The sequence below is a fragment of the Vreelandella sp. ssv genome (assembly GCF_059448525.1).
The window spans coordinates 1,151,563-1,208,538 of the sequence record NZ_CM182545.1 but is presented as its reverse complement, the minus strand read 5'-3'; the positions used below and the strand labels follow the sequence as shown (position 1 = coordinate 1,208,538).

At 55.2% G+C, this 56,976-nt stretch carries 49 protein-coding genes and 7 tRNA genes (2 of these 56 cut by a window edge); 22 read left to right on the top strand and 34 right to left on the bottom strand.

Annotated features, from left to right (window positions below; genetic code table 11):
* From AC5TBW_RS05620 to AC5TBW_RS05610, 3 genes are all read right to left on the bottom strand, one after another.
* Window positions 1–766 carry the 5' portion of a glycosyltransferase family protein gene (locus AC5TBW_RS05620; RefSeq protein WP_495511114.1) on the bottom strand. It extends 455 nt beyond the left edge of the window, so the window shows 766 of its 1,221 coding nt (coding positions 1–766); it begins with the start codon at window positions 764–766; the stop codon falls past the left edge of the window.
* Between the two features lie 50 nt (window positions 767–816).
* Entirely contained in the window at window positions 817–1,746 is a 930-nt protein-coding gene (locus tag AC5TBW_RS05615) for an HAD-IIB family hydrolase (protein ID WP_495511113.1), read from the bottom strand.
* A 446-nt stretch (window positions 1,747–2,192) separates the two neighbouring features.
* The gene (locus tag AC5TBW_RS05610; protein ID WP_495511112.1) at window positions 2,193–3,200 is read right to left on the bottom strand and encodes an OmpA family protein; all 1,008 of its coding nucleotides are present in this window, start codon (window positions 3,198–3,200) and stop codon (window positions 2,193–2,195) included.
* A gap of 243 nt (window positions 3,201–3,443) precedes the next feature.
* Between AC5TBW_RS05610 and AC5TBW_RS05605 the strand changes: the two genes are divergently transcribed.
* Entirely contained in the window at window positions 3,444–4,109 is a 666-nt protein-coding gene (locus AC5TBW_RS05605) for a hypothetical protein (RefSeq protein WP_495511918.1), read from the top strand.
* 4 nt (window positions 4,110–4,113) lie between these two features.
* Window positions 4,114–4,695, top strand: a complete 582-nt coding sequence (locus AC5TBW_RS05600) for a FlgO family outer membrane protein (RefSeq protein ID WP_495511111.1) — start codon at window positions 4,114–4,116, stop codon at window positions 4,693–4,695.
* Window positions 4,696–4,809: 114 nt separating this feature from the next.
* Here AC5TBW_RS05600 and glyA read toward each other — a convergent pair whose 3' ends face one another.
* Window positions 4,810–6,075 (bottom strand): serine hydroxymethyltransferase, encoded by a 1,266-nt coding sequence (gene glyA / locus AC5TBW_RS05595; RefSeq protein WP_495511110.1) that lies wholly within the window; start codon window positions 6,073–6,075, stop codon window positions 4,810–4,812.
* 221 nt (window positions 6,076–6,296) lie between these two features.
* Between glyA and AC5TBW_RS05590 the strand changes: the two genes are divergently transcribed.
* From AC5TBW_RS05590 to AC5TBW_RS05580, 3 genes are read left to right on the top strand one after another with little or no spacing between them, the layout of a single operon-like run.
* Window positions 6,297–6,740 (top strand): LexA family protein, encoded by a 444-nt coding sequence (locus AC5TBW_RS05590; RefSeq protein WP_495511917.1) that lies wholly within the window; start codon window positions 6,297–6,299, stop codon window positions 6,738–6,740.
* Window positions 6,741–6,753: 13 nt separating this feature from the next.
* Window positions 6,754–8,055: a Y-family DNA polymerase gene (locus AC5TBW_RS05585; RefSeq protein WP_495511109.1), complete on the top strand. Its 1,302-nt coding sequence runs from the start codon at window positions 6,754–6,756 to the stop codon at window positions 8,053–8,055.
* A gap of 41 nt (window positions 8,056–8,096) precedes the next feature.
* Window positions 8,097–9,206 (top strand): LBF_2804 family protein, encoded by a 1,110-nt coding sequence (locus AC5TBW_RS05580; protein ID WP_495511108.1) that lies wholly within the window; start codon window positions 8,097–8,099, stop codon window positions 9,204–9,206.
* 20 nt (window positions 9,207–9,226) lie between these two features.
* On the opposite strand, the gene AC5TBW_RS05575 is transcribed toward AC5TBW_RS05580, so the two are convergent.
* The 6 genes from AC5TBW_RS05575 to AC5TBW_RS05550 all read right to left on the bottom strand — a co-directional run bounded on the left by AC5TBW_RS05575 (window position 9,227) and on the right by AC5TBW_RS05550 (window position 16,906).
* Complete coding sequence (locus AC5TBW_RS05575) at window positions 9,227–10,690, bottom strand: sodium-dependent transporter (protein WP_495511107.1); 1,464 nt, start codon at window positions 10,688–10,690, stop codon at window positions 9,227–9,229.
* A 68-nt stretch (window positions 10,691–10,758) separates the two neighbouring features.
* Window positions 10,759–11,982 (bottom strand): YbfB/YjiJ family MFS transporter, encoded by a 1,224-nt coding sequence (locus AC5TBW_RS05570; protein WP_495511106.1) that lies wholly within the window; start codon window positions 11,980–11,982, stop codon window positions 10,759–10,761.
* A 283-nt stretch (window positions 11,983–12,265) separates the two neighbouring features.
* Window positions 12,266–12,619, bottom strand: coding sequence for an AtuA-related protein (locus AC5TBW_RS05565; protein WP_495511105.1), 354 nt, complete (start codon window positions 12,617–12,619; stop codon window positions 12,266–12,268).
* A complete protein-coding gene (locus AC5TBW_RS05560; protein ID WP_495511104.1) occupies window positions 12,606–14,012 on the bottom strand; it encodes an acyclic terpene utilization AtuA family protein in 1,407 nt (468 codons plus the stop codon). The genes AC5TBW_RS05565 and AC5TBW_RS05560 overlap by 14 nt, the downstream gene beginning before the upstream one ends.
* Window positions 14,009–15,919, bottom strand: a complete 1,911-nt coding sequence (locus AC5TBW_RS05555) for a TRAP transporter permease (protein ID WP_495511103.1) — start codon at window positions 15,917–15,919, stop codon at window positions 14,009–14,011. Before AC5TBW_RS05555 ends, AC5TBW_RS05560 begins: the two co-directional genes overlap by 4 nt.
* Window positions 15,920–15,940: 21 nt before the next feature.
* Window positions 15,941–16,906, bottom strand: coding sequence for a TAXI family TRAP transporter solute-binding subunit (locus AC5TBW_RS05550; RefSeq protein WP_280106221.1), 966 nt, complete (start codon window positions 16,904–16,906; stop codon window positions 15,941–15,943).
* A 158-nt stretch (window positions 16,907–17,064) separates the two neighbouring features.
* Here AC5TBW_RS05550 and AC5TBW_RS05545 point away from each other — a divergent pair, with 158 nt between their 5' ends.
* From AC5TBW_RS05545 to AC5TBW_RS05530, 4 genes are all read left to right on the top strand, one after another.
* Window positions 17,065–17,949, top strand: coding sequence for a LysR family transcriptional regulator (locus AC5TBW_RS05545; RefSeq protein WP_495511102.1), 885 nt, complete (start codon window positions 17,065–17,067; stop codon window positions 17,947–17,949).
* 107 nt (window positions 17,950–18,056) lie between these two features.
* A complete protein-coding gene (locus AC5TBW_RS05540) occupies window positions 18,057–19,406 on the top strand; it encodes a M20/M25/M40 family metallo-hydrolase (RefSeq protein WP_495511101.1) in 1,350 nt (449 codons plus the stop codon).
* A gap of 1,059 nt (window positions 19,407–20,465) precedes the next feature.
* A complete protein-coding gene (locus tag AC5TBW_RS05535; RefSeq protein ID WP_495511100.1) occupies window positions 20,466–20,624 on the top strand; it encodes a hypothetical protein in 159 nt (52 codons plus the stop codon).
* Window positions 20,625–20,726: 102 nt separating this feature from the next.
* The gene (locus AC5TBW_RS05530) at window positions 20,727–21,689 is read left to right on the top strand and encodes a pirin family protein (protein ID WP_495511099.1); all 963 of its coding nucleotides are present in this window, start codon (window positions 20,727–20,729) and stop codon (window positions 21,687–21,689) included.
* Window positions 21,690–21,696: 7 nt separating this feature from the next.
* Here the strand turns inward: AC5TBW_RS05530 and AC5TBW_RS05525 are convergent, their stop codons facing one another.
* Both AC5TBW_RS05525 and AC5TBW_RS05520 read right to left on the bottom strand, forming a co-directional pair.
* Window positions 21,697–22,434 carry a MauE/DoxX family redox-associated membrane protein gene (locus tag AC5TBW_RS05525; protein WP_495511098.1) on the bottom strand — a complete coding sequence of 246 codons (738 nt, stop codon included), beginning with the start codon at window positions 22,432–22,434 and terminating at the stop codon, window positions 21,697–21,699.
* Window positions 22,435–22,585: 151 nt separating this feature from the next.
* Complete coding sequence (locus tag AC5TBW_RS05520) at window positions 22,586–23,272, bottom strand: type 1 glutamine amidotransferase domain-containing protein (protein ID WP_495511097.1); 687 nt, start codon at window positions 23,270–23,272, stop codon at window positions 22,586–22,588.
* Window positions 23,273–23,365: 93 nt separating this feature from the next.
* On the opposite strand from AC5TBW_RS05520, the gene AC5TBW_RS05515 reads away from it, so the two are divergent.
* Both AC5TBW_RS05515 and AC5TBW_RS05510 read left to right on the top strand, forming a co-directional pair.
* Window positions 23,366–24,145, top strand: coding sequence for a CLCA_X family protein (locus tag AC5TBW_RS05515; RefSeq protein ID WP_495511096.1), 780 nt, complete (start codon window positions 23,366–23,368; stop codon window positions 24,143–24,145).
* A gap of 73 nt (window positions 24,146–24,218) precedes the next feature.
* Window positions 24,219–24,374, top strand: a complete 156-nt coding sequence (locus AC5TBW_RS05510; RefSeq protein ID WP_495511095.1) for a metallothionein — start codon at window positions 24,219–24,221, stop codon at window positions 24,372–24,374.
* Window positions 24,375–24,762: 388 nt separating this feature from the next.
* Here AC5TBW_RS05510 and AC5TBW_RS05505 read toward each other — a convergent pair.
* The 12 genes from AC5TBW_RS05505 to AC5TBW_RS05450 form a co-directional block, all read right to left on the bottom strand.
* A tRNA-Ser gene (locus AC5TBW_RS05505) sits at window positions 24,763–24,850 on the bottom strand.
* 106 nt (window positions 24,851–24,956) lie between these two features.
* Window positions 24,957–25,466: a YiiD C-terminal domain-containing protein gene (locus AC5TBW_RS05500; RefSeq protein WP_495511094.1), complete on the bottom strand. Its 510-nt coding sequence runs from the start codon at window positions 25,464–25,466 to the stop codon at window positions 24,957–24,959.
* Window positions 25,467–25,468: 2 nt separating this feature from the next.
* A complete protein-coding gene (locus AC5TBW_RS05495) occupies window positions 25,469–26,029 on the bottom strand; it encodes a nitroreductase family protein (protein WP_495511093.1) in 561 nt (186 codons plus the stop codon).
* Window positions 26,030–26,105: 76 nt separating this feature from the next.
* Window positions 26,106–26,939: an NADPH-dependent 7-cyano-7-deazaguanine reductase QueF gene (gene queF / locus AC5TBW_RS05490; RefSeq protein WP_495511092.1), complete on the bottom strand. Its 834-nt coding sequence runs from the start codon at window positions 26,937–26,939 to the stop codon at window positions 26,106–26,108.
* A gap of 36 nt (window positions 26,940–26,975) precedes the next feature.
* A complete protein-coding gene (locus tag AC5TBW_RS05485) occupies window positions 26,976–27,749 on the bottom strand; it encodes an ABC transporter permease (RefSeq protein WP_495511091.1) in 774 nt (257 codons plus the stop codon).
* A complete protein-coding gene (locus tag AC5TBW_RS05480; protein WP_495511090.1) occupies window positions 27,746–28,714 on the bottom strand; it encodes an ABC transporter ATP-binding protein in 969 nt (322 codons plus the stop codon). The genes AC5TBW_RS05485 and AC5TBW_RS05480 overlap by 4 nt, the downstream gene beginning before the upstream one ends.
* Before the next feature lie 164 nt (window positions 28,715–28,878).
* Window positions 28,879–28,953 (bottom strand) — tRNA-Gly (locus AC5TBW_RS05475).
* Window positions 28,954–28,978: 25 nt separating this feature from the next.
* A tRNA-Glu gene (locus AC5TBW_RS05470) sits at window positions 28,979–29,054 on the bottom strand.
* Between the two features lie 35 nt (window positions 29,055–29,089).
* Window positions 29,090–29,164, bottom strand: a tRNA-Gly gene (locus tag AC5TBW_RS05465).
* A gap of 54 nt (window positions 29,165–29,218) precedes the next feature.
* Window positions 29,219–29,294 (bottom strand) — tRNA-Glu (locus AC5TBW_RS05460).
* Between the two features lie 18 nt (window positions 29,295–29,312).
* Window positions 29,313–29,387: transfer RNA gene (locus tag AC5TBW_RS05455), tRNA-Gly, on the bottom strand.
* A gap of 73 nt (window positions 29,388–29,460) precedes the next feature.
* A tRNA-Glu gene (locus tag AC5TBW_RS05450) sits at window positions 29,461–29,536 on the bottom strand.
* A gap of 334 nt (window positions 29,537–29,870) precedes the next feature.
* Here AC5TBW_RS05450 and AC5TBW_RS05445 point away from each other — a divergent pair.
* The 8 genes from AC5TBW_RS05445 (at window position 29,871) to htpX (ending at window position 38,454) form a co-directional block, all read left to right on the top strand.
* The gene (locus tag AC5TBW_RS05445) at window positions 29,871–30,974 is read left to right on the top strand and encodes a TRAP transporter substrate-binding protein (protein WP_495511089.1); all 1,104 of its coding nucleotides are present in this window, start codon (window positions 29,871–29,873) and stop codon (window positions 30,972–30,974) included.
* A gap of 1 nt (window position 30,975) precedes the next feature.
* Window positions 30,976–31,485: a TRAP transporter small permease subunit gene (locus AC5TBW_RS05440; protein WP_495511088.1), complete on the top strand. Its 510-nt coding sequence runs from the start codon at window positions 30,976–30,978 to the stop codon at window positions 31,483–31,485.
* Between the two features lie 3 nt (window positions 31,486–31,488).
* On the top strand, window positions 31,489–32,814 hold the full coding sequence (locus AC5TBW_RS05435) for a TRAP transporter large permease (RefSeq protein WP_495511087.1): 1,326 nt from the start codon (window positions 31,489–31,491) through the stop codon (window positions 32,812–32,814).
* Window positions 32,815–32,884: 70 nt separating this feature from the next.
* Window positions 32,885–34,471 (top strand): gamma-glutamyltransferase family protein, encoded by a 1,587-nt coding sequence (locus AC5TBW_RS05430; protein ID WP_495511086.1) that lies wholly within the window; start codon window positions 32,885–32,887, stop codon window positions 34,469–34,471.
* 126 nt (window positions 34,472–34,597) lie between these two features.
* Window positions 34,598–34,996: a peptide-methionine (R)-S-oxide reductase MsrB gene (msrB, locus tag AC5TBW_RS05425; RefSeq protein WP_071695780.1), complete on the top strand. Its 399-nt coding sequence runs from the start codon at window positions 34,598–34,600 to the stop codon at window positions 34,994–34,996.
* A gap of 103 nt (window positions 34,997–35,099) precedes the next feature.
* Complete coding sequence (gene ylqF / locus AC5TBW_RS05420) at window positions 35,100–36,056, top strand: ribosome biogenesis GTPase YlqF (protein WP_495511085.1); 957 nt, start codon at window positions 35,100–35,102, stop codon at window positions 36,054–36,056.
* A 90-nt stretch (window positions 36,057–36,146) separates the two neighbouring features.
* Window positions 36,147–37,394 (top strand): pyridoxal phosphate-dependent aminotransferase, encoded by a 1,248-nt coding sequence (locus tag AC5TBW_RS05415; RefSeq protein ID WP_495511084.1) that lies wholly within the window; start codon window positions 36,147–36,149, stop codon window positions 37,392–37,394.
* 154 nt (window positions 37,395–37,548) lie between these two features.
* Window positions 37,549–38,454 (top strand): protease HtpX, encoded by a 906-nt coding sequence (gene htpX / locus AC5TBW_RS05410; protein ID WP_495511083.1) that lies wholly within the window; start codon window positions 37,549–37,551, stop codon window positions 38,452–38,454.
* 98 nt (window positions 38,455–38,552) lie between these two features.
* On the opposite strand, the gene pdxB is transcribed toward htpX, so the two are convergent.
* On the bottom strand, window positions 38,553–39,701 hold the full coding sequence (pdxB, locus tag AC5TBW_RS05405) for a 4-phosphoerythronate dehydrogenase PdxB (RefSeq protein ID WP_495511082.1): 1,149 nt from the start codon (window positions 39,699–39,701) through the stop codon (window positions 38,553–38,555).
* 98 nt (window positions 39,702–39,799) lie between these two features.
* Here pdxB and AC5TBW_RS05400 point away from each other — a divergent pair, with 98 nt between their 5' ends.
* The gene (locus tag AC5TBW_RS05400; protein ID WP_495511081.1) at window positions 39,800–40,081 is read left to right on the top strand and encodes a hypothetical protein; all 282 of its coding nucleotides are present in this window, start codon (window positions 39,800–39,802) and stop codon (window positions 40,079–40,081) included.
* Window positions 40,082–40,143: 62 nt separating this feature from the next.
* Here the strand turns inward: AC5TBW_RS05400 and AC5TBW_RS05395 are convergent, their stop codons facing one another.
* Window positions 40,144–40,479 carry a glutaredoxin family protein gene (locus AC5TBW_RS05395; RefSeq protein WP_495511080.1) on the bottom strand — a complete coding sequence of 112 codons (336 nt, stop codon included), beginning with the start codon at window positions 40,477–40,479 and terminating at the stop codon, window positions 40,144–40,146.
* Between the two features lie 12 nt (window positions 40,480–40,491).
* Window positions 40,492–42,729: a bifunctional 23S rRNA (guanine(2069)-N(7))-methyltransferase RlmK/23S rRNA (guanine(2445)-N(2))-methyltransferase RlmL gene (gene rlmKL / locus AC5TBW_RS05390; protein ID WP_495511079.1), complete on the bottom strand. Its 2,238-nt coding sequence runs from the start codon at window positions 42,727–42,729 to the stop codon at window positions 40,492–40,494.
* A 351-nt stretch (window positions 42,730–43,080) separates the two neighbouring features.
* Between rlmKL and rmf the strand changes: the two genes are divergently transcribed.
* The gene (rmf, locus tag AC5TBW_RS05385) at window positions 43,081–43,290 is read left to right on the top strand and encodes a ribosome modulation factor (RefSeq protein ID WP_007111057.1); all 210 of its coding nucleotides are present in this window, start codon (window positions 43,081–43,083) and stop codon (window positions 43,288–43,290) included.
* Between the two features lie 124 nt (window positions 43,291–43,414).
* On the opposite strand, the gene AC5TBW_RS05380 is transcribed toward rmf, so the two are convergent.
* From AC5TBW_RS05380 to AC5TBW_RS05360, 5 genes are all read right to left on the bottom strand, one after another.
* The gene (locus tag AC5TBW_RS05380) at window positions 43,415–44,431 is read right to left on the bottom strand and encodes a quinone-dependent dihydroorotate dehydrogenase (RefSeq protein ID WP_495511078.1); all 1,017 of its coding nucleotides are present in this window, start codon (window positions 44,429–44,431) and stop codon (window positions 43,415–43,417) included.
* Between the two features lie 138 nt (window positions 44,432–44,569).
* On the bottom strand, window positions 44,570–49,393 hold the full coding sequence (locus AC5TBW_RS05375) for an NAD-glutamate dehydrogenase (protein WP_495511077.1): 4,824 nt from the start codon (window positions 49,391–49,393) through the stop codon (window positions 44,570–44,572).
* A 211-nt stretch (window positions 49,394–49,604) separates the two neighbouring features.
* Window positions 49,605–50,726 carry a tRNA (uridine(54)-C5)-methyltransferase TrmA gene (trmA, locus tag AC5TBW_RS05370; RefSeq protein WP_495511076.1) on the bottom strand — a complete coding sequence of 374 codons (1,122 nt, stop codon included), beginning with the start codon at window positions 50,724–50,726 and terminating at the stop codon, window positions 49,605–49,607.
* Window positions 50,727–50,772: 46 nt separating this feature from the next.
* Window positions 50,773–51,591: a glutamate racemase gene (gene murI, locus AC5TBW_RS05365; RefSeq protein WP_495511075.1), complete on the bottom strand. Its 819-nt coding sequence runs from the start codon at window positions 51,589–51,591 to the stop codon at window positions 50,773–50,775.
* Between the two features lie 149 nt (window positions 51,592–51,740).
* Window positions 51,741–52,286 (bottom strand): hemerythrin domain-containing protein, encoded by a 546-nt coding sequence (locus AC5TBW_RS05360; RefSeq protein ID WP_495511074.1) that lies wholly within the window; start codon window positions 52,284–52,286, stop codon window positions 51,741–51,743.
* A 239-nt stretch (window positions 52,287–52,525) separates the two neighbouring features.
* Between AC5TBW_RS05360 and AC5TBW_RS05355 the strand changes: the two genes are divergently transcribed.
* On the top strand, window positions 52,526–53,860 hold the full coding sequence (locus AC5TBW_RS05355; RefSeq protein ID WP_495511073.1) for a replication-associated recombination protein A: 1,335 nt from the start codon (window positions 52,526–52,528) through the stop codon (window positions 53,858–53,860).
* 47 nt (window positions 53,861–53,907) lie between these two features.
* Here AC5TBW_RS05355 and lolA read toward each other — a convergent pair whose 3' ends face one another.
* Both lolA and AC5TBW_RS05345 read right to left on the bottom strand, forming a co-directional pair.
* On the bottom strand, window positions 53,908–54,573 hold the full coding sequence (lolA, locus tag AC5TBW_RS05350) for an outer membrane lipoprotein periplasmic chaperone LolA (protein WP_495511072.1): 666 nt from the start codon (window positions 54,571–54,573) through the stop codon (window positions 53,908–53,910).
* A 223-nt stretch (window positions 54,574–54,796) separates the two neighbouring features.
* A protein-coding gene (locus tag AC5TBW_RS05345; RefSeq protein ID WP_495511071.1) for a DNA translocase FtsK crosses the window boundary here: on the bottom strand, window positions 54,797–56,976 show its 3' portion. It continues 1,006 nt past the right edge of the window; the window shows 2,180 of its 3,186 coding nt (coding positions 1,007–3,186); the start codon falls outside the window, past its right edge — the gene reads right to left on this strand; the stop codon is at window positions 54,797–54,799.

The following is a 56,976-nucleotide window of genomic DNA, read 5'->3' as shown; positions in this document are numbered from 1 at the left end:
GCTGCAACTCCGATAGTACCCCTATCTCCAGCCCCCAATCGGCGGGAATACGAATCCCTTCCAGCACCTCGCTGCGCATCGCAAACTCGCCTGAAAGCGGATAACGGAAACTATCCAGATAATCGAGATAGGGCAGCGGTCCGCAGACGGTTTTGAGCGCCCGTAATAACGGCGTCACTAACAACCGTGAGACACGCCCATTTAGCTTGCCCTCGGCAATGCGGGGGTAATAGCCTTTACAAAAGCTATAGTTAAAATTGGGATGGGCTACCGGGTACATCAAGCGCGCCAGCAGGCCGCGCTCGTAGGTCAAAATATCGCAATCGTGTAGGCCCACCACCGTCGAACGTCCTGACGACAGCATATAGCCTGCGCAGTACCAAACATTGCGACCTTTACCAGGCTCTAAAGCGCCCAAGCCATGCTCTTCAAGCTCCGCATCGAGGGCGCGCAGCCGTGGACCGTCATTCCATAAAATGCGGGTATGCTGAGGCAGCCGGGAGAAAAACTCTCGGGCATGTAAAAATTGCTCACGATCAGCGCGATCCAAACCAATGACGATCTCGTTGAGATAAGGGACTTTTACCAACTCATCAACGATTGCGGAGAGTGCTGGTCCTTCCAGTTCTGAAAAAAGCGACGGTAGAATTAACCCCATGGGGCGTCGGCGGGCGAATTGACAAAGCTCCTCTTCAAGGGCATCGACTGAGCGCTTAGTAAGATTATGAAAATCCGTAATAATGCCGTTTTGGTGAAAGTCACTCATAAGCTTGCCTCCCTGTGTTCATTGAACTGTTCTCAAATAACGAACCGTCCTCAAATAACAACAGCATCACTCTTCTCCGCCGTCGCTAAACGGCGGTCATCTCGCCCCCACCAGTGGGCAACCCCCTCTGCCCAACCGGTCGGCCCCGTTGCTTCCGTACGGTAAAGCGAACTATTACGGGGCTCTACGACTAAGTCATGGCAGCCTCGGATGACGACGGCTTGATCGACAGCTTCAAGCATAGTGATATCGTTCGGCCCATCCCCTAGGCCTAGCGAAAGTGGTGTGCGGCCTCTTAACGCAGTAAAACGTTTCACCAACCACTCCACTGCGCTGCCCTTATCGGCCGAGCGGCCCATCACATGCCAGAAGCGCCCGCCTTGCGTTAGCTGTAGGCCATCCCCCTCCAGAGCGGCACGAAACGTTTCTAGTGCCTGGTCACTGTCTTTCCACAACAACGGTTCACTGCCTTCCCGCTGCCGGGCATCTCTGGCGCGTTTTTCATCCAACCCAGTGAGTTGCATGACTTCCTGCACACTAAGCTCGCCCATCTGGGTAAATTGAATATCTAGACGCTCACGCCATACCTTCAAACGGGCACGAATAAAACCGATATCTACCCCAGGATGTTTAATCACGACACCATCACGACCACCGCCTGGACGATCCAAGCGGGCATGGCACCAACCTGGCGGCAGGCCAATAACCGCACCATTTTCAGCAATAAAGGGCGTTCCCGTCAGGCCCAACGCCTCGCGCAGCGGAATCAATTCCGCACGGGTTTTACTGGTGACGGGAATCACCGGCACCCCCATTTGTTTTAAACGAGCTAACCACGGTGCAGCCGGGCTGAAATCATAACTATGGTGATCCAGCAGCGAGCCATCCAGATCGGTCAATACCAAACGCGGCTGAAAAGCAGGGTCAGCTGGAGATATTGGCGGGCAAAGTGGCACTGACAGATGATTGGATTCAGGCATGGCGCTACCTCTATTCGGTCTTAACGCATCGTAAAGACTGTCGTCTGCGATGCCCTATGGCGATGACCAGCTATTAATTGGCTATGGAAAGCATAGCAAGTTGTAAGCCAAAACAGAGAAGCGTAGGTACAGCAGTAAGTTACAAGGTTTATTTATCTTTAAATTAACGAACACTCTTACAAGCACCAAAAAGAAGCAGCCTTGATGCACCAAAAAAGAGCATTGAACACATCAGGGCACGTTTGCGTCGACAAACAAGAAAAACTAACACAGCACTTGGCAATGCCGGGAAAATAGCTATACTAATATTGTACTCACTGGTGATCCTGTACACCCCTCACCTGATGCCAGTGGGCTGCAGTGAGCCAAGACCTTTAATGCCCGCCTACCCCGGCGGGCTTTTTTATGGTCGCTATCATCAAAATAGCCATGCTTTCGGAAGTCAGCTACTCCACATGAATAACGACCTCAACCCGACGGTTACGCGCACGGCCCTCTGCCGTGGCGTTGTCTTCTAATGGTCTGGTAGCCGCCAAGCCCACGGCGCGCAGGCGCTCGGCATCGACGCCCGACGCTTCCAGCGCTTCAACGATGGCGATGGCACGTGCACTTGAGAGCGCCCAGTTAGAAGAGAACTCCTCTGTGCTAATCGTCTGGCTATCCGAATGGCCTTCAACCCATACTTCACCATCATAGCGTTGAATAGTTTCCAGCAAACTGCCCACTAATGACGAACCAGTATCCGTTAACTCGGCTGTCGCCGAAGGAAACAACAGCTGATCCTGCACCTGCAGGCTAATACCCTCTGCCACTCGCGAGACTTCAACCCCTTCAAGGTCGGGCAGATACGGTGACTCATCCACACGTTGTGAAAGCGCTTGATCCAGGGCAAGCGCCCCCGAGACAGATTCATCGCTGACTACCTGGACATTTACCGGCGGGTGATCGGTTAACACCACCATGTAATCCGCCAAAGGAGATGAAAAATCATCGCTGCCCGCAGGCATCAGCAGCTTGGGTAGAACAGTAACCGGCTCAGCGGCCGGTGGAACCGGGGCAGCCAAGAGCGGTGGTACACCAAGGCTCACCCGACGAGGTAACCGAGACAAATCGGGCAAACCCGCCACACCCAACGACGCGCTCACTGCCATTGGGCTTAGTCCTGTACCACTCCAAGCGGCTATACCAGCACGGTCAGGCATTGCTTGTAATAACGCCTCGGGCAAGGGGATTTCCAGCGCAGGCGACGGAAAATGGATATCCTCGCTAGCGGTATCGCCTGTCAACCATTTTGGATTGGTCGACCCTGCCGCGGCGATAATGATCACGAAAAGAGCCACCAGCAAGGTCATGATATCCAGATAGCTAATCATCCAACCGCTGTTGCTATCGCTTTCATGATAGGCCGACATGAGCGAATCATGGCGCGGACCGCTGCGGTGATCTTCAAGCATTAGTAGTATCGCTCATTCAAGTTTTGAACCTCTTGGCCGATGAAGCTATTTAAATCTAACCAGATATTTCGAACTAGGTATGTAGAATTAGGCATGTCAATTTAGGCATGCCAAACTAAGTATGGCGAACAGTCTACCAAAAGCCGTTTGTAGCGAAAAAGGAACCCGCAGGTGCGCACCCGTCCCACATTATGTCGTTTACCCTATTTCATACGTCCTGTTGGCTGGGGGCTGGCAACGCTAATGCTCAGCGGCTGCTTCTATGCCAATACATCACAAGCGCCCATTGCCACCACCTATCCCTATACTGAGCAGCAACGTATGCAGGCAGCTCACCACTGGGATGTGCTTGCCCGCCATGAAGCTATCAGCATTTTGCAACGCGAGCGCGTTCGCAATCGCGACTTACACATCAGTCCAGCCGAGCACGGTGAACTCCGCGCATACAGCGGCGGCGAATTTGAGCGTGGCTTTCGCACCCTGCTTACCAGCGAACTAGTGTCACGCGGCGCCAATCTCACCACGGTGCCTACTGCCAACAGCGCCAATGTCACGATTGATGTCGAAGTGGTTGAGCACCGGGATCGCGGCTTTATACGTCCGCCGGTGGGGGCCTTCACGGCGCTCACCGCGGGAATCGCCGTGGCTACCATACCGTTTAATCAGTGGAGCGAGCCTGCGTTAGGGCTAATCCCTGCGGGTATTATTGCCGATACCACCAGCGGCAGCTGGACCAACACGAGCAATGAAGAGATTATTGTGACGACGCAAATAATCGATGGCGAACGAATTCTCTACTCATCATCCAACATTTACTACATCAATGCGGGTGATCGTCGCCAATACGCCCCTCATCGCGTGCCTCAGGCGCCTACCACCCCCTCCGTTCCCCTTACTGATACGTGGTAATGTCATGCTGATTACACTGTTTACTGCACGGCGCGTTAACGCTATCAGCCGTGCTGCGCTGATTAGCTTGGCCCTACTGTTGCTGGCTGGCTGCAACACGATGGGTAATGGTAACAACACACGTCCAGAACCCGAACCTGACCTTTCTGAGTTGGTCCACGCCGCGGCCGAACAAATGATCGCCAGCAATCCAGAGCTGACGCGTTACAGCCCCATGATTGCCGCCACGTTTGTGAGCATCGACAATTTGAGTCAATCGTCGACGCTTGGCCGGATTAGCTCTGAAATCATGGCATCAGCGCTCTCGCGCCAGGGCATGGAAGTACGTGAAGTCAAAATGCGCGACAGCATGTTTATTGAAGAGAGCGTGGGAGAGTTGATTCTTTCACGGCAAGTACAGCGCCTAAGCGCCCAGCACAACGCCCGCTCCATTCTTATGGGCACCTATGCTCAAGGGCAGGATTTTGTCTATGTCAGTGCGCGTGTAGTGAGAGCAGGTGATGCCATGGTACTCGGAAGCGCCGATTTTCGCCTGCCGTTAAACAACAATACACGTAGTTTATTAGAGGGCCAGGGGGGCTGGTGATACTAGTAATTTTCTATCATTTTTCCCCTATACGTCGATATAGAGACCAAGCACTAATTACCCAGAAGCCCTGCTAATAGCAGGGCTTCTTATCACACTTAACGAGCGTTAAAGTTACTTATAAACAGGCAGCCGTGCACAAACCTCAGCCACTTTATCCAGCACCTGCGCTTCGATGGCGCTGGTGTCTTCGCCTTTGGCCAACACATCCAGAATGTCGCAGATCCAGCCAGCGAGCTGGGTACACTCTTCTTCACCGAAGCCACGCGTGGTCACCGCCGGGGTACCGATACGCAGGCCTGAAGTAACGAACGGGCTTTGCGGGTCGTTAGGTACGGCGTTCTTGTTGACGGTGATGTGGGCACGGCCAAGCGCCGCATCTGCGTCTTTACCGGTTACTCCCTGCTTGATCAGTGAAAGCAGGAAGAGGTGATCTTCAGTGCCGCCAGAGACGATGTCGTAACCGCGGTCGATAAACACTTTGGCCATTGCCTTAGCGTTCTTGACTACTTGCTGCTGGTAGGTTTTGAACTCGGGCGCCATCGCTTCTTTGAAGCACACCGCTTTAGCTGCGATCACGTGCATCAACGGGCCGCCCTGGCCACCGGGGAACACTGCCGACTGGAGTTTCTTCTCGATATCTGCGTCGTTTTCAGCAGAAAGAATCACACCGCTACGTGGACCACGTAGAGTTTTGTGGGTGGTAGAGGTCACCACGTGGGCATGGGGCAGCGGGCTGGGGTAAACACCTGCAGCTACCAAGCCCGAGACGTGGGCCATATCAACCAGTAAGTAAGCACCCACTTCGTCGGCGATCTCGCGGAACTTAGCCCAATCCACAATTTGAGAATAGGCTGAGAAACCGGCGATGATCATTTTAGGCTTGTGCTCACGGGCAAGCTGAGCCACTTGGTCGTAATCGATCAGCTCTTGATCATTCAAGCCGTACTGAATGGCGTTGTAGTGCTTGCCCGAAAAGCTCGGCTTGGCGCCGTGAGTCAGGTGGCCGCCAGCGTCTAGGCTCATGCCCAGAATGGTGTCGCCTGGCTTAACTAGTGCCTGGAAAACGGCGCTGTTGGCCTGCGAGCCAGAGTGCGGCTGAACGTTGACGTAGGTAGCGCCAAACAGCTCTTTGGCATAATCAATAGCCAGATTTTCAGCGATATCGACGAATTCACAGCCGCCGTAGTAACGCTTACCGGGGTAGCCTTCAGCGTATTTATTGGTCAGTTGGCTGCCCTGGGCTTCAAGTACGCGAGGGCTGGCGTAGTTTTCGGAAGCAATCAGTTCGATGTGGGCTTCCTGGCGCGCCACTTCTTTCTGCATGGCATCAAACAGCACATCATCGAATCCGGCAATTGTCATATCGCGGCTGAACATCGGCAGGAACCTCGTAACGAGAAAGGGTCATCATGGAAGAAGCGAGGCCGCTATCATAACGCAGCCTGACGCGACTTTCATCGCATCCGCGTCAGGTTGTTGATGAGCAGCATTCATCTTTATGCCGTAGCAGTACTTAACACACCCGCCAATTTGCATTTTCTTTTCCTGAGCCAAATACTGTATATTCATACAATATTTTACGAGTCAGGATGCCGACGATGCCGGGCCAGCCATCTCACTTCACTCCCGCTTTGCCGTTAAGCTCCCAGCCGCTGCCTTATTTAACTTTTTTGGGCCGCGCTGGCTTTAGCGGCTTTCCTTCGCCTGCGCAGGATTACGAGCCGCGCACGCTAGACCTCAATACACGGTTGGTTAAAAATCCTACCCAGACGTTTTATGTCACCGCAACGGGCGACAGCATGGAAGGGTGGGGGATTTTCGACGGCGACTTACTGATCGTTGATCGCGGTATCAAGCCCCGCTTAGGGCATATGCTGGTGGCCATGCTGGAGGGCGAAGTGCTGATTAAACGCTACTCGCTTTATCAAGGGTCACCTCACCTTTGTTCCACTCACCCCGCCTACCCGCCGCTACCGCTTGAAGGCACCGACTGCCAGCTCTGGGGCGTGGTGCGCGCGGTGGTGCACGAGTATTTACGTTAAACAGGTGGGGACGATGATTGGTCTGGTGGATGCAAACAACTTTTATGTCAGTTGCGAGCGAGTTTTTCAGCCCAGGCTTGAAGGTAGGCCCGTTGGGGTGATGTCCAACAACGACGGTTGTATCATCGCCCGCTCCGCCGAGCTTAAAGCACTCGATATTCCCATGGGCACGCCATCTTTCAAGTTAGAGGGGCTGCGCCAGCGCGGCGAGATCCATCTGCTGTCGTCGAACTATGAGCTTTATGGCGATATGTCGGCGCGACTGGCTCAACTGCTGCGCGATGCCTGCCCAGAGATTGCCCCCTACTCCATTGATGAAATGTTCGTCTATTTAGAAGGCTTCACCCATGACCAGTGTGAGGCATTGGGGCGGAAGCTACGCCAGCGTATTCGCCGACATTTAGGATTGCCTGTGTGCGTGGGGCTTGCCCCCACCCATACGCTTGCCAAACTGGCCAACCACCTTGCCAAGCAAGACCCTCACTACCAGGGCGTTTGCTTGCTTAATGGGCAGGACCACACCACGGAGGCGCTGCTAAAACGCACGCCGGTGGGCAGCGTTTGGGGGGTCGGCCATCGGCTTGCCGAGCGCTTAGCCATCGGCGGCGTGACGACTGCCTGGGACTTGCGAGAAAGCGATGAAAAGCTGCTGCGTAAGCGCTTCTCGGTAGTGTTAGCACGTACCGCGCTTGAACTGCGCGGCACGCCCTGCATGGAGATGAACGCGCTGGATCAGCCGCGACAGCGCATCATGACATCACGCTCGTTCGGCCAGCCCACTGGTGTCTTTGCCGAAGTGCATAATGCGCTGCGTCGCCATGCTCAGCGTAGCGCAGAAAAACTGCGCGAACAGCAGAGCCTTGCCCGAGCGGTCATGGTATTTCTCAATACCAACCGCCACCGCCGCGACCAGAAGCAATACTTCCCGCAAGCGCTGATTCCCCTGCCCTCGCCCAGCGACGATACCAGGGTGATCCTTGATGCCGTACGCCAGGGGCTTGAGCAAATTCACCGCCCTCGTTTCAAGTTCATGAAGGCAGGCGTGATGCTGCTTGATTTGGTGGACGCCGAGCAACACCAGCTTTCGCTACTGCATCCGCCTACGCGGGATCACCACCCGTTTTTGATGGCAACGGTTGATCAGATCAACCAACAGATGGGACAAGGCACCATTAGCTTTGGCATGACCAACGCCCCCGCCGCCTGGCAGTTACGCTGTGCCCACCGTTCAGACCGCTATACCACGCGTTGGGATGAACTAATGAAGGCAGGCACTCACCCCGGCGCTATTGATGCGTGTACTTCGCGGACGTAACCGCTACCCTAAACGGCCCAATGCGAAGGAACGCGGTCCTCATGCCCCTCTCTCGGCCAGATAAAGAGTACGCTCCTGCCCCTGGCTTAGCGCAACGCTGGGCTAGCCGCTATGTACATCGCTATTTACGCCGCCAGCCAGCCCTGGACGCCCCCGACCCGAATGCCCTGAAGCGGGCACGGCGCGGGATCATTGCCTGGGCAGCGCTCGCTGGCATGATTTCCGGCACGCTGATTGGTGGCGCCGAGTGGTTTATGCGCGAATTTGCCACTGGCCACTGGGAAGCCATGAGTCTGCGGGAACAGCTCCCCTACTGGGCGGGTTACCTGGCCGTCGCAGGCACCATCACCGCGCTGGAAATTGGCTTTTTATACTGGAATGCGCTTCGCGGCGTAGCGACGATAACGCGCTTAGCGGGTCTACGTTATGGCCAAACGGACTCTCTGGAGCCCGATATTCAGTTGACCGTTCACGGTATTTCCCGAGCAGCCTTGGAGTACCCTAGCCCCGGTAGCCTTATATATGGCGTGGACCCGCACGCCTACCTGCATGGCTGGAAGCTAACCGCCAGATCGCTGCTTTACCGCTTAAAAATCAGCTTGAGCAGCTTTCTCCTGCGCCTGCTGCTGCGCCGCTTATTAGGCCGACTAACGCTACGCGGTTTTCTACCCGTATTAACCGGGCCGCTATACGCCGTGTGGAACGCTTGGATTGCCGCGCGCATTATTCAAGAAGCCTACTTACAGGCGCGTGGCCCTGCTCTGGTGAAACACTTAATGGCAACGCTGGCTGACAGCGACGAGCACATTCGACGCTTGGTAGCCCAGGGAGTGGGCGAGCTTATTATGCGCAATCAACACCCCCACCCGAATTTGGTGCTGCTGTTGGCTCGCCTGCTGGATAGCCTGCCTGAAAAACCCCAGGCGATTGACGTTGATTGGCCAGCCGCTCGACAGGACTATGCGCCACTGACGGGCGAGTCACGCCAAACGCTGCTCAATACGCTCACCCAGGCGGCGCTGCTTAGCGGCACCTATCGAGGTTCGCGCAAAAAATTCTTAGCCGAGGTGTTTGCGATATGGCAAACGCCGCTGGGCAATGAGGATATAAAAGCACAGCAGCGGCGTTTGCTATCGGGACAGATGCCGTAAAGGATAGATGTCGTAGGGGATTACGCCGTTTTTAGCGCATGACGCAGCCGCGGGCTTAGGGTCTCCCCAAGCGCGGCCATGACCATCAGAATGGCTAGCAGCCACGGCCAGTGTGCGGCAAACGAGACTTGGTATACGCCCAAGGCATCGACGAAGATCACCATAATGCCGAGCGGACTAACGTAGCGCACCATGGTCAGCCACAGCACGTAAGGTAGCGGCGCAAGCCCGAGCTCCTCACGGAAAGTGTCGCTCTTCAATACAAAGCCTGCGAGCAGCACCATACCCAGGCCGCCCAGTGGCATCATCCAGCGCGAGGTCAGGTAATCCAGCCAATCGAAAAAGGTCTTGCCTGCCAGTGTCCAATCCGCGCCCAGGTTAAATGAGAGCATCGCCAGGGTGCTGACCAGCCACAGCACAATGCCCGTGCCCCAAGCGGCGGCCGAGCGCGAAATGCCTTTGTTATCGCACAGCCAGGAGACCGTGGCTTCTACCATGGAAATAGCCGAGGTTAGCGCCGCCATGGAGAGCATCAGAAAGAAAAGCACGCCAAACAGTGTGCCTAGCGGCATCGCCTGAAAGGCCAGCGGCAGACTCATGAAAATAAGCCCAGGGCCTTCGCCGGGATCCATGCCGTTGGCAAAAATGACCGGAAAGATCGCCAGCCCCGCCATCAGCGCAACGACCGTATCCGCCACGGCCACACTGACCGTGGTCCGGCCAATGGATGCACCTTTAGGTAAATAGCTGCCGTAGGTAAGGATCGCCCCGGAGGCCAGCGAGAGGGTGAAGAAGGCGTGGCCCAGCGCCGCCAGCATGCCCTCGCTAGAGAGGCTGCCCGCGTTGAACGAGAACAGGAAGTTCACCGCTGCGCCAAAGCCACCGGAAAACATGCCAAAGCCAATCAGGATCACCAGCATGATGACCAAGCCAGGCATCATCCAGCTTACGCTCTTTTCGATCCCCTTCTGTACGCCCTTGCCCACAATCAGCATGGTGAGCAGCGTCACCACGGTACTCCAGGCACCGAGATTCAGCGGATTGGCGTTATTGGCGCCAAATACGGCGGCCATATCATCAACACTGCTGCCTGCTAAGCCACCGGTCAGCATCTTCCATAGATACGAGAACGACCAGCCCGCCACGACGACGTAAAACGACAGCACCATAAAGCCGCAGAGCATGGCCATCCAGCCAATCAGCGACCACGCTGACGAGCGGCCTGATTCATTGACCACACGGCGAATGGCATCGATAGGGCTGCCACGACCACGCCGTCCAAAGGCGATCTCGGTCATCATGACCGGCACACCCACGGCAAAAATACAGGCCAGGTACACCAGTACAAAGGCACCGCCGCCGAACTCCCCGGTGATATAGGGGAATTTCCAGATATTGCCCAGCCCAACCGCCGAACCGGTTGCTGCCAACATAAACCCCCAGCGGCCTAGCCACTGGGTGCGAGCTTGCCCAGAAGAGGTCATTTGCCCAGTTACCCTGTCAGAAAAAGGCGCTCATCCTATAGGATTTCACGGGCAATGCCCAACAGAGCCTAGGCGTATACGGCGGCCTTGGCGGCCGTATCCAGCCGCTGGGCGGTTTGATCCACCTTGCGTAAACAGGCCAGCAGCACGGCGCCAAGCGTTACAAAGCCACCCGCCAACCACAGTCCAACGCCATAATGGCCTGAGGTTTCCGCTAACATACCGGTTAACGCCGGGGCGCATATCTGGGCAGCACCGTACGCCAGGGTCATCTGCCCCATCAACCGGGCGGGGCTGGAAGGATAGAGCCTGCCCGCCATGGTCAGCACCAGGCTAACGCAGCCCAGGAAGGTGCCGCCGTAAAGCACGGCGCTTAGCAGCACAATGGCGGCATTCGCGGTAATCGCCGGCAGCACAATGCCCACCACCTGAATCGCCATCGCAATAATCAACGCCCCCAGGTAACCGACACGGCGGGCGACCAGATCCCACAGCATCACCGCAGGAGCAGCGGCTAAACCGGCCAGGGCAAAGGTCCAGTTGCCCATTCCCGTCAGCAGCGGCTCACGCTCAACGATGGCGACCAAGAAAGTAGCGCTGATCACATAGCCGTAACCGGCACAAAAGTAAGCGGCGAGCATCCAGCGCATAAAGGTGCGGGTAGGCGGCATGGCAGGCTGGCTGTTAGCCGCGTGCGCGCCTTCAATCGGCCTTTCCGGTCGAGGCAACCACCGCCACGCGGGCACCAGCAGTGCGGCGCCCAACAGGCTGAAACCCCACCACTGGGTCTGCCAGCTAAACGACAGCTGCAACATCATTTCCACCGCTACCGCTGCGACGATAATGCCTAAGCCCACGCCAGCAAAGTGAATGCCCAGCTCGCCACGCTGGCGGTGTTGGATTAACCAGTGAAGAATCAGCCCTGACGCTAATAGCATGGAAGCACTGCTGGAAAGCCCGGCCAGAAAGCGTAGCCCGGCCCATGCCCAGAAGTGCTCGGTGAGCGCCATGCCCGCCGTGGTAAGCACCGCCAGTATGAGGCCGCAGCGAAATAGCGTGTCTTTGATATAAACACTGCGGATGGAAGCCGCCAGCACTGCGCCCAGCATATAGCCCGCGTAGTTAAGCGCTGCCAGCCAGCCGCCATCGGCGTCGCCCATCCAGGTCTGCTGCTGCATCACTGGCAGTAACGGCGTATAGGCAAAGCGTGCGATACCTACACACAATATCTGGCTGAAAACGCCCGCCAATAGCACTTTAAAGCGCTGTGAACCTAGGGTTGCTGCGGACATCCGGCTGCTCCTTAAACACCATTTTATTATATTAGCTAGGCATTGTACGAAAAGTCGGCGAGCGAAGGTCAGGCAAGGCAAAAAACGGCGAAAAAGCGGAGTTTACAAGGTGTAAATGAGCATTTTGAGCCGTTTTTTAACGCAGCATGGCCGAGCGCAGGCAGTTTTCGTACAAAGCCGAACGCTACATTGATTAGCGCGCATACAGTTTTATGCATAGTAAGGTGTTTTGAGCAGCGCGTCATGACCACCTAGGTCGGGGGCTGTGGCTAAAAAAGCCTGGCTAGAGATTCACCTCCAGGCTTAACAGGAGAAAAGACAGCGTTTTGCCATGCCCATCCAGGTTGAGCGCGCCGTTAACACCGCCCTGAAGCACGTCATCGATTACGAAGTTCATGCCCGCCAAATTAGGCAAGGGATAGCGCCGCACTCGGCTGGCACCCCGGTGAGCAAACAGCGCCAGCACCCGCTCCTCGGTTATCTGCTCCAGCAAGGTGGTGTAGTGGTTTGGGTCATAGGCAAATAACGCTACATTCAGCCGCTCGCCCTTATCACCGGCACGGGCATGGGCGAGTTGATGAAGGGTAACCGAGGAATGCGGATGCACCGCCGTTTGCGTGTGTTCAGCTTGCAGCATAACGTTCACTCCTACGTTCGCCGAGCGGGGATGATTCAAACAGCGTGGCATGGGCATGAACGTCGCTACGCTTGACCAGATATGAGGCCGTAAATACTCGCCGTTGAAACTGACGGCGAACGCCGCCGCCGCCCGCAGGCCCGGCGCAGTAAAGCGCCAATAGCTCTTGGGTGGCGCGGGCTACCCAGCGCCGTTCGCTGTGTTCGGCCGCCAGCCGCAGCCGATAATCGCCGCTGCTAGAAGCTGAAGCGCTACGCTGAAGCTCGCCGCTATCGCTATCGAACACGCTGGCCAGGCCAATGATGTCCAAACGGGTACGCAGCTCAGCGGGGGCTCGAAATACCAAACGTTCACGCAGTACCTGCGCTGCAAGCTGGGCTCTTGCCAAGGCATTCGGCCCTGCATAGGAAATTTCCGCCTCACCCTGCCAGCCACCTTCGTAGCACACGGTGGTTTTTAATCGCTCTGGGGCAGGTTTGCCGCGAATGCCTGTCACCGCCACGCGATTGGATGAGAGCTGGCGCACCTCGGCGTGGGAAAGATCCACCGTGACATCCGGGGTCAGATAATTGGCCGGGTCGTGCACTTCGTAAAGCAGCTGTTCTTTTACCGTTTGCTCAGTAACGCAGCCACCGGTGTTGGCAGGTTTGGTGATGATTAGACTGCCATCCTGCTCTACTTCGATAATCGGGTAGCCCACCGTGGCAAGGCCCGGCACGTCTTTAAACCCAGGGTCAGCAAAATAGCCGCCGCTTACTTGGGCGCCACACTCGGCCAAATGCCCTGCCATCATGCCGCAGGCCAGGCGATCCCAATCGTCCCAACGCCAATCGAAATGGTGCATCAGCGGCGCTAAAAACAGCGCCGGGTCGGCAACACGGCCAGTGACCACAACATCGGCTTGCATCGCCAGCGCTTCGGCCAGCGCCTTGGCACCCAGATAAACATTGGCTGAAATCAAGGCATCATCGCCCGGCATCTCCAGTCGCTCGGCCTCCCAGCGGTGTAAATCCAAGCTATGTAGCTGTTGACGAATATCGTCCCCGTGCACCTGGGCAATGCTGAGATCTGGGCGGCCAAGCTGTGTGGCCAGCGCCGCAATAACCTGGCACGCGCCAGCGGGGTTGGCGGCACCAAAGTTGCCTAGAATTTTAATGCCGTGATCAAAACAGTCGCGCAGCACCGGCGCCAGCAGTTCGTCTAATAGCGGTTCAAACCCGCTTTCGGGATCTTCACGCATCGCCCGGTGGGCTGCTGCCAATGTCCGCTCGCCTAGGGTTTCAAATACTAGAGCGGAGGGTTGCTGTCGCTTGATCAACTCTGCCACCACCGCCACGGCCGCATCGGTACGGTCGCCGGAAAAGCCCGCCCCGCTGCCTAATAAAAAGCTCATAGCTGTGTCTCCTTGGCCTGAAGAGAGTGGTGGTCGCCTGCGACAGACGCCAGCTCGTCTCTTAGCAGCGAGCGGCGGCGTATAAACAGCCCAATGATGAGGGCTAGCGCTGCCAGCGTGGTCAACCAACCGGGCGTCAGCGCCAGACCAATCACCGCCATCAGCGCAATGACATCGATCACACGCTTACCCGTCATGGCTACCCGTGACATCAGCGCGGCAAACGCCATCACAAACACGACCCCTTGGCAGCTGGCCAAGACGATCTCCAGAGCAGAACCAAACCCCGCCAGGGCCGGGTAGATCAGCAGCAGGAAGGGAATAACGTAGATAGCCGCTGCCAAGCGCACTGATTCAACCGCCGCAGGCAGCCAGTTGGTATCGGCGATACCTGAGGCCACGAATACCGCAATACAGACGGGCGGTGTAATCACCGACAAGGTGGCGAAGTAGAAAACAAATAGATGGGCAATCAGTGGCTCCACGCCTATTGCTGTGAGCGCTGGCGCCAGTACCGACGCCACCAGCACATACGCTGCCGTGGTTGGTATCCCCATGCCTAAAATCAGACACACACCGCCGACGATAAAGGCGACCAGGAATAGCGACTCCCCGCCCACCGTGACTATCAAGCTGGCTAAGGTCACACCGATGCCGGTCATACCGATCATCGCCACCAGAATCTGCGCCCCGGCCAGCAGCACGCCGATAATCACCATGCCTTTGCCTGCATCAACCAAGCCTGCTACCAGCTTGCCGACAATCTCGCGCAGCGGCATCTTGGCCATCAGCGCAAAAGGCACGAACGTTAGCACGGTCATCAAGATGCCGTAGAACGCCGACATTTGAATAGAACGGCCGCTAAGCACGCCGTAAAACAGCCCGCCTAATGCGGCCAGAATGGGAATAATACGTTCCGCCCGCATCACGTCTGACCAGCTTGGTAGCTCATCATCGGGTACGACCTGGAGTTGGCGGCGCTTGGCGACCAAGTGAATGGTAACGAATACGCCCAGGTAAAACAGAATGGCCGGTAGCAAAGCGGCGAGCGCAATGCGCAGGTAACTTTCCCCGAGAATTTCCGCCATGATAAACGCCGCAGCGCCCAGGATCGGCGGTGCAATTTGGCCGCCGGTCGAGGCGACCGCTTCCACCCCAGCCGCGAAGGGGCTTGGGTAGTTCAAGCGTTTCATCATGGGAATGGTGAAGTTGCCCGTGGTGGCCACATTGGCCACCGCGCTGCCGCTGACCATGCCAAACAGCCCGGAGGCCACCGTGGCCACCTTGGCAGCGCCGCCCGGCGAACGACCGCTAATACGCAGCGCCAGATCCATAAAGGTATTGCCGCCCCCGGTATGTAGCAACAAACAGCCAAACAGTACGAAAGCGGCGATGGTGGTGGCGGCGACGCCCACCAGCATGCCCCACACGCCTAAGTCACCGAGGTAGATGGTTTCGGTCATGTAGTAAAGATCAAAGCCGCGGTGACCAAGCGGCCCTGGAATGGCGGCTCCAAACCACGCGTAGGCTAATCCCACTAACACCAACAGTGGAAAGATCACGCCAATGGCGCGGCGCGAAAGCTCCAGAATGGCCACCAGCAGAACGCCGGTCAGCAGCATATCGCGGGGAGTTGCCCAGGGGAGCTCGACCAGAATTTGTTCGTAGTTAAGCGCCACATAGCTACAGGCAAATACCACACCCACTGCCAGCACCGCATCAATAGCGATACCCAGCGGGCGCCAGCGCTTGCCTGCGCCTAACGGATAAACGGCAAGCCCTAGCAGGATGACCAGCGCGAGAAAGATACTCCGCTGAATCAAGCTCTCGAACGGCCCAGTGGCGGAGGTATAAAGGATTAGCCCACCCAGCAGGAGCGCCAAGCCTTTGGTGACTGTCTCGCGCATGATCATTTTCTCCGATGTACCTTACTGAACTGGCTGCAAGGCATCGGGGATGTCATACCCCTGCTCTTCGAAATAGCGCGCAGCGCCAGCATGAAGCGGCACGGTGCCAACCTCCAGAGTCATCTTCGCCATATCCGCATCCTGCATGGCAGCGAAGGCGTTAACCTGCGGCTCTGGGTTTTCCATCACGGCTTTGACGATTTGATAGGCAGTCTCGTCATCCATGTCTGGATGAGCATGCACAGCGACGCCGAACGCCCAGGTGGTGTAAGCAGGAATGCCCTCTGCAGCCCCTTCAGGCACATCAACAATGGCGACGTCGGGCATTTCAGTGCGTAAGGTGTCGGCTTCTTCGTCGTTTAGCGACAGCACGCTTATCGGTGTGAAAGTGGCAATATCCATAGAGGAGCCATCCAGGCGCTCTCCGACGCCCGACTTAACCGATCCCATCACCCGGCCATCTTTCATGGCGTCGACCATATCCGTCGTTGAGCCGCGCACGTAGTCAGGTTCGATGCCGAGTGTACGCATCACCGCTTCGGTGGTTTTCTCAGTGGCTGACCCGGTAATCCCTGGGTTGAAGCGCACACCGTTTAAGTCAGCGAACGTTTCCACCTCGGCATCCTGGCGCATCACGGCATTCTGCGGTGCCACGGTGTAGACCCATAGAAGACGACTATCGACGGGGCGGCCTTCAAAATCTTCCTCACCCGCGTAGGCGTGATAACCCGTATTGGTGGTGACCAAGCCCATATCGATTTGGTTGCGGCCTAAACGGCGCAGGTTATCCACGGTGGCACCGGTTTCCGCAACAGAGGAGCTTACCCCTTCGACTTGGTTATTAATGATTTGGTTAACCGCGACAAAGTAGCTGTAGTGGCTGGAGGAACTGGAGGTTGAACCAATCAGCAGGCGCTCATCGGCATGGGAAGTGGCAGCAGCAAGCATCGCGGCGCTTGCCACCATGGCGGTCAGTAGCGTTTTCATTGTGTCTCCGAAGCCCGCTTTGCGAGCTATTGTTATTGTAGAGCGGTTTTTTATCTAAAACAGTGATCGCGACGCTGTTTGCATGCGATAAAGTAAGCATGGTCTGCCGGGTTAATTTTGTATATTGAATAGTTTTTAATTTATGTTTTACTTTATAAATGAATCCAAGCATCCAGCAGTTGCGTGTTTTTGTTGCCGTCGCCCACTCGCGCAGCCTTGCAGAGGCCAGTGAGCGGGTGCACCTTTCCCAACCGGCGATCTCTATTGCCCTGCGTAAACTTGAAGAGAACGTGGGTGGTGCATTGTTTGCCCGCACCACCCGCCAGCTCGCGCTAACACCGGAAGGCGAAGCTTTTCTGCCCGTCGCCGTGCGGCTTTTGAATGATTGGAACGAAGCCTTTGAGGATCTCAACGACCAGTTTTCAAAACAGCGCGGAAAGGTAACGGTGGCCGCCCTGCCCACTCTGGCGGCAGGATTATTCCCGCGCGTCATTAAGCTTTTTCATGAGGCTTACCCACGCATCAACCTCAGCCTGCACGATGTGCTGGCCGAGCAGATCAATCAAATGGTGCGTGAAGGCCGCGCCGACCTGGGGCTTTCGGTGCCGCCCAGCGATGCTGACGACCTCACCTTTGAGCCCGTACTCGAAGATAGCTACGTCGCCGTTTGCCCCTGTGGGCACCCGCTATTGTTGCAATCGACCGTGGCCTGGAGCCAGCTCGCGGCTTATCCGTTTATCGGTATCAATCGTCTTTCCAGCTCGCGCCAGGATATTGACCGTATTATGCAGAGCGTCGGCGAACGGCTGGATATCTTGTGCGATGCGCGCCAGATCGCCACGGTGGGTCGCATGGTGGCTGCGGGATTGGGCATTAGCGTGCTGCCCTCGCTCAGTTTTCGTCAAATTGCCGCTGATGGTATTGAACACCGCCCGCTGGTGGAGCCAACCATTCGACGTGAGCTGGGCATTATCTTAAGCCGCCATCATCCTCCTTCTGCTGCCTCTAGCGCGCTGCAACAGCTAATTCGGCATCACCAATAAAGGCGTTCTACAAATCAGCGTTTTTGCTACTGCTTTCTCTACACGCCGGGCGGGAATCTGGCAGACTAGAGGTGATGAACATCCACCTAAATGAGTGAGCGACAACGATGAGCGATAGTGCAAAACCCTGGACGCAACCAATGCCCGACGCGCAGTTCCAACTGATGCGCGATATTCTTGCCGCCCCCAGCCCAGTAGGCCTGGAAGCCGCCATGACCTATGGCGTGCTCAAACCGCATTTTAAGAGCTTCGCGCCCAAAAGCTGGCACCTTCACCAGTTCAAAGGCAACGCAGGCGTTGTCTTGGACACCCACCCTGACCGCGACGATATGTTCAAGGTCATGATCATCGGCCATGCGGACAAAATCCGTATGCAGGTGCGCTCGATTGGTGAAGACGGCAAGATCTGGATCAACACCGACTCCTTTCTGCCTACCGTGCTGATCGGCCATGAAGTGAAGCTGTTTAGCGAAGACCCCGACGCCCCCGGCAGCTATCGCTGCATTGAAGGCGGCACGGTAGAAGCACTGGGCGCGATTCACTTCTCCGATCCTGCCCAGCGCGATGGCAGTAAAGGGCTGAAAAAAGAGCAGATCTACCTGGATTTACAGATCCACGGCGAAAATAAAAAGCAACAGGTGCTGAACTTGGGTGTTCGCCCCGGCGATTCGATTATTTTCGACCGCCCTATCCGCCCAGGCTTTAGCCCTAATACGTTCTACGGCGCTTACCTGGATAACGGCCTAGGCTGCTTTGTGGCCGCAGAAGTGGCGCGCCTGATCGCAGAAGCAGGCGGTACCAAAAACGTGCGCGTACTGTTTGCGATTGCCAGCTACGAAGAGATTGGCCGTTTCGGCAGCCGCGTGATGGCAGGCGAAATGAAGCCGGATGCTTTGATAGGCGTCGATGTAAACCACGACTACGTGGCTGCGCCCGGTATTGGCGACAAACGCATGCAGCCGCTGGAAATGGGCAAAGGCTTCACCATGGCGGTGGGCTCTATTGCCAGTGAACAGCTCAACCGGATTATCGCTACCGCCGCTAAAGAGCAGGACATTCCGTTGCAGCGCGATATTGTCGGCGTGGATACGGGTACCGATGGCATGGCAGGCGTATTGGCGTCTATCGATAGCGCCGCTACCTCGATTGGCTTCCCCATCCGCAACATGCACACCATCTCCGAAACCGGCCACACGCAAGATGTGCTGGCGGCCATTCACGCCCTCACGCATACCCTGCAAGCCTTGGATGCCATACCTGACCTACAGCGTGAATTCCTGGATAACCACCCGCGCTTAGACCAAGCAAGCCCGCTTACTCACCAAGGCAGCGATAAGCCGGACAGAGAGGGTGATGACAGTAAAGATGAGAATACAGAAAGTGACCAAAGCACTGCGAGTATCCAGAGTGGAGAAAGTAACCACGGCAAGAAAAACAAGAAAAAAGTGAAAAAATAAAACAAGCGTATAAAAAAGAAGCCCCGGCCATTCCTTGGCTGGGGCTTTATCAAACCTTCCTTGATTACTCTTCACAAACATCCTATTTGTGCATCCATGAGCGTAAGCCTTCCTGGCTTAATCTTCCCTGTTGCCACTTCCATATGGTGTATGATCACAATGAACCTTAAAACAGTCCATTTATCTAACCTATGTTATTAAAACGGAAAAATTTTTTCTTTTTTTCACAATTCCAAGCCTGCCCATTTAAAACACGTTTTTATCTTTTTCATATGGCACATATACCCAGCACCGCTATACTTTTAAAAGTATCAGCAACGATACTGCTCTACACGGACGTTACCACGCCTGAACCATCATCTAACCTAATGGTAGGAGGTCAGCGTGCGCGACATTATAATTATCAATAAAGTCAACGGCCTGGATGTCATCTGTCGTCATTGCGGTAACACAGAGTCACCCAAAACACCGTTTTTTAACCGCTTCCGGTTAGAGGGTACGGGAAAAGATAGTTCCACGGTACGCTGCCTAAACTGCCAAACAGCGGTTGAAATACCCCTTAACGAATTAAGCTCACTTTATTATAACTATGCTTGTTAATTGACAAACCAAAGACTTAACGGTTTGTTAGTAAAAAGAAATAGGTTGCTGTTTAAACACATCAACATTATTTCTTAGAGAAAGTAGCATAGGTATCATAAATAATTCACAAAAGCTTAATTATTATGTCATTTATTTCGGAGATAAAAAAACCGGCCAATCCCTGGCCGGTTTTTTTTATCAAGTCTTCCCTGATCTTTCATCACAAACATCCTGTTCATGCTTCCTTGAGCTACACAAGCAATCCTTGCTTGTTCTTCCTTGTCACGAGTTCCCTTCGCTGTGCGCACACAGTGCGCTTTATAGCCGTGTGTTTATCTAACCTGTGATATGTAATGCTAAATAAATTGTTTTTAAAAGATTTTTCCACATTCCAATAAGCTACTTGCCACACTTCCAAGCCAGCACATACAATCATGCACGTTTACTTAATTTTAATTTACTTTCAAAAGTGCGATCATGATCTCAAAAAACTGGTGGCCTGCCGCTCAATGGCCGGCGACTGGTTTTGTCGGCACTAGCTATTTGACCGACAACGCTTCTGTCAGCCCCGTCGTTGACGACTTGGGCAGCGAGTCGCAAACCGTGACCGGCGTATTGCTCAACTACAACTTCTAAAATCGTTGCTGCTGTTTCTAAAGCCAATGCCAAATGGCGCTGCCTGGGTTAGCTGGCTACCATGATATTAAACATCCTAGCCGCTAATGTGAGGTAACCACCATGAGCTGGATGCCTGATATTGAACCGAAGTGCCCCGACGCCGGAAGCTTGAGCAATATTGAAACGCTGATTGTCCCGCGTGCCCGGGACATCGGCGGTTTTGAAGTACGTCGGGCGTTGCCCGCCCCTAAACGCCAGATGGTTGGCCCGTTTATCTTTTTTGACCAAATGGGCCCAGCGGAATTTATTGATGAAGGCGGTATTGACGTGCGGCCTCACCCGCATATTGGCTTAGCCACCGTCACATACCTCTATCAGGGAGAGTTTCAACACCGCGACAGCATTGGCACCAACCAGATGATCTACCCTGGCGAGGTCAACTGGATGGTCGCCGGTAATGGGATCACCCACTCCGAACGCACCAGCCCCGCTACCCGTAAGCAATCGCCTCACTCACTATTTGGTATACAAACTTGGGTAGCACTGCCTGAAGCGTATGAGGACAAACCCGCCACCTTTGAGCACCAAAGTCGAGAAGCCCTGCCCCTTCTGACTGGCGAAGGCAAAGAGGTACGCCTCATACTTGGCAATGCTTGGGGAGCGCGCGCGCCAGTGCAAACTTTTTCGGAAATGTTTTACGCTGATGCCGTCCTCCAGCCTGGCGCCAAACTACCGCTACCGGACAATCACGAAGACCGGGGTCTCTATATCACCTCTGGAAGCATTCGTATTGCTGGAGATATATTTGAGGCGGGCCAGATGATGGTGTTTAGGCCTGGCGACGCCATCACCGTTAGTGCAGGCCCCACTGGCGCTCGCCTGATGCTACTAGGCGGGGAAACCCTTAACGGCCCACGCTATATTTCCTGGAACTTTGTTGCTTCATCCCGCGAGCGTTTAGACGCTGCAAAAGATGCTTGGATACAGGGTGATTTTGAACATGGTCGTTTCCGCTTACCCGTAGGCGATGAGCTCGAATTTATTCCCTTCCCTGGTCAAGCTAACGGCACTCATCATGATTGATTTGGAGTCACAGCCACATTTTTAGTGGCATCCATAGCCCCATCAGTATCATTACAATGTTTTCGGTCAGCGATACAAACCCCAACGGGACATTGCTGCTACCGCCGACACAGGCACATTTTAATTTACGCTTATCCACATACACGGCTTTAAAAACCGATACGGCACCTACCGTACCAATAAATAGTGCCAGCGGTGCCGCGAGCCAAATCAATGCGCCTGCCAACATCAAGACTCCCGCCAGCGTTTCAGCATAAGGATACACATAGCTATACGGGACATAGCGCTGAGCCAGCAGATCGTAATTAAGGAACATATTGCTAAAGCTTTCCACATCCTGCAGCTTCTGCAAACCTAGTAGCACCATGGCCGTCGCCACCGCATATTCAGGCATGCGCGCCGACACTAACGTACCGTTGGCGACCCAGCTAACGGCCAAGCCAATGAGCAAAGCGGTAATAAAAATCGCTAACACCGGCCGATAAGAAACTTCCTTAGCGCTAGGGACGCTCATCCCCAAATGATCACGCACCTCTTCATAACCGCCAATACGTTTCTCGTCGATATAGGTTTGCGGTGTGGTATCGACACCTTCCTGAGCCTTGAACGCATCAATTTCATCCCTTGAGGTTAGCGGATGATCATCAACCTCATACCCTTTACGTTTTAGCAAATCGACCGTTTTCATACCAAACGGGCAAAGGTGCTCTGCCGTCTTCATACGATATACGCGTGCTGTCTTCATATTGGTCGCCTCCTTGTTGCGCGTTTGAGACAATTTTATTTCAAATAATCTATCGCCTTATAAGGGTAGCCAGAATACGGCTAACGCCCAAACAGAAACGGCGAGGAGAGCCTCGCCGTTGTTATTGATGATGAATTGCTTAGCAGTGCGATTATTTCTTTAACCACGCTATCAACGTCTCAGCCGTTAGCGCCGACGAAGGCGGGTTTTGGCCGGTGATCAGTTGGCCATCTTCGCGCACGTAAGGCGTAAAATCTTCCGCTTTACTGTAAATGCCACCACATTTTTGCAGCGCATCTTCAACCAGATGCGGCACGATATTGGTCAAGCCAACGGCCTCTTCTTCACCGTTGGTGAAGCCGGTCACCTGACGGCCTTTAACAAGTGGCTCGCCTGCGCTGTCTTTCGCATTCACTAACACGATCGGCGCATGACAAACCGAGGCAACCGGCTTGCCTTGAGCAATAAAGGTTTCTATTAGGCGAATAGAGTCAGTGTCGTCGACGAGGTCCCACAACGGGCCGTGACCACCTGGGTAGAACACCGCATCAAAGTCATCGGCATTCATATCGCTCAAACGATGGGTAGCGGCAAGTTCAGCGTTGGCATTCTCGTCTTGCTTAAAGCGGCGTGTTTCATCGGTTTGGCTATCTTCTGCGTCACTTTTGGGATCCAGCGGCGGCTGCCCTCCCTTGGGCGATGCCAACGTTACTTCAGCACCCGCGTCTTTAAAGACATAATAAGGGGCTGCAAGCTCTTCGAGCCAAAAACCGGTCTTATTACCGGTATCGCCCAACTGATCGTGAGACGTCAGTACCACTAAAATACGCTTGCTCATAACTCTCTCCATACGGTGAAAAATGAGGCTATTAAAATGCGTTACCGTTAGTTAGTGGGGGTCTGGATGGCGGAATACAAGGAGAAACGATAAGTGAGCATTGAAGCGAGGGATTTTTACCGCAGCGGGCCTGACCATCGCCAGGGTCAAGCGAGTAGCTTTGCTCTGATTCGACGCCAGTTTGACTTTCGATCCATTGAGATTGGCCGCTGGGTAACCAGTGCCGAGCGTGACCGCGCAGCCGAGCTGTTCCATGATGCGCTGTGCGATCTAATGTTGATTCTTCAAGGGCCGGAAGCGCTAATTTCACTGCGCGGCTCACTAGCGCTGCAGTACGGTAGCGGCGGTCGTCCTGGTGTCGCTGCCCATTATGATCCTAGCCAACGCAGCTTTTCACTAGCCAAGAATGCGGGCCCCGGCAGTATTGCCCACGAATGGTTTCATGCCTTCGATCACTACATCGCCACCAAATGCTTTCGCAACACCCCTAGTGGAATGTTTGCCTCCACCGCATGGCTAGCCGACGCCGTGCCCATTCCTCACCCGCTAAACGATTTACTCATGCGTTGTTTTAAAGCCATTTTGCTACGGCCAGAAGGTGACCAGCCTAGTGAGTTATTTAAGCACTCCGCGCAGATGGACAAAAAACTTGGTCAGCTTTACTACAGTAAACCCGAAGAGCTCTGCGCACGCGCCTTCGAAGCCTTTGTACAAGACGCATCGATTACTAATCACTTCTTAGTCAAAGGCACCAAAGCTTCGCCCGAGGCCGAGCGGGGGCTTTATCCCCAGGGCGAGCAGCGGGAACGAATTAACGTGGCGTTTGGCGACTATTTTAGTGGGCTGGGAAAAGCGTTGGGTAGTGCGGTTTAGCGCAGCATAAAATGCAATGACATAACACGTGGAAGCGGGTCTACACTTTAAGCTTCCACACAGGAGGTTCACCATGGCTCAGCAAGAGTGCGCATGCCCTAAATGTACGTGTTCAGTCGATAGCAAGGCAGTTGAGAATGATGGCAAACTCTACTGCTGCGAGTCCTGCGCTAACGGTCATACAGATGGCTCTAGCGACTGTGGTCACGGCTGTCAGTGCGGGAAATAAGCCCACTAGCTCTTTTTTTCTGTTACTTTATCAACGCCTGACAGTCTCGCTGTCGGGCGTTTTGGTAGGATGGTCGCTGCTATCATGGAAACGTTGCTCAGCTATTTTGAAGCTGTGCGAAATAGAGTAATGGCGACTAAGCTGAAATATAAACCACTCAGAGGAAGAGAAAATGTCTACTACCACAATCGTCGTTATCGTTGTTGTTCTTGTTGCCGTACTTGGTGTTGGCTTCAGCGGCGGACTGCCTTTCTAAAAAGCACTTATTAGCTAGGTTCACTTTTTAGCGCATTGCAAATATCCCCCGCAATCGCCTACGACTAGACTACCCAGTATGTATGGCACGAAAAAAGCCCGCTGATTGCTCAGCGGGCTTTCTCAAATTCTGTGGCGGAGGGGGAGGGATTCGAACCCTCGAAGCCTTGCGGCTTACACACTTTCCAGGCGTGCTCCTTCGACCACTCGGACACCCCTCCGCGTTTTCGCTCTGTTTAAAGGCTAAACCTTTCGCAACAGAACGGCGCATATACTATTGGCTAAGCCTCGAAATAGCAAGCCTTTTCAGGCCGATTACCCCTTCGGTTAGCTTGATGGCAACACCGCGTAGCTGCCGCTGGCTTCCAGGCAGAGCGTCTCGCCACAATAGAGTTGGTGGGTTAACGCAATGCGCCCTTTACCGCGTTCAGCGAGCTTGTTGGCAAGTTGCTCAGACCCATTTAGCTCTGCTGGCATACACACTAAATGGTAGTCGTCGGTTACTGGCGCAAGGAAACGCTGACTGGCTTCTGCCACCACCACATCCCTTGCCAGGCCTCTTTCACGTAACCATAGCGTTACCCAGCACCAGCCTTGCAGCGTGGTTTGCGCCGAGAGAGCGCCGCCAAAGCCTGTGCCTTTATCGTTTAGGCTGGGTTCAAGCGCCAACTGCCACGTGAGTGAATTGTCGTGACGCGTCATCTCGCTAATGCCTAACGCACTGACCATGGGAATGGCGTCAATCAGCCACTGCTGAAAAGCGACCAAGTCGTCTGGCTGGCCTTCTGGCAGCGGCAAACGTGGGTGAGGTATGCCTGGTTGACGCGATATATTCATGGTTAGTCCCAACGCTCAACAAAGTCAGCAACGTTATGCTGTGCCACCGGCTTATGGCGGCCACCCAGAGTACCCAGGTAGATAAACGCGACGACTTCGTCATCTTCATCCAGACTTAGCCCTTTACGTACCACCGGGTCAAACGCGTACTTGCCACTGCGCCACATGGCGCCAAGACCCAGCGCATGGGCGGCGAGCAGAATGCCATGGGCGGCACAGCCAGCGGAAATCACTTGCTCCATTTTAGGCACTTTATCGAGCTCAGGCGTGACCTTGGCAATCACGGCGATAATCATCGGCGCACGAAGCGGCTTTTTGCGCGCCGAGTTGAGTGTATCGTCTTCGGCGCTAGGGTTTTCCTGAAACTCCGCCTCGGCAAATAGTTCGCCCAGGCGCTCACGCCCCTCCCCGCTGAACTCAATAAAGCGCCAGGGGCGCAGCTCTTTATGATCAGGTGCCCGCAGTGCCGCTTGGTAGATGGCGCTGAGCTGTTCACTGCTGGGCGCTGGCTCCGTCAGCTTGCCCATTGAGCTGCGTTCGTGAAGTAGCGTGAGTGCGTCCATTAATGACTCCAAATCCAATCGTGTGTGGCTACTGTAGCAGCGTCATTTATAACATCGCCATTTATAACATTGCCGTTTACTGCCTTGCCAGGCGCAGCGGCGTAGGCGGCGTTAACCCGGGCGTTGCCCGCCAGGGGCTGATATCTAACCCGCCGCGGCGCACGTAGCGCGCCAACACCAGCAGTTGCGTTGGTTTTGCATGGGTCATTAGGTCAGTGAAGATATGTTCAACGCAGTGTTCGTGAAAATCCTGATGCTGACGAAACCCTATCAGGTAGCGCAGCAGCCCTTCACGGTCGATTTTGGGCCCTTGATAGCGAATTAGCACGCTACCCCAATCCGGCTGGCCAGTCACGGGGCAGTTAGATTTCAGCAGATGCGAGTAGAGTGTCTCTTCGACGATCGCCTCCCCTACCGTTAGATGAGCACTGCTAGGCGTATAATCGCTTACTGCAATATCTAAATCGTCCAAGCATTCGCCCGGCAAGGAGCGTGCTGAAAGCTCAGGCGCATCCACATCAAATAACTCGACACTCACCTCAGCCCCAGCCGCAACCGCGAGGTCATTGGCAAGCGTTTCCATCACTTCCTGACGACTATAGAAACGGGTTTGATTGAAGCTATTGAGGTAGAGCTTCCAGGATTTAGACTCAATCAGATGGGGCGAGCTTGCGGGTAGGCGAAAGCGGGCCACGGCGACAATGGGTTTGCCGCGGCTATTCAGCCAGGAGACTTCAAAGGCGTGCCACTCGTCCTCGCCTTCAAACGGCAAAGCGCCTTCTTCAATCCCCAGTGGCGCCCGGTTGGCTGCGCGGGGAATCGGATATAACAGCCCCGCGTCATACTGCTCAGGGTAAGCGGAATCGCGCCCTAACGGCGCGTGCTCTAATGTATCTGGGCGATGTGCCATGTGATAAAAGCCCTCTTCTCAATCGGATTGATACGCCTAGCTGCGGATACCTTTACCTCGCTCCAGCATTGCCAGTGCAATGCTAAACAGCACAATGATAAAAGCAAAAATGGCAGCGAGCGCCCAGCCAACGGGAATATCCGACACACCCAAGAAGCCGTAACGGAAAACGTTAACCATGTACAAGATCGGATTGAGCATGGAAACGCCCTGCCAGAAATCGGGCAGCATCGAGATAGAGTAAAACACCCCACCCAGATAGGTTAGCGGCGTGAGAATAAACGTCGGCACGATAGAAATATCATCGAATTTGTTGGCCAGTAAGGCGTTGATAAAGCCCCCTATGGAGAACAGCGCTGATGTCAGCACCACGACCAACACGGTGAGCAGTGGATGCTCCATGGTGAGACGGGTAAAGAACAGCGAAACGACCGTCACAATCAGCCCAACGCCCAAACCACGCGCCATACCACCTAAAATAAAGCCGGATAAAATCACCCAGTTGGGCATGGGCGATACCATCATCTCTTCAATCGAACGCTGAAACTTATTCGAGAAGAAACTCGACGCCACGTTGGAGTAACTGTTGGTAATCACCGACATCATGATCAGCCCTGGGACGATAAAGTCCATGTAGCTGAAGCCGTCCATGTCACCAATCCGCGAACCAATGAGATTACCAAAGATGATGAAGTACATCGCCATGGTGATCGAAGGTGGCAGCAGCGTTTGCGGCCAAATGCGAGTAAAGCGTTTGATCTCTTTGAGCACCAGCGTCCATAGAGCGATCAGCGTCTGCATGGCATTCATACGCGCTCCTCCTTCTTCTCAACGCGCTGGTCTATCGCCCCTTGGCCACTACCCTCCACCATCGACACAAACATCTCCTCAAGGCGATTGGCCCGGTTACGCATGGATACCACTTCGATGCCCTGCTCACTCAACGCTTTGAACACATCGTTCAAGCGCTGCCCACGATGTACTAGCAGCGAAAGCTGCGTGGGCTCTAGCTGGTGCAACTCAAAACCTTCGATATTGGGCACTTCTGCTACCGGCGCAGCCAAATCAATCAGGAAGGTCTCGGTATCAAGCTCGGCCAGCAGCTCCCGCACGCTGGTATTTCGTACAATGTCGCCATTGTTGATGATCGCCACATTGCGACACAGGCTCTCGGCTTCTTCCAAGTAGTGAGTCGTCAGAATGATGGTGGTGCCTTCATCCTGGTTGATCCGCCGCATGTACTCCCACATGCTGCGCCGCAGTTCGATATCCACCCCGGCGGTTGGCTCATCGAGAATCAGCAGTTTGGGGCGATGCATCAGCGCCCGGGCAATCATCAGGCGGCGCTTCATGCCACCGGAGAGCATGCGCGCGCTGCCGTTGCGTTTTTCCCATAGGCCCAGATCAGTCAGCAGCTGTTTAGCGCGAGGCAATGCCTCGCGACTGGTCATACCGTAATAGCCTGCCTGAGCCAGCACGATGTCGAGCACCTTCTCAAACTGATTGAAGTTGAACTCTTGTGGCACCACGCCCAACTGGTATTTGGCTTTGGCGAAGTCTTTATCCACATCAATGCCAAATATGGAGACCTTGCCCGCCGTCTTTTGCACCAGCGAGCACACCACACCCAAGGTGGTGGATTTACCGGCGCCATTGGGGCCCAACAAAGCAAAAAAATCGCCCTGCTGGACGTCGAGATCAATACCTTTGAGTGCCTGAAAGCCGTTGCCATACACTTTGGTAAGGCCACGGATCGACAATGCCGGTTCGGCCATGAATATGTCCTGTCAGCAAAAATAAGAAGAGAAGGTGAAACATTAGGGCGCAAACGACTTTTTTCAAGGCGGGCAATCGAGCCGAGCGTCAGACACACAAAAAATGACGCCCAGCAAGTAGCTGATGCATCATAGAAATAATAAAAATTGAAGATATAAGCGCTTGGAGCGGGAAAGGAGATTCGAACTCCCGACCCTCGCCTTGGCAAGGCGATGCTCTACCACTGAGCTATTCCCGCAACGCAAACAACGCATAACGCTAGATGGCGTCCCATAGGGGGTTCGAACCCCTGTTACCGCCGTGAAAGGGCGGTGTCCTAGGCCACTAGACGAATGGGACTAATTGGAGCAGGAAAGTAATCCGGCACCTAAAACTGGAGCGGGAAAGGAGATTCGAACTCCCGACCCTCGCCTTGGCAAGGCGATGCTCTACCACTGAGCTATTCCCGCTTATAGAACACTTGCTTAGCTTTTTAGCTAAGCTTTTACCTAACCTACCGGAAGTGGCGTCCCATAGGGGGTTCGAACCCCTGTTACCGCCGTGAAAGGGCGGTGTCCTGGACCACTAGACGAATGGGACACTAGTACTTCAATTACGTGGAGCGGGAAAGGAGATTCGAACTCCCGACCCTCGCCTTGGCAAGGCGATGCTCTACCACTGAGCTATTCCCGCATTCCGATACCCTGACGACCGCTTATTCTGCAATAGCTTAGCCTTCGAAAAAGAACTTAGCCTTCAAAATAAGTGGCGTCCCATAGGGGGTTCGAACCCCTGTTACCGCCGTGAAAGGGCGGTGTCCTAGACCACTAGACGAATGGGACGTTGCAATGCCTCGTCGAGGTGGCGCGTATGTTACTCAGACCTTATTGAGCTGTCAAGCTCTCTACCCACCACCGACCTAATTGACTAGCTTTCAATCACCTACAAGCAAGGCGTGGGTTTTTAAGACATATCCATGCACGTTGAAAGTGCTCAGCGTGATAATTCGGCGTCATAACGGTGCAAACACTTATTTTGCTTAGTGTTACCCCCCTTCCCGACCACCGACAAAAGCCTTAAAAATCTTTTATTTATAATAAAATCGATTTTTATGGCACACCCTTTGCTACTTCATTGTGTTCTCTTGCTGACCAATTCCCATTAATGAGGTGTGCTATGTCCTTATCCCGCCGCAAGTTTCTCACCACGGCAGCCGTTTCTTCCACTGCTGGCCTGGTACTGGGCGCCCCTTCTCTCGCCCGTGCGCAGTCCGCCGAGAGCTTCAACTGGCGCATGACCAATGCCTACCCGCCCGGCTCGCCCTTCTACGTGGAAGGCCCAGGCAGCCCTACTGATGTGATCGCCAAAATCAATGCCATGTCCGGCGGACGCCTCAATATTCAGCACTTCTCTTCAGGCGAACTGATCCCAGCCTTTGAAGGTTTCGAAGCCGTCCAAAGCGGCACAATTGAGATGAACGCCGCTAATAGCTACTTCTGGTCGGGCACCACCTTTGCTGCCCAGTACTTCACTACCGTGCCATTTGGCATGAGTTTTATGGGCCATATGGCGTGGCTTTACCACGGCGGTGGCCTGGAGCTATGGCACGAAGTGTACGAGCCCTATGGCATGGTGGCCTTCCCGCTAAACAATACCGGCGTACAAATGACTGGCTGGTTCCGGGAACCCATTGAAGACATTAGCCAGCTAAACGGTCTGCGCATGCGCGTTCCTGGCTTGGCGGGTCAGGTTTACTCCTCGCTTGGTGTGGATGCCCGCGTACTACCCGGTGGCGAAATATTCCCAGCGCTAGAGCGTGGCGTGATTGATGCAGCTGAGTTCGTTGGCCCTTTCCAAGACCGTCGCATGGGTCTGCATAACGCCGCCAAGTTCTACCACACCACCGGCTGGCACGAACCCTCTACCACGGGCGAACTGCTGATCTCAAAAACCCACTGGGATAGCCTGCCGGCAGATCTGCAGATGATTGTTAAAACGGCCTGTATGGCAGCCTGTCTAGAGAGCGTCACTTGGTCCGAAGCCGTTAACGGGGAAGCCATGACCGACCTGGTCGAGAACGAAGGCGTCACCGCCAGCATGCTTCCCACCCCCGTTGTCGATGCGCTGCGCGAAGCCACTCAAGACACCCTGGCGACAGAAGCCAACGCCGACCCGCTAGTACGCAAAGTGCACGATAGTTACATGGCGTTTAAAGCCAACCACGACCGCTGGGCAGGTGCTAGTGAGCGTGCCTGGTTAAACGACATTATCGGAGTCTGATATGCGCGCCGTGGCATTTTTTGTCCACGGAGTTGAGGCGGTGGTCCGGCTATTTGGCTGGGTCGCCGCCTGGACTTGCGTGGTACTCGTCGGTTTAGTCGCTGGTGATGTGTTAATGCGCTACGTATTTAGCGTTGGAGCGGTATGGCTGCAGGAGTTGCAGTGGCACTTGATCTCGCCTATCGCGCTGTTTGGCATGTCCTATTTGCTGTTGATGGGCGAGCAGGTGCGCGTCGACGTTTTCTATGAGCGTTTTCCAGCAGGGTTGCAACGCGTTATTGAAGTGGTCGGCGGGCTATTGCTATTGGTGATGGGGCTGTATATCGCGTGGTTGACGCTGCCCTGGATAGCCCAGTCATTCGGCCGCGGTGAAGCATCGCCTAACCCAGGCGGCCTGCCCCTTCGCTGGCTGCTCAAATCGCTTATCCCGTTCGGTTTTGTCCTTCTCGCGCTGCAAGGGTTGGCCCACGCGCTGCGCCAGGCGTTTGCCCTGCCCACAAGAGGTGAATAAAGCATGTCCCCAAATGAATGGCTAGCGATCGGCATGATCGTGGCTTTTTTCGTGTTTTTGCTGATTGGTATTCCAGTGGGTATCAGTATCGCGGCAACGGCTTTCTTCTTTGGCTATGTTGGCTTTGGCCCGATGCTGTTTAACCTGCTGCCCTCCCGTATCTATGGGGTGGTGACCAACTACACTTTTATGGCGATACCGCTGTTTGTATTTATGGGGGTGATGCTGGAGAAATCGAAGCTGGCTGAAGAGCTAATCGATGTAATTGGCCATTTGTTTGGCGGCCTTTCAGGCGGCATGGGCGTGGCTATTATTTTGGTGGGCGTGCTCTTGGGGGCGGCTACCGGCATTGTCGGCGCCACTATCGTCACACTGGGCTTGCTTACACTGCCGACACTGCTACGCCGCGGCTACCCTAAAACACTTGCGACCGGGATGATCTGCGCATCAGGCACCTTAGGCCAGATTATTCCACCTAGTTTGGTGCTGATTCTGCTGGCCGAAATTTTGGGTGAATCGGTCGGCACAATGTTCGCTGCCGCCATGGTACCTGGGCTAACGCTAGCGGCGGTCTATATTATTGCCATTCTGGTGATCGCCAAGCTCTACCCCAACTTAATGCCGCCGATTCCTGCCGAGGAACGAGCAGCAATGGGCCGGGGTCAGCTGATACGCAAAGTGATTACTGTGGTGGGCCCGCCAGTGGGGTTGGTGTTTGCGGTCTTAGGGTCGATTATTGGCGGTATTGCCGCGCCGACTGAAGCGGCCTCCATGGGTGCGCTAGGAGCATTGGTCATTGTGGCATGCTCGGGGCGGTTAACCTTTTCGCTACTCAAAGAAGTGGCCAAGGCCACGCTGGTGATCTCGGCCATGGTGTTCTTTATTTTGATCAGCGCCCAGGTGTTTGGCCTGTCATTTCGTGGCTTGGGCGGCGAGCACTTGGTCGCCCGTATGTTCGACTGGGTGCCCGGTGGCGAGTTAGGCGCGATGCTGTTCATGCTGCTGCTGATGTTTGTGCTGGGCTTCTTTCTTGAGTGGATTGAGATCAGCTATATTGCCCTACCGCTGTTTCTGCCCTTCTTTGTGCAGATGGGCGTCGATATGGTGTGGCTGGGCATTCTGGTGGGGCTGGTGCTGCAAACATCGTTTCTTACCCCACCCTTTGGCTGGTCGCTGTTTTTTCTCAAGGGTGTAGCGCCGAAAGAAGTCTCGACGCTGGATATTTATAAAGGCGCCCTACCGTTTATCGGCTTACAGTTTGTTGCCGTTGCGCTGGTATTTATCTTCCCCAGCATTGCTACCTGGTTGCCCGAAGCCATTGGTTGGTAATGAACTGCTTTAGCATTTATTTAACAACTACTTACTTAATAATTATTTACTCAATAACAAGGATTCAAAGATGCTCCACACCCAACGTAGTTACGGTGGTAGCTGTGTCGCCCCTCATCACTTAGCCGCCAGTGCCGGGCGCGATGTGCTTAAACAGGGCGGTAACGCGGTGGAAGCCATGGTCGCGGCTGCCGCCGCCATTGCGGTCGTTTATCCGCATATGAACGCTCTGGGTGGCGATGGCTTTTGGTTGATCCATGAACCGGGCAAGGCGCCTATTGCCATTGACGCCTGCGGTCCGGCAGCAGGTTTGGCCAACGCGGATTTCTACGCTGGTGACACTCATATCCCTGAGCGAGGCCCCAAGGCCGCCCTCACCATGGCAGGCACCATTGGCGGCTGGCATGAAGCGCTAAATCTAGCGTCAGCATGGGGCAAGCAGTTACCTCTCACCACGCTACTGGCCGACGCCATTCATCATGCCGAAGCAGGTATTTCAGTCACGCAAAGCCAGGAGGCACTCACCGCAAAACACGTTGAGCGCTTGACCCAAAGCCCAGGCTTTAGTGACGCGCTACTGCTTAACGGCCAAGTGCCCCGTGAAGGCGAACGGCTGCGCCAGCCGCGCTTGGCCGCGACCCTCAAGCGATTGGCGGAAGCCGGATTAGATGACTTCTACCGCGGCGAACTGGCCGCCAGCATGGCGAAAGACTTGGAAGCAGTGGGTAGCCCCTTGCGCTTGGCTGACTTTCACGCCTACCGCGCCCAGCGCGTTACGCCGCTGGAAGTAACGCTTCAGGATGCCACACTGTATAACCTGCCTGCGCCGACCCAGGGCATGGCGTCGTTAATGATTTTAGGTATCTACGAGCGCTTAAAAGCCGCCGAGCCCAACGGTTTTGAGCACCTGCACGGGCTCATCGAAGCAACCAAACGCGCCTTTATTCTGCGCGACCAAAACGTGACCGACCCCGGCCGCGTACCCACACCGCTGCAGGCGTTACTCAGCGAGGAGAACATTGGCCGGGAAGCGGCTCAGATTGATCCACAGCGTGCGCTACCTTGGCCTCACGAACCCGCTCCAGGTGACACTATTTGGATGGGCACCGTCGATAGCGAAGGCCGTTCGGTGAGTTTTATTCAGAGCATCTACTGGGAATTCGGCAGCGGCGTAGTGCTGCCGGAAAGCGGCGTGCTGTGGCAAAACCGCGGCATCAGCTTTTCGCTTAATCACGACGACCTGCGCGGCTTGGCCCCTGGCCGCAAACCGTTTCACACCCTCAACCCGGCGCTGGCCAGGTTTAACGATGGCCGCACCATGGTCTACGGCACCATGGGCGGTGAAGGCCAACCGCAAACCCAGGCGGCGGTATTTTCGCGCTATGCACTGCACGGCATGCCGCTACAGCAGGCGATCACGGCACCTCGTTGGCTGCTGGGGCGCACCTGGGGAGAAACCAGCACCAACTTGAAACTGGAAGCACGCTTTGATGAGAGCTTAGTCGCCGCATTGGCAACGGCTGGCCACGATGTGGAAGTCCTGCCTGATGCCTTTAGCGACACCATGGGCCATGCAGGTGGCATTGTGCATCATCCAGATGGATTAATAGAGAGCGCCCACGACCCGCGCAGTAACGGTGGCGCGGCCAGCGTTTAAATACACATTCTGGGATTCCTACTTGCTGAACTTGAGCAGGCGACTCGCTGTCACTCAGGAGAGTGTTAAGCTAGCCTGCTTAATAAGCCTCTGAAGAGTGGCAAACCAGAGGGAGAGGAGAACCCCATGGCGAAAATTGAAAAATCCCCCGACGAGTGGCAACAGCAGCTAACCCCCGAGCAGTACCGAGTAGCGCGTGAGAAAGGCACCGAGCGCCCATTCACCGGCGATTATCAAGTGCGCGATGCCCAGGGCATTTACCACTGCGTCTGCTGCCATGCGCCGCTGTTCGAAAACGAGCACAAGTTTGACGCTGGCTGCGGCTGGCCAAGCTTTGACCGTCCGCTGGGTAGCCGCTGCGTTGAAGAGCATACGGATACCACTCATGGTATGCAGCGCACCGAGGTAGTCTGTTCTCACTGCGATGCTCACCTGGGCCACGTGTTTCCCGATGGGCCTCCCGATACCACCGGCTTGCGCTACTGCATCAACTCAGTCTCGTTGGAGTTTCATCCTGACGAGTAGTGGTGACTAATTCCTCTCAAGGAAACCAGCAAGGCGGGCGCCATCTGTTAGAATGGTCGCCCGCTTTTTTATGTCGCTATTTTTGTACTTTCAGGAGAAACCCATGCTCGGCTGGTTCCCCGGACATATGAACAAGGCCCGCCGCCAGATCAAGGAGGTGCTGCCTGAAATTGACGTCGTCATCGAGGTACTCGATGCACGCCTGCCCTACTCCAGCGCCAACCCGATGCTGGCCGAGCTAACCCGCCATAAGCCGGTGTTAAAAATTCTTTCCCGAGCGGATCTCGCCGACCCAGAACGGACGGCCGAGTGGGTGGCTTATTTCGATGCCCAAGAAAATATGCGCGCCTTGGCCGTCACGACGACCAACACCCGCGAGCTCAAGAAGATTCCCAAGCTGTGCCATGAGCTGGCCGGTGCCGTTCGTGCTGACCGGGATGTGCGCGTGATGGTAATGGGTATTCCTAACGTGGGTAAATCGACGCTGATTAACGGCCTGGCCGGGCGAAAAATCGCTAAAACCGGCAACGAGCCTGCGGTTACCAAGCGCCAGCAAAAGGTGCGCATCGATGGGCGTGTGGCACTCACCGACACCCCTGGCGTGCTGTGGCCGAAGATTGAGGATCAGGCCAGCGCCTATCGCCTCGCCGCCACCGGCGCCATTCGCGATACTGCTATCGAATACACCGATGTGGCGATTATCACCAGTGCAGAGCTGGCCAAGCGCTACCCCGAAGCGCTCACTGAACGTTATAAGCTCAAAGAGCTGCCGCCTTATGCCGCGCCGGACATCCCCCATGACATTGACGCTGATGGCCCGAAAAAGCCTGATTTTCTCGCCATTGCTGGCTTCGATGGTAACGCCATCTTAAAAGATATCGCTGCCCGCCGAGGCGGCCTGCGCCCCGGCGGCGCGGTTGATCTGCATCGCGGCGCGGAAGTACTGCTTCACGAACTTCGCGATGGCAAGCTGGGCAGGCTAACGCTTGAAACGCCTGCGGACATTCCGCCGCCGCCCGTGCAAAACGACGAAGACAATCAAGGTCTTTCCGACGCATAATGGTTTGGTCGCCCTTTTAGCCGATAACGGCTTGTAGGCGCTTACCTTTTGGACACTTTGGGCCTCTAGCTACTTTTGGACAGACACCTCATGGATACCCCGCAGTCGCACGAACCACAACCGTTAAAGAAATCTCATAAGCTGCACAATGTCTGCTACGACATTCGTGGCCCGGTGCTCGACCACGCCAAGCGCTTGGAAGAGGAAGGCCAGCGAATTCTCAAGCTAAACATTGGCAACCCTGCACCGTTTGGTTTTGAGGCGCCGGAAGAGATTCTCCAGGATGTGATGCGTAACCTGCCCACAGCCCAGGGCTACTGCGACTCCAAAGGCCTCTACTCTGCCCGTAAAGCGATTATGCAGGAGTGCCAGCGCAAGCAGATTCCCGGCGTGGGTATTGAGGATATATTCATCGGCAACGGCGTTTCTGAGCTGATCGTGATGGCCATGCAGGCGCTGCTCAACGACGGCGATGAAGTGTTGATTCCCGCACCGGACTACCCGCTCTGGACCGCCGCCGCCCACCTTTCCGGTGGTCACGCGGTGCACTACCTATGCGACGAGCAGGCGGACTGGACGCCCGACATGGCGGATATTCGCGCCAAGATCACCAGTCACACACGTGCAATTGTGCTGATCAACCCCAACAATCCCACCGGCGCGGTCTATCCGCCCGCCGTGGTGAAAGAGGTGTTGGCGATCGCCAAACAGCACAACCTAGTGGTGTTCTCTGACGAGATCTACGACAAGATCCTTTACGACGGCGTCGAGCATACCGCTACGGGCGCGCTAGCGGACGATGACCAACTGGTCATCACCATGAACGGGCTCTCCAAAAGCTATCGCTGTGCGGGCTTTCGTTCGGGCTGGATGATTATCTCCGGCACCTTAGCCAAATTGAACGCCCAGGACTATATCCAGGGGCTGAATATGCTGGCCTCCATGCGCCTGTGCGCCAACGTGCCTGCCCAGCACGCGATTCAAACCGCTCTGGGGGGCTATCAGTCGATCAACGATTTAATCCTGCCTGGCGGGCGGCTGTTGGCCCAGCGTGATATCACGGTGGAGAAACTGAACGCGATCCCTGGCGTCTCCTGCGTGAAACCCAAAGGCGCGCTCTACGCATTTCCGCGTTTAGACCCCAAGGTATTCAAGATTAAAGATGATCAGCAGATGGTGCTTGATTTGCTACTGCAGGAAAAAATATTGCTGGTACAGGGTACCGCCTTTAACTGGCCAGAGCCGGATCATGTGCGCATCGTGACACTGCCCTGGGCAGACCAGCTCGGCGATGCGCTGGACCGCTTTGCCAACTTCCTATCCCGCTACCGCCAGTGAGCCTTATCTGGTGAATGCGCCGATTAAAACAGTTATTTGACACAGCGATGACTTGAAACTGCCACGAACAGGTCGTATTTAAACAACTATTCTGTGTCCCATTTCACTGGCTGTGTTTAAACCGGTTTCTAAACGTTGAGGGAGAGCCTGCACCATGATGCGAATTCTGTTGTTTTTAGCGACCAATATAGCGGTCCTGCTGGTCGCCAGCATTACGCTGCGCCTATTGGGCGTTGAGGGGTATCTGCGCGGCCAGGGCATCAACTTCACCAGCCTGCTGATTTTCTGTTTTGTATTCGGCATGGCGGGTTCCATCATCTCGCTGTTCATTTCCAAATGGATGGCCAAGCGCAGTACCGGCACGGTGATTATCGAAACGCCCTCCAACTCCACCGAACAGTGGCTGCTGGACACGGTCGCTGAGCTCTCCCGTGAAGCGGGTATCAAAACCCCGGAAGTGGGCATTTTCCCGGCCCAACAGTCCAACGCTTTTGCCACCGGCTGGAACAAAGACGATGCGCTGGTGGCCGTCTCGGCAGGCTTAATGAACCGCATGCGCCCGGAAGAGGTGCGAGCAGTACTGGCTCACGAAATTGGTCATGTCGCTAACGGCGATATGGTAACGCTGGCACTGATACAGGGCGTAGTGAACACCTTTGTGATGTTCTTTGCCCGTGTAGTGGCGCACTTGGTTGACAATTTCCTGCGCAGCCGCAGCGATGGCGGCGGCGGCCTAGGTTTTATGGGCTACTTCGCGGTGGTCATGGTCGCTGAGATTGTGTTCGGTATTCTGGCCTCGGCCATTGTCGCTTGGTTCTCGCGCTATCGCGAATACCGCGCCGATGAAGCTGGTGCACGCTTGGCGGGTACCAATGCGATGGTCAGCGCGCTGGCACGCTTGAAAACCGAAACGGAAATGCCCGATCAAATGCCAGACACACTGCGCGCCATGGCCATCACCAAAGGCCAAACGCGCTCACTGGTGGAAAAACTATTTGCCAGCCACCCGCCGCTGGATGAGCGCATTCGTGCGCTGAAAGAAGCCGCTTATCGCCAGTAAGATTGTCTAGCAGTTCTATACATTTAAGGCCCGCATCTGCGGGCCTTACTGTTATTCGGCGACGGTTTTCACTGGCTGTTTTCACTGCCGACTATTCACTACTTTGCTCGCGTTACCGCAAACCCTGCTCCACGCAGTATGCCTTCTAGTGTAATCGCCTCCCCTGACAACTGCACGTTGAGTGTGGCGAATTCGCGCCGCAGCGGGTAATTGGCGCGGCAGTCATCAAAGCCTTTACGCATTCCATCATTTAGAATTTGGCGCTGGAGCGCATCGTGGTCACGACGAACGTCATACACCGCTCTCATGCAGAGCCTTAGCGCATCTTCAGGAGGCAGTGCGTGCTGCAAACGCAGTGACGCCAGCGCGGGGGGTGGGCAGATATCGGCGAATGCTAGTCCACTAGGCTGTCCGCAGTGGCGGGCTAGCGCCTGCTGAATCATCCAGGTACCACGTAGCTTACCGTCCAAGCTGTGCCCGGCAATATGCGGTGTTGCCAAAGAGACCAAATCACGCAAGCCAGCGTCAATATCTGGCTCTTCCTCCCACACATCCAGTATGGCGCTGATATCGCCCTTGCCCGTAAGGCGGCTGCGCAGCGCTAAACCATCCACGCAATCGCCGCGCCCGGCATTGAGCAGCACGCACCCCGGAGCCAGCTCCTCGATACGTTGAGCGTTGAGTAGCTGATACGTCGCGTGGGGGCCTTCACGGGTTAGCGGTGTATGAAGGCAGAGCACGTCACAGCGCTCGATCAGGGCGTCTAAGGAGTGAAAGCCTTCCTCAGCCCCCTCTTCTTCCCTGGGCGGATCACAGGCCAGCGTTGCCACGCCCATGGCGGCTAGTCGCGCCTGCAGTCGGCTGCCGACATTGCCCACCCCCACAATCCCCACGGTGCGCTCGCCAAGTGCCCAGCCATCGCGTTCCGCCAGGGTCAGCAGGCTGATCAGCACATAATCAACCACCGCTTCGGCGTTGCAGCCTGGCGCGCTGGCGAAATCGATATCGCGCTGGGCAAGCGCAGTTTGGTCAATATGATCGGTGCCGATGGTGCAGGTGCCAACAAAGCGCACGGGGCTATCGGCAAGTAGCTCATCGTTGACCTGGGTAATGGAGCGCACGATGAGCGCATCGGCGTTCTGAAGGTGGGCGGCGTTTATCTCCCGCCCTGGCACGCGGGTGAGCGAACCGAAATGGCCGAAGCAGCGCTCGGCAGCGGGGATATTGGCGTCGATGACAAGTTTCATAGGCGTTTGGGTATCCGGGCTTTACAATACGCCCGCGACGGCTTGATGGGCAGGCGTGTTTAAAGGCTATCTTTTAAAGGCTAAGTAAGGAGAGTGTTGTGATCGTACGCTGGGAAACCAACCATGACTATGTGTTGGTTCATATTCACCAGGATATGTTTGGTGACTGGATTTTCAGCCGCGCCTGGGGCCAAATCGGCACCCAATTTGGCGGTCTGAAACATCTGCTAGCCGATACGCTGGATCAAGCCCATATGTGGCTGGAAGATGAAACCACCATCCAGGCCTCACGGGGTTTTCGCAAGGTGTTGGAGGTGGCCGACCATACCCCCGAAGGCCAGGAAGCGATGCGCCAACTATCGCTATTGGATGTGCTTTAAGCTTCGCGAGCTAGTCTCCTGTTTTTAGCTAGCCCCATGCTTTTTTGCTAACCATGCACTTATTAACTTAAGAAGCGACGTCCGTCACGCTCATGGGCGCCTATAGGCGCTTTGGTGTCCGGCGGGGCAGTAAATCCCGCCAGCGCCGCTTCATCCAGCCAGCCGCGTTCGCGCAACCAAGCGCTTAATCGCTCAAGCTCAAAGCCACGATCCAGCTCATTGCCGTCACTATCCACCAGCACCGGTATCCGCACGCCATAGCGCTCCACCAGCGCATCATCTTCGCTAATCTCAATGTGGTGCAGCCACACTTTTTGATTTGCGAGCGCTGCCACCAGTGCCTCTAACTGAGTACACAAGTGACAGCCCATCGTTGTGTATAGCGATAGCTGAATCATGCTTAAACTCTCTTATGACACTTTATGACGAAGCAAGAACACGTGATGTAAGTTCGTGCGCCGCTGGAAATCGGGGTCGAAACTTCGCCCGGTGATATCTTCGACCGCGTATTGCTCGCTCAGCGATTCATCGAGTTTAAAGCGGCGCTGGTTATTAGAAAACACTAACGTGCCACCGGGTGCCAATCGCGCCATGGCGAGCTCCACTAACCTCGGGTGATCTCGCTGTACATCGAGCGTATCACGCATCTTCTTGGAGTTGGAAAATGTCGGCGGATCCATAAAGATCAGGTCGAACTCTGCGTTGGCGGTTTCCAGCCAGCGGAAACAGTCGTCGCGAACCACACGATGCAGCCGTGTATCGAGTTTGTTCAGCGCAAAGTTGTCCTTGGCCCACTCCAGGTAGGTATTGGACATATCCACACTCACGCTGTCGCTGGCGCCACCTAAGGCCGCCTGCACCGTCGCGGTAGCGGTGTAACAAAATAGGTTTAAAAAGCGCTTACCGCTAGCCATTTCGCCCAGCATGCGCCGTACCGGTCGGTGATCAAGGAACAGACCGGTATCCAGATAGTCACGCAGGTTGACCCATAGCCGTGCTGCACCCTCGTGCACCTCAAAACGTTCACCGCTGGCGGCACGCTTCTGGTACTGAGCGCTGCCGGTTTGGCGCTCGCGGCGCTTGATATAGATCTTGCTGGCGTCAACACTGAGCGCTTCGGGCATGACTTCCAAGGCATCGTACAAGCGCTTTTGCGCCTGGGCTGGGTTAATCGAGCTGGGTGCCGCGTACTCTTGGACATGTACCCGATCACCGTAACGATCCACCGCCAGGGCATACTCGGGCATATCGGCGTCATAGACGCGATAGCTGGTTTCACCGCTCTGCTTCAGCCATTTCTTCAAGCGCTTCTGATTTTTAATCAGCCGATTGGCAAACATCTGCGCATTGTCTTGGTTTTTATGAGCAGTTTGCTCTTCGCTAACACCCTCACTAGTGGTTGCCTCTACCACGCTTTCAGCATGTGCGGGCGTATCAATGCTAGTGGTAGGTTGCTGCTCCGCCCCCCCGATCTCCATGAGCAGCAGTTTGGCATCCAAGGCACCATTTTTAAGCGCGTACTGTTTGTGCGCACGCATCCCCAGCCGATGGCCGAGATCCGGGTTGCCGGTGAATACCGCCAGGGTCCAGCCCGGGAACAGCGCTTTGGCTTTCTCACCCAGTTGCGCATATAGACGTACCAGCTCAGGTAACTCACCCAGCCGTTCGCCGTAAGGGGGATTAGTGATCAGCAGGCCGCTCTCAGCAGTCAGTGTTTCCGGCCGAGTCAACTGTGCAAGACTTTGGCCATGCAGGGTAATCAAGGCTGGAATGCCCGCCCGCATGGCATTGGATTTCGCTGCCGTCAGTGCTGCAGGGCTCTGATCAAAGCCGAGTAGCTGAGCTTTACAGCGCTTGCGACCAATGGAAGCGCGCGCGTCGGCTTCGCGTTTCTGTTCTTGCCAGGCGAGATCATCGTGCCCTGCCCAGCCATGAAAGCCGAACCGTTCACGGTTCAGGTTAGGTGCTTGATCAGCGGCCATCATGGCGGCTTCGATCAGTAGCGTGCCTGCACCACACAGCGGATCAATCAACGGTTCACCGGCCTTGAGGCGCTCGGGCCAGCCTGCACGCACCAGCAGTGCCGCTGCCAAATTCTCTTTCAGCGGCGCGTGACCTACATCACGGCGATAACCACGGCGGTGGAGGCTTTCACCAGAGAGATCCAGCCCAATGGTTAAGTTCATCCGATGCAGGTGGGCATAGATGCGCAAATGCGGGGTTTTGGTATCCACGTTGGGGCGTTCCTGCCCGGCCAGTTGAAGCGCATCGACAATGCCATCTTTAACGGTCTGCGCACCAAAACGGGTGTGGCGGATGTGTTCGCTGCGGCCATGGAAATCGACCGCCAGCGTTTTGCCCGGAGCTAGGTGCTGCGTCCAGGCAATGCGGGCGACCACATCACGTACTTGCTCAGCGGTATCGATCATCGATTCGCGTACCAGGGTCAAAATGACCCGGTTAGCTAACCGGGACCATAGGCAGACACGATACGCGATCGCTTGGCTGGCAGTGAAATAGACGCCCGCCACGGTGGTTTTACCCGGCGTGGCGCCCAGCGCTATGAGTTCGTCGTGAAGCAGGCCTTCGATGCCTTTTGGGCAAGTGGCGAGCAAGTTCAGGGGAGCGGTTTGGTTCGACTCGGTCATGGTAATAGCGGCGCGTAAAGGCGCGACATTCCTGTATATAGCAAATGAGTTTACGTTTTATGACAATTTGGTAGTCGACAGATGACCCCATCATGGTCTAACAATAAGAGAGTAGCTACTGAAAAACGCATGCGTTTCTTGTCAGGGTCGGTTCAAGACTAGGCCTTTGGCATATGAGTGTTCTTTGTAAGAGATCGCCGCTCGGCTCGTTCAGCCCGTGAGTGCCAAACAGCAGGGTTGAAGCGGTGTCTCGCTCTTGAAGCAAGCTCTCGGAATAGTGGCTGTTATTGATAACATAAGTTGATAACACCCTATTTCTCATCAAAGGCTTTCGTGAAAAGAGGTTAGCCAATGAAACGGCAGAAACGTGATCGCTTTCAGCGGGCTTATGTCCACGGTTACAAAGCGGGTGTATCGGGTCGTTCTCGTGACGACTGTCCCAGTCAAGATATCAATTTACGCGAATACTGGATGAGCGGTTGGCGTGAAGGTCGCGGTGACCAGTGGGATGGAATGACCGGCATCTCAGGCATCCACAAGAACCCCTTAGTCATGGCCTAACGTTTTATTTTTCAATGTTTTACAAGAAAAATTTTAAACGAAAGGTTTTTCAGTGAGCCCACTTTTGAAGTGGGCTTTTTAGTGTGCATTTATGCCAACACTACTTCGCTGATCACCTACTTGCTCAATCTCTAACTTTCAGTGCCCTTGCGCACTCACCGATCAGTTTAGGCCCTTGATAGATCAACCCCGAGTAGAGTTGCACTAAATCTGCTCCCGCCGCGATTTTGGCCTGGGCAGCAGCGGCACTATTGATTCCACCAACACCAATGATAGGTAGCGATGGTAGATGCTCACGCAGTTGGCGAATGACTCGATTGGATGCCTCGAAGACGGGTTTCCCAGAAAGCCCACCCGCCTCCTCCGCTTGCGGGTCCCCCTGGACGGCTTCTCGAGATACCGTGGTATTGGTGGCAATCACGCCATCAAGTGCATTGCGCTGAATACTTTCTGCCATCAACGCGACTTCTTCAGCGCTCATATCTGGGGCAATCTTAATCAGCAGTGGGATTTTTCGGCCCGTCTGGGCATCAAGCTCATTGGCGCGAGCACGAATAGGCCCTAACAACGCATCCAGCTGTTCACCAAACTGTAAGGTGCGCAACCCAGGGGTATTCGGTGAAGAGACGTTAACGGCAATGTAATCCGCATAGGGATGCACTGCGTCTAAACATACCAGATAGTCATCCAGCGCGTGCTCTACGGAAGTCGTCAGGTTTTTACCAATATTGATGCCCACAATGCCGCCGTAGTGGCGCTGCTTCACCTGTTGTATTAGATGCGCAACCCCTTTATTGTTAAAGCCAAAGCGGTTGATGATCGCCTCATGCTGGGCTAAGCGAAACAGCCGGGGCTTAGGATTGCCGGGCTGCGGCTTAGGCGTCACCGTCCCGACTTCGACAAAGCCAAACCCCAGCGCACCCAGCGCATCCAGGTGGTCAGCGTTCTTGTCCAGCCCGGCGGCGAGCCCTACTCGATTAGCAAACCGTAGGCCCATCAGCTCGACGGGATCGTTTACCGGCTTACCAAATAGCCGCGTTACCCCACCGACACGATGCAGTGCATCCAACGCGCCCAGCGCCATACCGTGAGAGGTTTCTGGATCAACGCGAAAGAACAGTGAGCGGGCGAGGTTGTACATAGCGGGTCTCTTGAAGCGGGGACTGAAAACGGGCACTAGTATAACGCAACAAAGCGCGCCCTGGTGGAGAACCAGGGCGCGCTTTCATACTTGGTTTTAATTAAATAGACACGCTTTAATTAAGTGGACTAGGTACGTCTAGGCTTCGCTATCGCTTTCAGCCAGATCGACCAGTTCGCGTACCGCTACGGCGAAGAGCGCAAAGCCCCCTTCACTGCCGCCGCGCACCTCTTCAATAAGGCGACACCAGCGGCGATGTAGATCGGCATGCTGATCCAACCACTGTGCCACCCGCTCTTGGGTATCGCGGCTGCCGGCATCGAGCTTCAATACGCTGGTGGTTAGCGCAAGCTGCTGGCGCTCGATGTCGTCGCGGAAGGTTTCCCGCGCCTGCGCCTGCCAGGCATCGCGTACTTCCAGCTGGGTTACCTGCTGAATCATCCACGGCAGCTCCAGGCGGCTGCCAATTTCATACAGCACTTCCGCCACCCGCTGCGGTTTTTCATTGGTCATGCGCGCCGCCTGGATAATACCCAGCCCTGCATAAAGGCTGGATGACGCCGCGACAGTGGATGCCAACGCCTCTGGCACGCCCGCTTCCATCAGTTCGTCACGGCGGCTATTCCAAGCGCTAAGCTCCTCACCGCTAAGTAACTCGCCAATACCTTCCTGCAGTTGCGCTAAACGGGGAGCAAAGTACTCGATGGTATCTTGTGTCGAAAGCCCTAAATGCTGACGTACAAACCAGCGTGTGGCGCGACGGATCAGACGCATCAGATCGAGCATCATCGAGTACTGGATGCGGTTGGGCACCTGATTATCGAGGGCTTCAATCTGTGCCCAGAGACTAGGTAAGTTAAAGCTATCGCGGGCGACTATGTAGGCCCGCGCGATATCGGCACGCCCAGCACCGGTGGAATCCATCAGGCGACGTACAAAGACGATGCCCATATGGTCGACCAGGTCGTTGGCCACCTGCGTCGCAACGATCTCACGCTTTAGGCGATGCTCGTACATCTCATCTTTAAAGCGTTCAACCAACACAGCGGGGAACAGGCGCTCCAGGTGGCGGTGAATATAATGATCGTCCGGCACGTCGGAGGTGATCAAGTCGCCTTTCAAGGTGCTTTTGGCGTAGGAAATAAGCACCGAAAGTTCCGGCAGCCGCATTGCCTGACCATTACTAGCACGCTCTTTCAGCAACTCGTCGGTGGGCAGAAACTCGAGTTCGCGATCAATCTGGCCTGCGGCCTCAAGTTCGCTGATAAAGCGACGGTAGGGCCCCATCGACTGATTGGAAAGAATAGCTGAGAGATCCAGCGCCTGGCTTTGACGGTAGTTATCCAGAATGACCAGATCACCTACCTCATCAGTCATTTCCGCCAATAGCTGATTACGCTGCTTATCGGTCATATCGCCGCGCTTGACCACTTCGTCGATCAAAATCTTGATGTTGACCTCGTGGTCGGAGCAGTTTACCCCGCCCGCATTATCAATGAAGTCGGTATAAACGCGCACGCCCTTAGCGGCGGCTTCCATACGCCCGCGCTGGGTCAAGCCGAGGTTACCGCCTTCGCCCACCACGCGGCAGTTCAAGTCATTGCCGTTGATCCGCAACATATCGTTGGCTTTGTCGCCGACATCAGCGTCGGTTTCATCGGAGCCTTTCACGTACGTCCCGATACCGCCGTTCCAGATCAAATCCACCTTGGATTTGAGCATGGCACGGATCAGTTCATTCGGCGACAGGCGCTCTTCCTTGATACCAAACACCTGCTGCATCTCTGGCGTGATGGTGATTGACTTGGCGCTTCGGTTGAAGATCCCGCCACCGGCAGAGATCAACTCCCGGCTGTAGTCTTCCCAACTGGAGCGTGGCAGGGCAAACAGCCGATTACGCTCAGCAAAGGAAGCCTCCGCATCTGGATTGGGGTCGACAAAGATATGCAGGTGGTTAAAGGCACCCACCAATTGGATCTTATCGGAGAGCAGCATGCCGTTGCCGAACACATCACCGGCCATATCGCCGACCCCCACCACGCTAAACAGATCGCGCTGAGTGTCCACATCGAGGTTTTTGAAATGGCGTTTAACGGACTCCCAAGCACCGCGTGCGGTAATACCCATTTTCTTATGGTCGTAACCATTGGCACCGCCAGAGGCAAACGCATCGCCTAGCCAGTGGCCGTACTCAATGGAAATTTCGTTGGCGATATCCGAGAAAGTGGCGGTGCCTTTATCGGCAGCTACGACCAAGTAGGCATCGTCTTCATCGTGGCGAACGACATTTTCCGGCGGCACCACATCGCTACCTACCAGATTGTCGGTAACATCCAGCAGCGCGCGGATAAAGATTTGATAGCAGGCGATGCCCTCTTTCTGCACAACGTCGCGGCTGGCGTTTTCTGGCATGCGCTTACAGACAAAACCGCCTTTTGCGCCAACCGGCACGATAACGGCGTTCTTAACCTGCTGCGCTTTCACTAGCCCCAGCACCTCGGTGCGGTAATCCTCAAAGCGGTCAGACCAACGCAGGCCCCCGCGGGCGACTTTACCGCCGCGCAGATGGACACCCTCAACCCGCGGCGAGCATACAAAAATCTCAAACATTGGCCGCGGCTTGGGCATGCCGGTGACTTTGGAAGGCTCAAGTTTGTAAGCGATATAATCTTTAAAGCGTCCGCCCTCGCCGAGCTGGTAATAATTGGTACGCAGCGTGGCGAGAATCAATTCCATAAAGCGACGCAGCAATTGGTCGTCGTTAAGACTAGCAACGCCTTCCAGTCGCTCGTTTAAGCTAGCGATGCACTCATCGGTGGCGTGGTCCTGCTGCTCAGGATCAAAACGCAGGCGGAATAGCTCAACCAGCTCGCGCGTAATGGCCGGATAGTTGGCCAGCGTGGCAGCAATATAATCCTGAGACATACCAAAGCGGATTTGTTTGAGATAGCGAGCATAGCCGCGCAGCATCGCCACTTCGCGCCAATCCAACCCCGCGCCAATAATCAGGCGATTAAAGGCGTCGTTATCGGCTTCACCGGACCAGATACGCTTGAACGCTTCAGTGAATACATCACGCATATCGCCCAAGCTGACATCCGCACCGCTGTGTTCAAGCTCGAAGTCGTGAATCCAGTAGCGCTGTTCAGGGGCATTGATATCGTAAGGGCGCTCGCCAATCACACGCAGGCCGAGATTTTCCATCATCGGCAGCACATCGGAGAGCGGAATCTGCGTCTCGCGGTGGAACAGTTTCAGGTTTACTCCGCCGCCCTGCTCTTCTAACGGGCGATAGAGCGACAGCGATAAATCGTCGCCGTTGTTCAGCGTTAACAGATGCTGAACATCAAACACGGCGGTGCGCGCGGAGAAGTCTTCACGATAGCTAGCCGAAAAGGCTTCGCGGAAGTGATCCATCAGGCTGTTAGCGCGCTCTTCGCCAAAACCTTCGATCATGGCGTTTTGTAAATCGTCGCGCCAGCTACGCGCCAGCCGTGCTACTTTGCTTTCCAGACGCTTCAGATCGTAATCGCTGGGCGCATCGCCGTTAAAGCGCAGAATCAGTTGAATGCGTGCAAGCACTGATTCAGATAGGTAGGTGTTGAAATCGCCAAAGTGGGCGTCTAACTCGTCGCACAGCACGTTTTGAATCCGCTGACGCAGATCGGTGGAGAATACGTCGCGGGGAACGAACACCAGGCAGGAATAGAACTTACCGCTGATATCGGCGCGAATAAACAGCCGCACCTGACGGCGCTCGCGGATATTCAGAATGCCCAGCGAGGTACTCGCCAGCGACTCGGTATCGATCTGGAACAGGTCGTCGCGGGGGTAAACTTCCAGCACCTGCAGCAGCTGCTTGCCGTTGTGGCCCTGGGGGTTAAACCCGGCTATATCCATCACTGCTTTTAGCTTACGGCGCAGCAGCGGAATATTACGCGGCGATTCGTTGTATACCGTCGAGGTAAACAGACCAAAGAAGCGCCGCTCGCCAATCACATTGCCATCGTCATCATAACGATCAACGGTAATGTAATCGGGATAAGTAGGACGATGAACGCGGGAGTGATGGGCGCTCTTGGCAAACGACAGCAGTTGCGGCACTAGCACATACTCGTTGTACTCATCCACGCCCTCTTCGGTGCGAATACGCTCACAGTAGCGCGGTTGATCCAGGCGGAAGACGCCCAGCACGCTATCTGCGTCGCGCTTTAACTCGCCGCCTTCCAGCAGGTACTCGTCGTAACCAAGGAAAGTAAAATTATCCTTGAGCATCCACTCTAAAAAGGCAATCGCCTCTTCGTGGTCGTCAGGATCGATCTGCGGCGGGCAGTTTTTCTCGAGCTCTTGAATTGATGCGGTGATTTGCGAACACATTGCGTCGAAATCGCCCACGGCGGTACGTACATCACGAAGCACATCATTTAGATTGCTTTCGATTTTCTCAAGCAACGCTACGTCGGTGTGCCGGTCGACTTCGATGACGATTAACGACTCGCGTGCTTCTGGTGCGTTTTCTGCCCTGGGCGAGGCCAACGCCTGCAACTGATGGCGCTCATCACGGGCGACCGCCAGCACGGCATTTTGAATGGCGTGCACCGTCAAGCCGCGGCGGTTGAGTTCGATACGTACCGAGTCGACCAAAAATGGCATATCTTCATGGAGAACGGCGACAAAGGTATGCGTCGACTGCCAGCCGTGCTCTTCAAAATCAGGGTTAAATACCCTTACTTTGGGGCTTTTCGGGTCGTGATGCTGCAAAAACTGCCAGATCGACAGCGTTGCGCCATATAAGTCGTCCAGGCGACGATCCACTAAGTCTTCCACCGGTACGGTGGCATAAAAGTGCCGGGCAAAGGCGTCCACAGTAGCAGCGCGAGTGGGGTCTAACCGCGCATGTAGCCGCTCCTGGAGCTGCTTCAAAAGATCTTGCCGACTCTCTTCAATCGCAACGTAGTGCATCCATCACCTCGACTGCCTAGGCCATTAAACGGCCAAAAAAACGAAGAACAATAGGCCTTTAGGCCAACATAACAGCTAGCTTACGCTACCTATCGTCGCGTCCCTAATCACCTGACGTGTTGTTCATGGCACATACCGTTTACGCATTAGGCGTTGTACAAAGACTGCCTATGCTCGCCGGCTTTGCGTACCAGCCTAAACCATAGGCTTATTATACCTCGCGCCGCTTTAGCAGTACCCCACACTCACAGTGGTCGGTAAACGGAAACTGGTCAAACAGCGCAAAGCGTTCTATCCGATGGGTGTTGGTCAGTATGGACAAATTTTCAGCCAGCGTAGCCGGATTGCATGAAATATAGACGATTTGCGCATACTCGTTGAGCAGTTCACAGCTCTGTTCATCTAGGCCAGCGCGAGGCGGGTCGACCAGAACGGTGGAAAAATCGTACTCTTCCAGCGCCATTTCCGCCACGCGACGCCCGGCTTTTTCGCCTTTCAGCGCCAGCGAGAACTCTTCAGCCGACATACGACCAATCTGCGCATTCGTTACCCCATTGGCGTCCAGGTTCACGTTGGCACTGGCCACTGACGTGCGGGAAATTTCCGTAGCCAACACGCGGCGGAAGTTCTCGGCTAAGGCAATGGTAAAATTGCCATTGCCGCAATAGAGTTCGACCAGATCTCTCTTTGCGCCTTCCTCTTGCTGACTGGCGGTCACTTCTCGCGCCCAGCTGAGCATTTTTTGACATATATGCGCATTGGGCTGGGTAAAGCTGTTTTCGACCTGCTGGTAGTGCAGCGTGCGGCCATCCACCTCTAGCCGCTCCCATACGTGGTCTCGGGTAAGGACGATTCGCTGCTTGCGGGAGCGGCCAATGATCATAATGCCCAGTTCAGCTTCCAGCGCGCGGGCTTCGCGCTCCCACTCATCACCTAACGGACGATGGTAAATCAGCGTTACCAGCGCCTCACCTGACAGCGTGGTTAGAAACTCGACCTGAAACAGCCGTCGGCGTAGCTCGTCAGAGTTTAGGCAGGCCTCTCGCAGCTGGGGCATTAGCTGATTAATGCGTTCACTGGCGACGGCGTACTGATCTAACCGAATGACCCGCTTGTTCTTCGGGTTATCTGGATCTACCTCGAACATGGCGTAGAAGAGGTCGTCCTCTTCGTGCCATATGCGAAACTCGCAGCGCTGACGGTAATAGCCCGGCGGCGATTCAAATACCTCTAACGTCGGTGGCTGGAACGGTGCAAAGGTACTTTCCAGGTAGTCGCGTTTGTCGGCTAGCTGCTCAGCATAACGTTCGGGTTCTACAACGGGGATAGCCAAGGCTGCTCCTTTAAATAATTCGATCAGCAGTAGTAGTAAGTAGTGTTCAGTCGCTCACATTAAGCAATTGGGATGCTTTAAACCCATAGCGTGCTAAACCAGCTGTTAGGTTAGCCGCAGGCGCGGTGGTAAAACAGCGGCCATCGAGCTGATCACTGTTGAGCTCATCAACGACTTGCGCAACTCGACGAGCAATAGCATCACCGGAATCAATCCAGTGCAAAGGCACGGGAGCAAGCTGCATCAGCCAAGGCTTTAACAATGGAAAATGGGTGCAGCCAAGCACCACGGTATCCAGCGCCTGATGTTCAGACAATAAAGGATGAGCAGGTAGAGGGGTAACGGCTTGCCACAGCGGTGCCAGTGCCGCCTGCATACGCTGGATGTCTGGCTTGATACCCGCCAAGTGCGCCTCCGCCTCAACGACCAGGGCATCTGCGGCAACGCGAGTGATAACACAGTCGCCGGCAAAGCTATCAATCAAGCGCTGAGTATAGGGCCGGCCTACGGTGGCCTTGGTGGCCAGCAGCCCTATATGGCGTGTCTGGCTAATCTCTGCGGCAGGCTTGATAGCGGGCACGGTGCCCACCACAGGAATCGCTAACTGCTGGCGTAAATTCTCTAACGCCAAGGTGCTTGCGGTGTTGCAGGCAACGACCAGCACACTAGGTTGGCAAGCTTCAACAGCGGCTCGACACACTGCCACAATGCGATCGGCAAGCAAGGCGTCTTCGCGCAGCCCATAGGGTAGCCAAGCATTATCGCAGGCATAGCACAGGGCAGCATCAGGGTAGTGTTGGCGCAGTGACTGCGCCACAGACAGGCCGCCGACGCCGGAATCAAAAATTAATACGGGGCCTTTCATGGCTCTCTGCATCACTGTCCTGCTTCATTAATCAGCGCCGAGCTGGTCGAGGGGTGGACTGCTGCCCATTAAAAAACGGGGCCGCTAGTTTAGCATGCCCCGCCTAGGAATTTATCGGTTGTCACTACAGTCTTAAGTCGTTATCACGGCTATACCGCTGGCACATCTGCTCCGCGCAGCTCGGCGTAGAGTTCGGGATAAGCTTGCTGCAGACGCACCAATTCCTGTTCAGCACCTTCGGGCAGCGCTAGGCGCAACTCCTCCATATCTTCCTGGCTAAAGTGCTCATCAATCAGTGGGAATAACTCCTCGCGTTCGTGACGCAGGTATGCCCGATGCGCCTCTAAGTAATCTCTTAAGTCTTCGGCAAAGCGGTCCATCGGTATGATGTTATCCATTAACACCATGTCTATGTCATTAGAGAGGCGCTGAAGGCGTGGTTTCAGATCACGGTAATCGTTGGCCATCTTCTCGGTAAGTGCGAGGTGCTCAGGCGCCTTGGTTTGCAGCCGTTCGACGCAGACGCGCTCAAGGGGAGTGGCAAAACCGTCCATGTAGGACAAGATATAGTCGACCACCTCGCGCATAAGCTGGAAGTTAGGCCGCTCACCCTGGGCAAGCGTTTTCTGCTTGAGCTGCAGCACATGGAGCATTCTCGCCATATTGGCATGATCTAGACGCAGTTGGTTTAACATCGAACCGTCTCCTTTATTGTGTCATGCCTACCGCCAATACTTAGTGGTTAACGGCATGCGATCATAAGCGCGCAGGGTTTATTATCAGTGGTTATCATAAACAATGCCCCGGTAGCGTTATCCTAGCAAGTGTATCTTTCTGATAGGTTACGCCAAAGGTAGTTCGCCAAGGTGTGGTTTACCACTGTCACTTGTTGGTGCTTTATTGCTCAACGTCTCGATTTATAACGGATGTTTAAATGGATCTTTTTGATAGCGCCCAAGCGGTACCTTCCGACGATGCCCCGCTAGCCTTTCGCATGCGCCCTCTCAAGCTGGACGATTACGTGGGTCAACAGGCGCTTGTAGGGCCAGATAAACCCTTACGCCGTATGGCGGAATCCGGCGTTATACGCTCTATGATTCTGTGGGGGCCACCGGGTGTTGGCAAAACGACGCTGGCGGAGCTGATGGCCCGGGCTTCCCAGGCTCACCTTGAGCATCTAAGCGCGGTAATGGCTGGCGTAAAAGAGATTCGTGCCGTCGTCGAGCGAGCACAGCAAATGTCATCCCCCGTTATCCTCTTTTTAGATGAGATTCATCGCCTCAACAAGAGTCAGCAAGACGCCCTGCTTCCCCATGTAGAGTCGGGCCTGCTAACGCTGATTGGTGCCACCACCGAAAACCCCTCCTTTGAAGTCAATTCGGCGCTGCTCTCCCGCGCGCGGGTTTACGTGCTGAAATCGCTTACCCAGGAGGAACTGACCACGGTGATGCGCCAGGCCCTCAGCGACGCTGAGCGCGGTCTGGGCAAGCGTAATATTCATATAGATGATGAGGTATTAAGCGCCCTGGCACTCGCCAGCGCTGGCGATGCCCGACGTGCCCTGGGCCTATTAGAAACTGCTTGTGATTTCGCTACCCAAGAAAACGGCCGTGAGGTACTTCATAAGGAAGTGTTAGCCGATGTGATTGGCCATCAGGCCAGCGCCTTCGATAAACAGGGTGACGCCTATTACGACTTGCTCTCGGCCATTCATAAGTCGATACGCTCTTCGCGCCCCAATGCCGCGCTGCTCTATATGGCGCGCTTTATGCAGGGCGGCGGTGACCCGCTGGACGTGGTACGCAGGCTAACTGCCATCGCCTCAGAAGACGTGGGCAACGCCGACCCCCGTGCCCTACCGCTAGTGATTGCCGCCTGGGATGCCTACTTGCGTTTAGGGGATTATGAAGGCCAGCGGGCAATTGCCCATGCGGCAATTCACTTAGCCGTGGCGCCCAAAAGCAACCGCATAGACCGTGCCTGGAGCGAAGCCAAGCAGTTTGTGCGCCAGCAACCTCAGGTGGAGGTACCAACCTACCTTCGCAATGCGCCGACCAAACTGATGGAGCAGTTGGGCCATGGTGAAGGCTATCGCTATGCCCACAACGAGCCAGACGGCTACCCGGCGGGTAGCGCCCACGACTGCTGGCCTGACGAGTTGCCCAAAGCCACTTTCTTCAAGCCAAGTACGTTTGGCCAGGAGAAGCGCTTTGGGGAAATCATGGCATGGCGGGAAAATCTTGATCAGGAAGCAGATCAGGCGCCCTAAGGCGCCTGATCTGATGGTTCATGGTACTAACTGCTGACAGTGTTTAGTTAAAGCTCTTCGCGGATAACATCGGTACCTTCGGGAATCTCAAAATCAAACACGTCAGAAGCAATCTCGCCATTGAGGGTAATATTACTAAACGTAATGGCGGTACGCTGACCGGTGCTATCCATCATCCACAGCTCGGTTAGCGTGTCGGCATCAAACACCATGCTTAACTCTTCGAACAGCGTATCGGCTAAGATAGGCACCAGGGTAAAGACATCTTCTCCCCCGTCCTGCTCGTAGAACACCTCATAGCTTTCGGTTAAATCGTCAACGCTTCCCGACAGTAGTAACGCGGGGGTATGGGTGACCCGATCATCCATCTCTTGAACGGTGACTTGTTCAAGGTCTGGGTCGTACATATAGACATCGTCACCGTCAGAAACCACGGTTTGGGAATAGGGTGCGTCTACTTCCCAACGCAGCATACCAGGGCGAGAAAGCCACATTTCACCGCGCGCGCTTTGAAGACGATCGCCGCTGCCATCTAAAATCTGCTGCTCAAAATTTGCCTGATAACGCTCAAGCGGATCCAGTCGCTCCGTCAAACGCTCAGCCGCATCATCCGCCCAAGCGGGGGCACCAAAGGTGAGACCCAAGGCGCTTGCCGCTAGTGCCAGGGGTGAAGCGCCCAGTGATGAAGTTCGTTTTGTTTGCGTATCGCGCATGTGATCTCCCTAGGCAACCGTTGCCAAATAACGGTAGCTCAAAAATTAGTGCTCAATAATCAAGCAGTGAGGTCGGCTTAACCGACCATCTGTTGTTAAGACGTGAAAAACGCCGCAGGGTTTCACCCGCGACGCGGCTTTCACGCTTATTGCATAATTGTCGTTACTCAACCCGGCGTTTAAAACCAGCTACTTGCACCACTGGGAGGCAGATTCGGCTAACCTAGTGCCCCACCGGAGGCGGCGCAAGCACTTCTCGTGCGCCGTTAGAGCCCATGGAAGTCACTACACCGGCACCCTCCATCGCCTCCACTAAGCGAGCCGCGCGGTTATAGCCGATTTTAAAGCGACGCTGGACAGCAGAGATCGAGGCTTTGCGCGTTTCAGTGACAAACTGGACAGCTTCGTCGTAGAGCGCATCCTGCTCTGCATCATCTCCATCGCTACCTTCAGCTTCAAGGCCGGTTAAGGCATCCGCAGAGACGCCACCAGACAGAATCTCTTCGATATATTCAGGTGCGCCGCGGCGCTTCCAGTCATCCACCACCCGGTGCACTTCATCATCATCCACGAAGGCACCGTGGATACGATTCGGGGGCCCAGAGCCAGCAGGCAAATAGAGCATATCACCATGCCCCAGCAGGCTTTCGGCGCCACCCTGATCAAGGATGGTGCGCGAATCAATTCGCGAGGAGACCTGGAACGCCATCCGCGAAGGGATGTTGGCCTTAATAAGGCCCGTCACTACGTCCACAGAGGGGCGCTGGGTAGCCAGAATCAAATGGATACCTGCGGCACGCGCCTTTTGCGCTAGACGAGCAATCAGCTCTTCGACCTTTTTGCCGACAATCATGAACATATCGGCAAACTCGTCGATCACCACGACGATATAGGGCAGTTTCTCCAGCACGGGATGCGGCTGGTGCACTTCCCATGGCTGCGGCTCCCATAAGGGGTCTGCCACTTGGGCACCGGCGCGCTCTGCCTCATCCAAGCGACCATTAAAACCTGCAATATTGCGCACCCCCATGGCCGCCATCAGCTTGTAACGGCGCTCCATTTCGGCAACACACCAGCGCAGACTATTGGCCGCCTCTTTCATATCGGTGACCACTGGCGCCAGCAAATGAGGTATGCCGTCATATACCGACAGCTCCAGCATTTTTGGGTCGACCATGATCAGCTTCAGTTCGCTGGGCTTCGCCTTGAGCAGCATCGAGATCAGCATGGCGTTAACACCCACGGATTTACCTGACCCGGTGGTGCCCGCCACTAGCAGGTGGGGCATCTTGCCCAGGTTGGCCACCACCGGGCTGCCGCCGATATCCTGACCCAGCGCCATGGTGAGCGGTGAGGTCTCCTGCTGATAACGGTCAGAGTCGATGACTTCGCGCAGACGGATCATGGCCCGGTTAGGGTTAGGTATCTCAATCCCCACCGTTGGGCGACCCGGAATGACCTCGACCACACGAACACTCTTAACCATCAGTGAACGCGCCAAATCTTTGGCAAGGTTACTGATTTTAGACACCTTAACGCCCGCCGCCGGCTTGATTTCGAAGCGGGTAATAACGGGGCCAGGCCAGGTGTCGACGACTTCTGCTTTGACCCCGTATTCGTGCAGCCGCACCTCAAGTAGCTCGGCCATATCAGCCAGTTGCTCCTCGGTGTAGTTCGGCTGGTGCGGTTCTGCGGGCGTCAGTAGCTGCAGGCTTGGCACATCGCCCTCAGGCTCGTCCATCGTTTCAAAAGCAGGACGCTGACTTTGCAAATGCTCCACGGTCCAGAGCGCAGGGCCTTCATCGGGCTCTGGTGTGGTCGCCTCAGGCGCGAATGTGGGCTCACGACGTGCTGCTGGAGGCGGCGCGGGTGGTGCGTACGATGCGCTGTCCGTTGTGTCATCGTCCACCTCTTCGTCATCCCACACAGGCTCTGGCACGACCTCGGCCACACGCTCAGGACCGCGTTTAGGTTCCGCCGCCGAGATGCGCTCATTGGTCCACGCTTGGGAAGCAGGCTCCTCGATGCTTGGCCCGCTAACACGCGGCTCAGCGTCTTGGTGACTAGGTTCAACCGGCACATCCCGACTGTGCTCTTTCTCAACAGACGCTTCTTCACGCACGAAGTAATTGCTTGCAGCAGGTGCAGGTGGCTCTTCCTGACGTGAGGCGTGCAGAGGGAAGGCGACCTCCTCATCCTTGGGCTCAGCAACCGGCTCAGGCGTTGTTACTGGTGTGCTCGCCTGGACGAAGGCATTCTCTCGCGGCGCTTGCGGTGCAGCCACTTCTGTCTCTTCCGTAGCGTTAACGTCAGCTCTCACTGGCGCAGCCGCCTTTGCAGGCGCCGCCACTGTTGGTTCCGTAACAGGTGCAGGCGTTTTAGCAGGCACGTGCTTATTGCTTG

Excerpts from the sequence above, each read along its gene's own strand:
- AC5TBW_RS05615 (WP_495511113.1), bottom strand. The coding sequence starts at position 1,746 with ATGCCTGAATCCAATCATCTGTCAGTGCCACTTTGCCCGCCAATATCT.
- AC5TBW_RS05610 (WP_495511112.1), bottom strand. The coding sequence starts at position 3,200 with ATGCTTGAAGATCACCGCAGCGGTCCGCGCCATGATTCGCTCATGTCG.
- AC5TBW_RS05605 (WP_495511918.1), top strand. The coding sequence starts at position 3,444 with ATGCTCAGCGGCTGCTTCTATGCCAATACATCACAAGCGCCCATTGCC.
- AC5TBW_RS05600 (WP_495511111.1), top strand. The coding sequence starts at position 4,114 with ATGCTGATTACACTGTTTACTGCACGGCGCGTTAACGCTATCAGCCGT.
- glyA (WP_495511110.1), bottom strand. The coding sequence starts at position 6,075 with ATGTTCAGCCGCGATATGACAATTGCCGGATTCGATGATGTGCTGTTT.
- AC5TBW_RS05590 (WP_495511917.1), top strand. The coding sequence starts at position 6,297 with ATGCCGGGCCAGCCATCTCACTTCACTCCCGCTTTGCCGTTAAGCTCC.
- AC5TBW_RS05585 (WP_495511109.1), top strand. The coding sequence starts at position 6,754 with ATGATTGGTCTGGTGGATGCAAACAACTTTTATGTCAGTTGCGAGCGA.
- AC5TBW_RS05580 (WP_495511108.1), top strand. The coding sequence starts at position 8,097 with ATGCCCCTCTCTCGGCCAGATAAAGAGTACGCTCCTGCCCCTGGCTTA.
- AC5TBW_RS05575 (WP_495511107.1), bottom strand. The coding sequence starts at position 10,690 with ATGACCTCTTCTGGGCAAGCTCGCACCCAGTGGCTAGGCCGCTGGGGG.
- AC5TBW_RS05570 (WP_495511106.1), bottom strand. The coding sequence starts at position 11,982 with ATGTCCGCAGCAACCCTAGGTTCACAGCGCTTTAAAGTGCTATTGGCG.
- AC5TBW_RS05565 (WP_495511105.1), bottom strand. The coding sequence starts at position 12,619 with ATGCTGCAAGCTGAACACACGCAAACGGCGGTGCATCCGCATTCCTCG.
- AC5TBW_RS05560 (WP_495511104.1), bottom strand. The coding sequence starts at position 14,012 with ATGAGCTTTTTATTAGGCAGCGGGGCGGGCTTTTCCGGCGACCGTACC.
- AC5TBW_RS05555 (WP_495511103.1), bottom strand. The coding sequence starts at position 15,919 with ATGCGCGAGACAGTCACCAAAGGCTTGGCGCTCCTGCTGGGTGGGCTA.
- AC5TBW_RS05550 (WP_280106221.1), bottom strand. The coding sequence starts at position 16,906 with ATGAAAACGCTACTGACCGCCATGGTGGCAAGCGCCGCGATGCTTGCT.
- AC5TBW_RS05545 (WP_495511102.1), top strand. The coding sequence starts at position 17,065 with ATGAATCCAAGCATCCAGCAGTTGCGTGTTTTTGTTGCCGTCGCCCAC.
- AC5TBW_RS05540 (WP_495511101.1), top strand. The coding sequence starts at position 18,057 with ATGAGCGATAGTGCAAAACCCTGGACGCAACCAATGCCCGACGCGCAG.
- AC5TBW_RS05535 (WP_495511100.1), top strand. The coding sequence starts at position 20,466 with ATGATCTCAAAAAACTGGTGGCCTGCCGCTCAATGGCCGGCGACTGGT.
- AC5TBW_RS05530 (WP_495511099.1), top strand. The coding sequence starts at position 20,727 with ATGAGCTGGATGCCTGATATTGAACCGAAGTGCCCCGACGCCGGAAGC.
- AC5TBW_RS05525 (WP_495511098.1), bottom strand. The coding sequence starts at position 22,434 with ATGAAGACAGCACGCGTATATCGTATGAAGACGGCAGAGCACCTTTGC.
- AC5TBW_RS05520 (WP_495511097.1), bottom strand. The coding sequence starts at position 23,272 with ATGAGCAAGCGTATTTTAGTGGTACTGACGTCTCACGATCAGTTGGGC.
- AC5TBW_RS05510 (WP_495511095.1), top strand. The coding sequence starts at position 24,219 with ATGGCTCAGCAAGAGTGCGCATGCCCTAAATGTACGTGTTCAGTCGAT.
- AC5TBW_RS05500 (WP_495511094.1), bottom strand. The coding sequence starts at position 25,466 with ATGAATATATCGCGTCAACCAGGCATACCTCACCCACGTTTGCCGCTG.
- AC5TBW_RS05495 (WP_495511093.1), bottom strand. The coding sequence starts at position 26,029 with ATGGACGCACTCACGCTACTTCACGAACGCAGCTCAATGGGCAAGCTG.
- queF (WP_495511092.1), bottom strand. The coding sequence starts at position 26,939 with ATGGCACATCGCCCAGATACATTAGAGCACGCGCCGTTAGGGCGCGAT.
- AC5TBW_RS05485 (WP_495511091.1), bottom strand. The coding sequence starts at position 27,749 with ATGAATGCCATGCAGACGCTGATCGCTCTATGGACGCTGGTGCTCAAA.
- AC5TBW_RS05480 (WP_495511090.1), bottom strand. The coding sequence starts at position 28,714 with ATGGCCGAACCGGCATTGTCGATCCGTGGCCTTACCAAAGTGTATGGC.
- AC5TBW_RS05445 (WP_495511089.1), top strand. The coding sequence starts at position 29,871 with ATGTCCTTATCCCGCCGCAAGTTTCTCACCACGGCAGCCGTTTCTTCC.
- AC5TBW_RS05440 (WP_495511088.1), top strand. The coding sequence starts at position 30,976 with ATGCGCGCCGTGGCATTTTTTGTCCACGGAGTTGAGGCGGTGGTCCGG.
- AC5TBW_RS05435 (WP_495511087.1), top strand. The coding sequence starts at position 31,489 with ATGTCCCCAAATGAATGGCTAGCGATCGGCATGATCGTGGCTTTTTTC.
- AC5TBW_RS05430 (WP_495511086.1), top strand. The coding sequence starts at position 32,885 with ATGCTCCACACCCAACGTAGTTACGGTGGTAGCTGTGTCGCCCCTCAT.
- msrB (WP_071695780.1), top strand. The coding sequence starts at position 34,598 with ATGGCGAAAATTGAAAAATCCCCCGACGAGTGGCAACAGCAGCTAACC.
- ylqF (WP_495511085.1), top strand. The coding sequence starts at position 35,100 with ATGCTCGGCTGGTTCCCCGGACATATGAACAAGGCCCGCCGCCAGATC.
- AC5TBW_RS05415 (WP_495511084.1), top strand. The coding sequence starts at position 36,147 with ATGGATACCCCGCAGTCGCACGAACCACAACCGTTAAAGAAATCTCAT.
- htpX (WP_495511083.1), top strand. The coding sequence starts at position 37,549 with ATGATGCGAATTCTGTTGTTTTTAGCGACCAATATAGCGGTCCTGCTG.
- pdxB (WP_495511082.1), bottom strand. The coding sequence starts at position 39,701 with ATGAAACTTGTCATCGACGCCAATATCCCCGCTGCCGAGCGCTGCTTC.
- AC5TBW_RS05395 (WP_495511080.1), bottom strand. The coding sequence starts at position 40,479 with ATGATTCAGCTATCGCTATACACAACGATGGGCTGTCACTTGTGTACT.
- rlmKL (WP_495511079.1), bottom strand. The coding sequence starts at position 42,729 with ATGACCGAGTCGAACCAAACCGCTCCCCTGAACTTGCTCGCCACTTGC.
- rmf (WP_007111057.1), top strand. The coding sequence starts at position 43,081 with ATGAAACGGCAGAAACGTGATCGCTTTCAGCGGGCTTATGTCCACGGT.
- AC5TBW_RS05380 (WP_495511078.1), bottom strand. The coding sequence starts at position 44,431 with ATGTACAACCTCGCCCGCTCACTGTTCTTTCGCGTTGATCCAGAAACC.
- AC5TBW_RS05375 (WP_495511077.1), bottom strand. The coding sequence starts at position 49,393 with ATGCACTACGTTGCGATTGAAGAGAGTCGGCAAGATCTTTTGAAGCAG.
- murI (WP_495511075.1), bottom strand. The coding sequence starts at position 51,591 with ATGAAAGGCCCCGTATTAATTTTTGATTCCGGCGTCGGCGGCCTGTCT.
- AC5TBW_RS05360 (WP_495511074.1), bottom strand. The coding sequence starts at position 52,286 with ATGTTAAACCAACTGCGTCTAGATCATGCCAATATGGCGAGAATGCTC.
- AC5TBW_RS05355 (WP_495511073.1), top strand. The coding sequence starts at position 52,526 with ATGGATCTTTTTGATAGCGCCCAAGCGGTACCTTCCGACGATGCCCCG.
- lolA (WP_495511072.1), bottom strand. The coding sequence starts at position 54,573 with ATGCGCGATACGCAAACAAAACGAACTTCATCACTGGGCGCTTCACCC.